Raw genomic sequence first — 57494 nt, forward strand, 5'->3', positions numbered from 1 at the left:
CCAAGCTTCACAAACTTAGGCGCAGTCTCACCAAATGTAATCATTCCTTTTACATTCTTCATAAAAGGTTTTAATTCATCAAATTCATTGCCACGATCCAGTCCACCTACTAGTAAAATGGTCGGCTGCTTGAAGGCAGACAAAGCTTTACTTGTTGCCAGTATATTGGTCGCTTTACTGTCATTATAAAATTTTCTATTTTGAATCGTCTCCACAAATTGCAAACGATGCTTCACTCCACTAAATGTAGTAAGAACTTGCACAATCGCTTCGTTTGAGCAGCCTGCATTTTTTACAACACAAATAGCTGCTAGAATATTTTCTTGGTTATGCTCACCAGGAAGAACAACATCCTTGAGGTCAATGACATGTTCATTCATATAGTAAATGGCACCATCTTTAATAAACGCTCCATGTGCTACCGGCTCTTTAACTGAGAAAAACACTTTTTGCGCTTTCGAATCTTCTGCTAGTTTGACAACAGAAGGATCATCTAGGTTAACCACAGCTATGTCATCTTCTTGTTGATGTGCATACACTTTCTGTTTTGCTTTTTCGTATTCTTCACGCGTGTGATGATAGTCTAAATGTGCGTCAAAAATATTTAATATTAAGCTGATTTTAGGTCTGAATTCAACGGTTCCCATTAACTGAAATGAAGAGAGCTCAGTTACGATCCATTCATCGCCCGCTGCACGCGCGGCAACTTCACTTGCGACCGTTCCGATATTACCTGCTACCAATGTTTTTTGGCTGTCTTTTTTCAACATTTCATAAATCAAAGTAGTCGTGGTCGTTTTTCCATTTGATCCGGTAATCCCAATAAAAGGAGATGAGGTCAAATGATACGCCAATTCTATTTCAGTCCAAACTGGAATTTTTCGGCGAAGCGCCTCTTGGACCATCACATTCTCATAAGGAATTCCAGGGTTCTTAATTAAAATCGTAATTTCTTTATCGTCGAACACACGAAGAGGATGACTGCCACAAATGACATCAATCCCCTTTTCAGAAAGTAACTGAGCAGGCTCGTTTTCTTCAAAAGCTTTTTGGTCATTGACCGTCACGTTTATTCCGTGCTCGTGAAGAATTGAGGCTGCCGCATATCCGCTTTTTGCAAGGCCTAGTACTAGTACATGTTCGTCTTTTAACATTTGCATCCTATTCAATTATAACCACACCTCGATGTAAATTCCTAAAACAGCAAGCAATAAACCAGCTGTCCAGAAGGTGACAACTACTCTCCACTCAGACCAGCCAACTAACTCATAGTGGTGGTGAAGCGGGCTCATCTTAAAGATTCTTTTTCCAGTTGTTTTGAAGGAGATGACTTGAAGGATAACGGATAACGTTTCAACAACAAATACTCCTCCAATAATGACGAGTAAAATCTCAAGTTTCGTTAAAATTGCAATGGCCACTATGGCACCGCCTAAAGCAAGCGATCCCGTATCACCCATAAATACTTTTGCAGGATGCGCATTAAAGACAAGGAACCCAAGGACAGCGCCTGCTACTGCTACCGAAAAGATCGCAACATCATACTGAGATTGATTCCAAGCCAATATAGCAAAAGCTCCGAATGCAATAGCAGCTGTTCCAGATAATAAACCATCAAGTCCATCCGTAAGGTTTACCGCATTAGAACCACCGACAAGCATGAAAACGACGAGGATAAAGTATGCCCATCCTAAGTCAAAGCTGACATCTGTTCCTGGAATGCGAATAGTCGTTGCAAACTCATAATAATGGAAGACTGCATAGAAAATCACAGCAATCACAATTTGCCCGATCAGTTTTTGTTTTGATGTTAAGCCAAGATTTCGCTTCATCGCTACTTTAATATAATCATCTAAAAATCCTAATAATCCGTAGCCAAGGGTGACAAATAACAATAAAAACATTTCTGGACTAATCTCAGAGAATTTGTTAATCATCACGATCGTTGTAATTGTAATAGAAAAGATAATCATAATTCCACCCATTGTTGGGGTACCAGATTTCTTTTGGTGAGACTGAGGTCCTTCTTCTCTAATACTTTGACCAAATTTAAGTCTTCTTAAAAACGGAATAAAAATCGGGGATAAAAGAACACTGATTAAAAATCCCATTATGATTGTAAACAATATCACCTGTTCAAGCATTGTTCTTTACTCCTTCCGAATTTCCAAAGCCGTTTTCCATTAGAAAATAGCATTCATTATTATGATATTCATTCGTGTCTTTCGTATGTTGTTTTTGTACAAAATGCTTCATTTCATTACACTCTTTTCATCATTTTTAAGATTTGTTTAGATCTAAAATAGCGTCCGCTGCCACCTTGGCATCATCAAAGTCATAGACTTGATCACCAATGATTTGGTACGTCTCATGGCCTTTTCCAGCTATTAAGACTGTATCGCCCTTTTTTGCATTAGCAATGGCAAAAAAGATGGCCTGTTTCCGGTTCACAAAGCTGTGATAATAGGCGTTTGGCACGCCATTTTCCATGTCTTTCAAAATGGCTGATGGATCTTCACTTCTTGGATTATCTGATGTAAAAACAGGCTCATCTGCATATTTCACAGCGATTTGGGCCATCTGAGGGCGCTTGGTTTTATCACGGTCGCCCCCGCAGCCAACTACACAGAAAATTCTACCTTCTGTTAATTCTCTACACGTAGTCAGTACATTTTCTAAACTGTCAGGTGTGTGCGCATAATCAACGATGACTGGGAAGTCTTGATCAAAATTCACAAGTTCGAATCTTCCTTTGACTCCCTCAAGTTCTTCAATGGCACTAACGATCGTTTCAAACGTTAAGCCTGATACAATGCCTACTGATACAGCTGCTAAAATGTTATACACATTGAATTTCCCAATAAGGGCAACCGTCACATTTTTTGTGCCGATTGGGGTGATCAAATCAAATTGTGTTCCCTTTGGTTTGATTTGAATGTTCTTTGCCATTACATCTGCTTCTTGCTCTAAGCCATACGTCATAATTTCAGCAGCTGTGACTTTTTCAAAATAACTAGACGCTTCATCATCTGCATTTAAAATGGCATGCTTCGGCTTATCGTGCTGAAAGGCACTTCCGAGCTGGGAAAAGAGCAAGCTTTTTGCATGTTTATATTCTTCCATTGTGTTGTGGTAGTCCAAATGATCTTGGGTAAGATTTGTAAAGACGGCAATATCATAATCACATCCATGAACACGCCCAAGATGCAAAGCATGTGATGATACTTCCATAATGGCCGTATCTACGTCTTGATCAAGCATCTGCTTAAAGGTCTTCTGAAGGGTGACACTCTCAGGTGTTGTGTTTTTCACTTCGAGAATTTCATCGTTTACCTTCATATACATCGTACCGATTAAACCTGTTTTTTTATCGGCTTTTCTCATGATTTGCTCAATCATGTGTGTTGTGGACGTTTTCCCGTTCGTTCCTGTAATACCAATTAGATTGAGTTGATGAGTTGGCTGTTCGTAAAAAGCATCTGCTATTCTTGCAAGTGCTCTTTGAGAGTGTTTTACAATAATGACTGGTACATCTGTTATGTGAAGTGGGTGTTCTGCTACAATCGCTGCAGCCCCGCTTTTCACTGCTTTTTCAGCGTAATCATGTCCATCTACTGTATAGCCTTTTATACAGACAAAAAGACTCCCTTTTTTCACTTCTCTTGAATCCATTTCAATGGAAGTAATCTCCGGATTTTCGTTTATCAGTTCATTGTTTTCACTTTTAAAGTATGTAAGGAGTTCTTGTAATTTCATTTCATATCAAACCTCTCAAATTCGTTCACGTGCATGTCTTGTGAAAAAAACACACAGTCTATATTTTATCGTAAAAAAAAGGATACATCCAGCGTATTCCTTAAGTTTCTCTTGGAAAAAGCACACTTTATGCTCTTTTTTTAAAGCGACCCTTCTCTTTCAACAAAAAGAGGCAGCCGAATGAGTGCGGCTACCCTCTGTTCATTCTTTATTATTCATCATTTAAGTATAATCGGATCGTGGAACCTTCTTTGACCTTTGTGCCGGCAGCAGGCGATTGCTTCACCACTTTGCTGCCAGTTCCTGAAGCATCAATCTTTAGATTAATCAGGAGTGATTCAAGGTCAGAAACAGATCCTCCTACAAGATTCGGTACCTCAATGGTTTTTGTGTCCAGCCATTGATACTTCTTTTCAATTTGTCCTTTTCTTTTTTTCACGCCCATTTCAGGCAGACTGTCTCGCATAATATGGCCCACAATAGGTGCTGCTACTGTCCCACCAAATTGAATCGTGCCTTTTGGGTTATCTACTGCTACATATACAACAATGCTTGGATCATCCGCAGGTGCAAACCCGATAAATGACACAATGTGGTTATTTTCCATGTACTTTCCGTCTTTTACTTTCTGTGCTGTTCCTGTTTTTCCGCCCACCCGATATCCTTCAACGAATGCATTCCGACCAGTTCCTTGAGCGACTACACTTTCAAGGGCATACCTGATTTCTTTAGACGTCTCCGCTGAAATGACTTTCTTCTTGGCAATTGGTGATTGCTTTTTCACTACCTCTTTTGTAATTGGATCGATCCATTCTTTTGCAATATACGGCGTGTAAAGCGTTCCTCCATTTACTGCGGCTGCCACTGCAGCTACTTGTTGAATCGGCGTAACAGATACACCTTGACCAAAGGCTGTTGTTGCCTGTTCTACAGGACCAACACGATCAAGCGGGAACAAAATTCCTCTACCTTCTCCTTGAAGGTCGATTCCTGTCTTTTGACCAAAGCCGAAATTTTTAATATAAGAAAATAGTTTATCTTTTCCAAGACGGTCGCCTAGCTCGACAAATCCTGGGTTACAAGAGTTTTGTACCACTTCTAGAAACGACTGTGATCCATGTCCTCCCTTTTTCCAGCATCTGAGCCTTGCGCCATCCACTGTCACAGATCCGCTGTCAAAAAAATGATCACGTTTTAAATTTACTTTATTTTCTTCCAGGGCAGCTGCCAGTGTAATGATTTTAAACGTCGATCCTGGCTCATATGTGCTCCACACCGGTAAGTTTCGGTTAAATACTTTTGAATCAACTGATTGATAGTCAGCCGGATCAAAGTCAGGTCTGCTCGACATTCCCAGAACCTCACCATTTTTCGGATTCATGGCAATGGCAATCATGCCATCTGGGTTATATTTTGCCTGAGCATTGTCTAGTTCTCGTTCGATGATGGTTTGCACTTTTGAATCAACGGTTAATTTCATATCAAGCCCATCTTTAGGCGGTGTATAATCATCTGCTTCATCTGGCATTTTCTGCCCTTTTGCATCAGAATAAAATTTCACAGAGCCTTTTTCACCTTTTAGGTCATCATCATAGTACGCTTCTAGCCCAAGTAAGCCTTGATTATCAATTCCAGCAAAACCTAATACATGAGATAAGAAACTTCCAAACGGGTAATGTCTGATGCTGTCCTCTGCTACATAGACTCCATCTAAATCAAGCTCTCTGACTTCTTTTGCTTTTTCATGAGATACTTTTCTCCCCTCTGGGGAAATTCGTTCTATAGACGTTTTCTTGGTGACATGCTTGTACGCTTTCTCCTCAGACATATTCAGCACTGCTGCTAATTTTTTGCTTGTTTCTGCTGGGTCTTTCACCTGCCGCGGCACGACTAAAATAGAGGGAGCACTTTTGTTCGTCGCCAGCTCCACTCCATTTCGATCCAAAATATCTCCTCGTTCTGGTTCAAATGGAAGGTTACGGCTCCATGAATCTTTCGCTAAACTTGTCAGCTTCTCGCCCATAATAAACTGCACATATCCTAATCTAGTATCTATGATGAAAAAAATGATCACCCCAAACAGCAGCACGAAAAGCAATCGTTTTCTCACTGTTACACTTGACACTCGCACGCCCGGTTCACTCCTTACATATGGCTTGTTTTCATCATATGCAGGCTCGTCTTTTTATAGAACGATCTCGTCCATCGCTCAAGCAAAAGAAAAAAACCTAGCAAATGATTTGCTAGGTTTTCAAGTTAATTTGGACTTTTGAAGGTCACTGTGACGACTTTATCTGAAATCTCCGCTCCACTTTTCACGCTTTGTTTGACAGCATATCCCTGTCCATTTGTTTCAATATGCACACCTGAAATAGACGCATATTGAAGAACTTCCCTTCTGGACCAGCCTGTCATATCAGGCATTTTAATGGTTTTCCCTGCTGTTTTCAAAAAGACTTTCTGGCTTTCAGAGAATTCAGAGCCCGCATTTGGCCATTGGCGTTTAATGGATAGACCGTCACCAATGACAACAGGTGATAACTTTTTGTTTTTTGCTTCTGTTTCTGCCTGTTTCACTTCTAAATCTAGGAATGATGGCATTGTTTCTTGTTTTATTTTCTGTTTGCCAGATTTTTTATCGTCTTTTTTTGTTGGTGCGATATTTAGATAGAGCAAACTATTTTTCATCACAGGGTTAAAGATTTCTGAAACAGGGGCAGAGCCTGTTTGTGTTTCAGATAGCTGAGGCTGTTGGACAGCGACATAAACGAGTAGCTTCGGATCATCTTTTGGTGCCATTCCCATGAATGAAAAGACGTAATCGTTTCTCCCTTGAAGGTAGCCGCCAGCACCGCCAATTTGTCCTGTACCTGTTTTCCCAGCGACATCAAAACCTTTGATTTGATATGGCTGTCCTGTGCCAATTTTTGAGGAAACGACCTCACCTAAAATGTCACGGACTTGCTTCGCTGTATCAGAAGAAATTGGTTTTCCTGCCACGGTTGGTTCGTGCTGTAAAATTGTTTTGTTTGTGTTCGGGTCTGTAATATGATCAATTACATATGGCTTCATCATCGTTCCACCGTTGGCAATGGCTGTCGCCGCTTCAATTTGCTGAATTGGGGTAATCGCGGACGCCTGACCATAAGCAGTCGATGCTTTGTCATATTCGTATCTGAAATTGATTTTACTAGACGCTTCGTTCGGCAAATCTATGCCTGTTTTGTCATAGAAATGGAATTTTTGTAAGTATTGTTCGTAGCGTGTGAAACCTAGCTTTTCTTTTGCCAGTTTCGCAAAAGCTACGTTTGAAGAACGTAGAACACCTTCATGAAAATCAATTTTTCCCCAGCCATTTCCGTTGTTATGGTCTCTTACAAGACCACCGCCTACTTTATAAGTACCAGACTGATACTTGTCACTGCCTTGGTACACTCCTTCTTGGATAGCAGCAGCAAGTGTAAAAATTTTCATCGTTGAACCTGGTTCAAATGCGTAGGAAATGACATCGTTGTTATAATTCGTAATGTCGAGTTCATTTAAATTAAAGCTTGGCCGCTGTCCCATTGCAAGAACTCTTCCAGTTTTCGGATCAACGACTGTCGCAATGATTTTCTTCGGCTTATATTTTTTAGCGACCTGCGTCATACTTTCTTCAAGAAATGCTTGAATTTTTTGGTCGATGGTCAGTGTGACGTTTTTCCCGTCTTTCGGGGCAACGATGTCTTCTTTACTATTCGGAAGTGCCCATCCGCTTCTGTCGCTGTTATACGTTACATAGCCATCTTTTTCTTTCAAATATTTATTCAGAGCCTTTTCTAGACCCATTGCGCCTGACATGTCCTTCGTTGCTTCATCTAATCTAGCGTAACCGATTAAGTTCGAAGCAAACATGCCATTTGGATAATACCTCTTTGTGTCTTTTTCAAAGGCGATCCCAGGAAGTTTTAGCTTTTCAATTTTTTCCTTTGTTGAAAAACTAATATCCTTTCCGGCTTTACCAAACTCGACTTGGAATGCATCTTTTGTATTCAGACGCTTTAAAATTTCACTCTCACTCATATCAATGACCTTTGACAGCTCTTTTGCTGTCTTTTCTTTGTCAACGACATGCATCGGATGCTTTAGATCGACCGTCATTTTCTTGCTCATGATTGCAATCAGCTTATACACAGATGTATCTTCCGCAATCACATTTCCGTTTCTGTCTAAAATGGACCCTCTTTTGGCTTCAAGTGTTTTTTTCGATTGATATTGTTCATTGGCTTTTGCAGCTAACACTTGTCCATCAACGGTTCCCGTAATCTGAATATAAATAAAACGTGCAAGGATGATAAAGAAAAACAGGGCGAAGCAAATACTCGCAATTGCCGCGCCTCTGTTCATCATTTTATTCTTTTTAGGCATCGCCATGTTAATCGACCTTCTTAACATCTTTCGATATGCTTAAGCCGGCTTTTTTAGCGGCTTCAATGATTCTCTCTGGTTCGCTTAGCAAGTCTTTTTCCTTTTGTAGTTCAGTGATCTTTTTCGATTCTAAAGACACTTGCTGTTCTAGTTTCTGCACTTCGATATTTGCGTGATAAACAGCAAAGGCTTTCGAAATGATGAGGATCGAGCTGCACATGAGAGCCATGACAAACATGACAAGTAAGATTTTTTCACCAAGTGTAATAGAACCTCTTCTTCTAATCACAACCGATTGACCTTGTTGCTCGGTTTGATGTTGCTTTACTTCTCTTTGGTAAGCCAAATTACTCATAAGAAACCTCCTTTTTATCATCATCTATGGTGTCGTTTACTTTTTTTCTGCAATTCGGAGCTTCGCTGAACGGGCACGGTTGTTATGTTCCAGCTCTTGTTCTGATGCAACGATTGGTTTTCTCGTGATCAGCTTCAGTTTTGGTTCAAGTCCTTCTGGAATCACTGGTAGTCCGTGCGGAAGTTCTGGAAGAGAAGACATTTCTTTAAATGTACTTTTACAAATCCGATCTTCAAGTGAATGGAATGTAATGACAGAAATTCTCCCCTTCGGATTGAGTAACTCTATTGCTTGTTCTAGTGCTTCTTCAAATACTTTCAATTCGTCATTTACGGCAATTCGGATCGCTTGAAATACTCTTTTCGCTGGATGTCCGCCTTTTCGTCTTGCAGGTGCGGGAATTCCTTCTTTAATAATGTCGACAAGCTCACCTGTTGTTTCAATTGGCGCTTTTTTTCTGGCTTCTTCAATTTTGCGTGCGATTTGCTTGCTGAATTTTTCTTCCCCATATTTGTAGAAAATCCGAACTAGATCTTCAAATGGCCATTCATTCACCACTTGTTTTGCCGACAAAGCAGCGGTTTGATCCATTCGCATGTCAAGAGGTGCATCATGGTGATAACTAAAGCCTCTCTCTGGTGTGTCAAGCTGAGGTGATGAAACCCCAAGATCAAAAATCACACCGTCTACGCTTGTAATTCCTTGTTCATTCAGACGTTCTTTTAAATATCGGAAGTTGCTTTTTATGAAAAGAATGTTCGCTTTAACATGTGCGAGCTTCTCTCGTGCATGATCCAGTGCAGCATCGTCTTGGTCAAACCCAATCAATGTACCTTTTTCTGATAATTGAGATAGTAAATATGAGCTATGACCTGCGCCGCCTAGCGTGCAGTCCACATATGTACCGTCTTCTTTGACGTTTAAACCGTCAACTGTTTCTTTTAATAATACTGTCTCATGTTGAAACATGATGATATGGTCCCACCTTTTTCAAATAGAAATGAATGTGTAGAAAGCTTGCTGCACAAGGGATTATTATATATCAAATCCAATCATGTTTTCAGCAATTTCAGCAAAAGAATCTTCTTGCTCTTCTGTATATTGTTCCCAGATCGACTTACTCCACAACTCAATTCGATTTGAAACGCCGATGACCACACATTCTTTTTCGAGTTTTGCATATTGGAGTAGGTTGGATGCGATGTTAATGCGCCCCTGCTTGTCCAGATCACATTCAACTGCGCCGGAGAAGAAGAACCGGGTAAACGCACGTGCATCTTTTTTCGTTAGCGGCAGTGCTTTGAGTTTCTCTTCAATTAGTTTCCACTCACTCATAGGGTAGCCAAATAAACATTGATCAAGCCCTCTCGTCAGCACAAACTGTTCTCCGAGACCGTCTCTAAATTTAGCAGGGATGATCATGCGCCCTTTTGTATCAATCGTATGTTGGTATTCACCCATGAACATGATATCAGAGCCCCACTTTCTCACCCATACTCTCCACTATCCACCACTTCTCTCCACAAAACTTATTTTACACTGTTTCTACATAAAAAAAAACCCTGAACTAGTCAGGGTTCATTAAAACTTTATTTCAAAGTTTGACAATTTGTTGCTTGTTTTGAAATGAAAATGGCAGATTTTTGAACGTTTTGAAGAATTCTGGACCATATTTGTTTAAAAAGTACATGATATTCCAAATTCTTTCTTGTGGTGCTTCGAGTGGTTTTAAACTATTTTCAATTCGTTCAAAATCTCGAAGGATGTATCCTTCCTTCTCTTCCACACGCTTTGCAACCTTTTGATAAACAAATTGAAGCTGGTCTTCTATAAATTTGGCATTTTTATCTAATAGCTGTTCAAAGCTTGGTTCGATCTCTAGCGCTTCTTGTCTCATGGCCTCGTGAACATTCGCTAATTCACGTTTGGCATGTTGAACTGATTGAACGAAGCTGTCTGGAAGACTTTGCTGAAAGTGCGCATCCTTCTTTTCTTTCACGCCTTTTGTCAGCACTTCTTCAACCGACAATTCTCTTATTGGCAGCTTCTTATCAATGTGCCTTTCAAGAATGGTGACGTGCAGTCTTGGAAGAACGGGTGCCATTTTGACATCGAAGTACTCGAAGATGCCTTTCAGCTCACCCCAATAGTTCACTTCACCGTGTCCAGCCATAAAAGCAAGCGTTGGAAGAAGGGTTTCCTGCATCAATGGACGGGTCACCACATTATTGCTAAACCGCTCTGGGTGCTCCTCGACTTCCTGCAAAAGCTCATCTTTTGTCCAAGTAAGCCCCACTTCAGATATAGAAAATTGGCCATTCTCTTGTTCAATGAGGAAACGCTCATCATCATATTCGTAAAACAAGTTGGCTTGTTGGTCACCAGCTTCAATAATCGGCTGATACCCTGCTTGTTCCATGGCAGCCTGCGTGTTATTTAAGCGAGCCACGATCGCATCACTCGACTCCACAATTTGCTTGAATAACGTACGTTCAAGTGGCTTCACGCCGAAGTCTCCTGAATTCAATAACAGGAGTCCATCTTCTTCAAATAGATCGCAAACAATCCACTCAAAGAAATCAGTAAACGTTTCTGATTTGCGTAAACATCGAAGAAGCTGATCAAACAAGTCATTGGTGTAAGCAGATTCCTCATAGGTTGAAAATACATCACGAAGCCATCTCTCTGTTTTCTCTTGGTGAAGAGGTGTTCTTTTCGCAGCTGTTTTTTTCACATGATGTAATGGAAGCTTTTGTTTGACTGGGCCTTTTTCGCCAGACGTGTACACAAAGTTAATTTCGTCTACGTCGTGATCTTCACCCGCTACCCAAAAGACCGGAATAACAGGAACGCCAAGCGCTGATTCTTTTTCTTTGGCAAACTGAATAATGGAAATGATTTTATGTATGGTATAAAGCGGACCTGCCAGTAAGCCTGCCTGCTGTCCTCCAACCACCATGACGCTCCGTTCATCACGGATCTTCTCAATATTCTCACGCATCGCAGCCGAATCAAATTTCGCATGATATGCGCTCATATAATCCGCTAAAGCCTCGCGCGGGAAGCTCCTTTCCATGAGATCGTCGTATCTCTTTTTCCATGTGTGCTCAGAATGTATATCATAATCAAAAAAAGCAGTCATCTCTTTTTTTTCTTCTATATAATCACGTATGAATAAATTCTGACTTCGGATGGAAAGTTCAGTCAATTGCATGTTTAGAACTTCCTTTCTTCAATAAATAGTTAGTTTCCCGAAAAAAGTATAGCATGTAAATGAGCTCACTCAAAAGATTTTGTTTGCTTTTTTTCCAATACTTCCAAGCTTCTATTCAAGAAAGTGAGGAATGGCGGCGTCATCCCTTGACCTTGAGCTTTTTTTAAAAGGTAGCCAATGATTGCTTTTCTTTCAGTTTGGCGGCCTTTGACGATATCTTGCAGCATCGACGATTGATTGGCAGCCGTTTGATGACAAATTGATTTCACATGAGCCCATAGACGATCTTTCTCAGGCAACCCTAGAATGGAAACCGCTTCTTCAAATGCACATGTCATCATATGTTCATATGCAGGGTTCGATACCAATTCCCCATTATTCACATGTAATAAAGCCGTCAACGGATTAATACACACATTGACGAGCAGTTTTTCCTCCAGTACTTTCTTCCATTCATCTGTATAAACCATTTGAAAATCGCCCGTTGACAGTTCACTACTCATAGGTCCTTTTTCCTCATGCAGAAATGCTCCCCACTTGATGACACCAATTCCTGTATGGTTTACTGCGCGATCAGACACCTTCATTGCGCCATGCTCTACTACACCAATATATAACTGATGTGCCGTTTTCCAGTTCTTTAAATCGACGAGGTGGGCCATTCCGTTCTGCAAAAATAAGATCCGCTGATGAGGCAGTCCCGATAATTCCCCTAGAACATCTTGCAGGTGATGATACTTCACTGTCACAATCAGCAAATCAAATATTCCTTTGACTCCCGTATCGGCTCCAACAGCTGATTGAATGGTTTCCCCTCTCACCATTCGTTCAATGCCTAATGCTCGAATTTCTTCTGCCTGCTGTTTTCTTCTTGTAAAGAGGGTGATGTCATGATGCTCTGATAAATAACTGGCACAAAGCAGACCAATCGCACCACCGCCAATGATTCCAATTTTCAATTGCCGCACTTCCCTTTTTCTGTTTACTTCATGTTATCAACTATTTTACCAGTTTCGTGCTACGATGCAAAAAGCAGATAACGCGCTATGATTGAATTTTTTTAATTAAAAAACTATAATAATAAGTGTAAAAACTTTTTTTAGGCGGATGGGATGAAAACGCCTTCAATGACATCACTGTCGACATTATGTGTGTAAGGGGGAAGATCACATGACACAAGTAAAACGTCTTCTGATTAACTACAAAACATTAGAGGAATTTAAACAATTTAAGGAATATGGCATACAAGAACTTTCCATGCTTGAAGACCTAGAAAGTAATATGATTGAAAATGACAGCAACTCTCCATTTTATGGGATTTACTTTGGAGATAAGCTTGTGGCACGTATGAGCCTCTATCAAGTAGATGGCTCGACGACGACGTATTTTGACCATAATCATGATTATCTAGAGCTGTGGAAACTAGAAGTGCTGCCAGGATATCAGCGTAAAGGATACGGCGAAGCGCTTGTTGATTTCGCAAAATCTTTCGGCCTTCCAATTCGAACGAATCCACGCGTCAAATCTGCCGGTTTTTGGGATAAAATGGGCTTTGAAGCGGTGAAATATGATATGGAACGCGATAAAGGAGAAAACCCACTCATTTGGGAGCCTGCACATATACAAAAGAACACAGGTGAGTCCGCTTAATCATTTTAATCAATAAGAAAACGCCCCTCTTTCCATCTGTGAGGGGCGTTTTCTTATTTTGCGTAATCTTTTAAGCTGATATTCTGTTTGACTCTTTCAACAATACCAATAAGTGCCCGGTAATCTTCTTCTGTCATTTTTAATTGACGTTTCAGCTGTTCATTTTCTTCGGTGAGTGATTTTAATTGATGCTGTGCATCTTTAAGCTCCTCCCGTAAATAAGCTGGACCAGATGGTTCTTTCTCAAGCTGCTCTAGAAACCGAATTACTTCTCGAAGCGTCAGTTCAGTCTGATCAGAAGATGCCTTCTCCTCTATGGTGAACGCATGCTGCGGTAAACCCGAAGAATGGATACCAATTTTTTTACGCAGTTCTTTTCGCTGTTTTTTGGCAAGCTCAATGCCCGCCTGGTACTGCTTTCTGACGTAAGAATTCCACCTGAATCCACATGCTGCTGCTGTTCTTGACAATGCTTTTCCAACCTCTTCAAATGCTGAAAGCTGGGTACCGCCATCTCGGATATGCCTTAAGACAACTTCTGCTAAAAGTAAATCTTCATCTTGTGTCCATGCGTCCTGCCGTGTAATCGTCAACTCATCATCCCCCCTGAATCTGAATACCACATCATATGCGCTTACTAGAGTAGATAGACTATTTGCAGGAGAGAAACCTAAAAATAGATCAATAAAAAAACGCAAGGGAAGATTCCCTCACGTTTTTTTATCAAGCATTAGTTGCTTTTTACGTCTTTGCCTTTGTATGTTCCGCAAGATTTGCAGACACGATGAGAAATTTTCATTTCACCGCATTCTGGGCAAGCTACCATACCAGGTACTTGTAGTTTGAAATGCGTACGACGCAATCTTTTTTTCATTTTAGAAGTTCTTCTAAAAGGTACAGCCATTATTCCCACCTCCTTAAAGAGTTAAGATTCATTATTTTCTTCTAAGAGCTTCTTCAAGCCTTCCAGACGAGGATCAATTCGGTTTTGATGTGCATCTTCCGAAATGACCGCCCAGTCATTCCCTTCCTGTGGTGCAGCACCTTTTACATCAGCTTGGTCGCAAAAGATTTGCATGGGCACTTCAAGAAGAATTTCTTCCTTGACTATAGGCGTTAAGTCGATGATATCGTCTTCTACAACAGATACGTCTTCATCTTCTATATCGTCTGTCTTATGAAGTACAAATAGTTCTTTTGTTGAAATCGCAAATGGATAATTTACATCAACAAGCGTTCTTGAACAAGGCAATGTCATTTCACCTGTGATGGTTAAATCAAATGCGACTTGCTTTGATTCGATCACTCCAGTCCCTTTCACCTCTACTGGTGAAATACGACGTATATCTGAATGAAGGCTAGTAAGTTCATTTAAGTCAACCGTCTCATGAAAATCGAAGCTGTTTTTAGCTTTTTGATGTAACTGATAAACTGTCCATTTCAATTGTATCACCTCTAAGAGCAACAAACATGATTATAGCTTTCATCATGCTATTTGTCAATATTTTTTCTTTACAGTCCTTCATGACGTCAAAGGGCTGTTTGACATCAGTTCTCGGAATGCCTACACTGAAAAAAATGGTCTTCATTTTTCCCTTATGCTACTGTAGCACAGACCATTTAACCATAGCAAGAAAGGCGGAACATCTATTGAAAGCAGTGGGAGTCGTTGTCGAGTACAATCCATTTCATTATGGGCATGCCTATCATGTGAATCAGGCGAAAAAACAAACCTCCTCAGATGTTGCCATTGCCGTCATGAGCGGTTCTTTCCTCCAGCGCGGGGAGCCTGCCATCGTCTCAAAATGGGCACGTACAAAAATGGCACTGCAAAACGGTGTAGACATTGTGTGTGAGCTTCCATACATATATGCCGTACAAAAGGCAGAAACCTTCGCCAATGGCGCTGTGTCCATCCTCGATGCATTAAAATGCCATTCTCTTTTTTTCGGCAGTGAGGATGGAGAGATCAACGCATTTGAGCGCACAGCACACGCTTGGCATGAAAAAAAGGCAGAGATTGATCTTTTAACAAAAGAAAAGGTGAAAGAAGGTCTTAGTTATCCCGCCGCCGCAGCAGGTGCGTTTCAAGAGGCCATTCATTCTGAACACTTACTGGATTTGTCCAAACCAAATAACATTTTAGGCTTTCATTATGTTAAAGCCATCTTAGAGAGAGCTCCTCACATGCAGCCTTTTACGTCTCAAAGAATTGCATCTGATTATCATGATGAAGAACTGCCTGACAACCAAAAAATCGCAAGCGCCACAAGTATCCGAAAAGCATTAAAAGAACAGAGCTCATTTCAAGCAGTCACGCCCTACCTCCCGGACGCTACTTTAAAGCAATTACACGACTATCATTCTTCATATGGTCTTTTACATACGCAAGAAGCCTATTTCCGCTTTCTGAAACATGTTTTTCATACAATGGATACGAGTGAACTAGAGGGCATCTATGAAATTGAAGAAGGCATTGAACACCGCATGCAAAAAGCCATGACACATGCGTCTTCCTACGAGGAGTATCTATCACTTGTCAAAACAAAACGATATACGTGGACAAGGTTACAGCGGATGAATACGCATCTATTGATGAACGTGAAGAAAAAGACGATGCACGAGCTGCTTGAAGAGAAAAAAGCGCCCTATATTCGTTTACTTGGAATGACAAGGAAAGGACAACAGTACCTGTCTCTTGTAAAAAAAGAGTTGGATGTACCACTTGTGAGTAAACTGTCTTCCTTTTCACATCCCGCCCTTGATCTTGATATTCGCGCTTCAAGGGTGTTCAGCCTTCCCATCTGTGAACCCATGCAAACAGAATTAGCGAAAGCAGAGTTTAAAACATCACCGATTCGATATGATGAAGAGAGCGGGCTCTTTTCATCTCGATAGAAAAAAGCAGCCTGCAAGTCAGGCTGCTCTTTTTATGATGCTTTCTCTTTTAAATTGTTTAAATAGTTTAGTGCGTCCTGCATGGTATCCACAGGAACGATTTTCATATCACTTTTAATATCTTTTGCTGTTTTGACTGCATTTTTGTAGTCAGAGTTTGGGTCACCTTTATCATTCGGTGCAAAGAAGATGTCTTTTCCTGCTTTGTCTGCTGCAACAACCTTTTGATCAATTCCGCCAATCGGTCCGACTGTACCATCTGCATCAATCGTTCCAGTCCCTGCGATCGCATAGCCATGTGTTTCATCTTCTTTTGTCAGCTGATTGTAAATTTCAAGAGACATCATTAAACCAGCTGATGGACCGCCGATGTTTTCAATATCCACTTTCACAGAAGGAGACACTTTCACATGACGGTCTGTAAATAATGATACGCCAATTCCCACTCGTTTTGGCTCTTCTTTAAATGGTTTTAACGTCACGTTCTGCGTGATTTCTTTGCCATTACGTTCAAGTATAAAACGGACAGTCGTGCCTGCTTTTTTACTGCTGATATACGAAACCATTTTATCTGCTGACTCATATGTATGGCCGTCGACGCTTTTGATCTTATCGCCCACTTCAATCTTCCCATATGCAGGCATTCCTTTCATCACATAGCTCGCATATACCCCATTAAACGTATAATCTACTTTTTTCCCCGCTTTTGTATAAGCGGCAATCATCGCATTTTCTTGAGAACTTTTCATGAGCTGCAGCTGCCGTTTCATATAATCCTCATCAGACTCTCCGTCCGCTTTAATATTTTCTTCTGGAACGATTTCGTCATACTTGTTCATTTTTGCAAGCAAATACGTATATGGATTGGCTGGACCTACTTTAATGGTCATAAGAGAAAAGCTCCCCTTCTCGCCATATCCTCCGTCTACTTGAATGTGTGGCGCAATTTCTGTTGCATCACCTGGCTTTGTGACGTAATAGGGCAGTTTCACAAAAGTTAAGCCAAATAAGACTAGAACAACAGCAAAAAAGCTGAGCCAGCGAATATTTAATTTTTTCATTCGATTAACACTCCCATTTATCAATGACATCTTTCAGTTTTTCTCTTAGTTGGTCGGCGGCGAGTTCACCTGCTTCAATCATTTCTTGAACCTGTGTAAACGCACTAGAGCTAAAGGTCTCGAGCTTCGGCCGAATCATGAGATCTGCATGAATGGTTTGGTGACGAACCAATTCATTTTGAAGGATGTCCAAACTTTGCATAATGACATCCGATAATCTCGTTGCCTTTTCTGTTTTTTTCACCCTTGATACATCAGAGGCGATAATGAGATCTGCCCCCATTTCTTTCAGAACAGAGACAGGAATGCGGTCCACTACCGCTCCATCCACCAATTGCCTGCCGCCTATTTCATGCGGAACAAACACACCCGGAATGCTAATGCTTGCCCTGACTGCTTGTGAGACAGACCCTTCTTTGAACACAACCTTCTCCCCTGTCTGAAGGTCACAGGCAACAATCGCAAGAGGCACGCGCATTTCTTCAATATTCTTCCCATATGTAAACGTGTGAATCAGCTGCAAAATTCGATTTCCTTTTAACAGACCGATTTTTGGCAGTGTATAGTCAGCATAATACTTTCTTCTGAAGACAAGTGCAAGTTTTTTCATTTTTTCTACGTCTTGTCCTGCCGCATAAAAGCTCCCCACAAGAGCACCAATACTGCTTCCTGCGATCATATCCACCTGAATTCCTTGTTTCTCAAGACTAGATAAAACCCCGATATGCGCCATCCCTCTGGCACCCCCGGAGCCCAGCGCAAGCCCGATAATCGGTCGTTTCATGAATCCACCCTCCTCTTTCTATGCATATATACGAATCTATAGGTCTAAACATGCCCCTTCTCATCGTATAGTAATAGAAGACAGGCTCGGCTAGCATCTCTTTTTCTTTAATCACGAGCTCGCCAATAGATTATAACGGCAAGGGGCGACATCTCCATGAAAAAATGGAACACTCTGTTCATCGCTGCTTTTTTTATCTTTTTAACAGCCACTGTGATAACACATCCACAAGCCTCTTTGCAAGCATCAAAAAATGGACTTGCAATGTGGTGGGAAGTGGTTTTTCCATCGCTGCTACCTTTTTTTATTTTGTCCGAGCTATTAATCAGTTTCGGGATTGTCAGATTTGTCGGCGTATTATTAGAGCCATTTATGCGGCCTATCTTTCGGGTGCCTGGTGTCGGCGGATTTGTATTAGCGATGGGAATGGCCTCTGGTTTTCCTTCTGGCGCTAAATTGACGACAAGACTTCGGCAGGAAGGACAGCTGACAAGAATTGAAGCAGAACGCCTTGTGTCATTTACCAATTCTTCAAACCCTTTGTTCATTTTTGGAGCAGTGGCTGTAGGATTTTTTCATCACCCAGCTTTAGGCATTGTGTTAGCCTGTGCACATTATTTAGGAAATCTCGCGGTTGGGGTAACGATGCGCGGATATAAAGCACGTCATGATGCGCACCTCAGAAGCCGAAAAGGATTTTTATTGCCTCCAATTCGAGAAGCATTCAGCGCTCTTCATACGGCAAGACTCGCAGAAAAAAGACCACTTGGCCAAATATTAAGTGACGCTGTCATGTCATCTGTTCAAACGCTCTTTATGATTGGCGGCTTTATCATTTTATTTTCTGTCTTTAGTCAAATGCTCGCTGTCGTTCATGTAACAGATCTTCTCTCTATCGGGATCGGCTCTATACTGAAAACGATGCACCTTCCGCCGGAATTAGATCTAGCCATGATTGCGGGTCTATTTGAAATCACATTAGGAAGTCAGCTCACAGGATCACAAGAGGTTTCCCTGCTCGCTAAAACGATTGTGGTCAGCTTTATTTTAGGATTTAGCGGATTCTCCGTTCAAGCTCAGGTAGCCGGCATTTTGGCAGCAACCGATATACGCTTTAAACCGTTTTTCTTCGCCCGTTTGCTTCACGGTATTTACGCAGCCGTCTTTGCCTTTCTGTTATTCAAACCCCTTTATGTCTCTAAAGCAGACATGGCGCTTCCAGCAGGGGCATTTGAAGCAAGCGAGCAAGTCGTGATGTTTAGCAGCGTGTTATGGAATCAGCTTGTATCTGCTGGTCCTCTCATCACCTTGTTCAGTCTGATCGTGTATATTGCGCTCTATTATCAGAAATTAAAAAATGGATGAGTGCACAATGCACTCATCCATTAAATTTTTCTTTCAGCGCAGCTTCGACCTCTTGCGGTACAAGCTCTTTGACTGATCCATGATACTTCGCTACTTCTTTAACAATGCTTGAACTTAAGAAGGAGTATTGATTATTCGTCATCATAAAGAACGTTTCAATGTCATCATTCAACACTTTGTTCATTGATGTCCCTTGCATCTCGTATTCAAAGTCCGTCACCGCTCTAAGTCCGCGCAAAATGACTTTCGCCTCTTTTTGTTTCGCATAATCAACGAGCAGTCCATGAAAGGATTCCACTTTGATATTTGGTAGCTCCTTTGTTGCTTGACGAATGAGTTCACATCGCTCTTCAACAGTAAAAAGCGGCTTTTTTGACGAGTTATTAAGGACGCACACATATACTTCATCAAAAATCTTTGCCCCTCTTTTGATAATATCCAAATGGCCCAATGTGACTGGATCGAAGCTACCCGGACAAACGGCTATATTCCCCATGCTTTAATTTCCCCGCTTTCTATAGATCGTAATGCCAGTCATTCCGTACATTTCCTGCCTTGAGATATGTAGCTGTCCTGCTTCCTCTGGCAGTGTCACATCTTTATCGTGCTCACACACAATGACGCCATCATCTGCTAATAAGGAATGCTCATCAATCGTATCAAGAAGTGCTTTCAACTTTTGATCTTTATACGGCGGATCAAGGAAGATGGCTTGAAAAGATTCTTCTCGCTTCACTACAGCAGCGAGTGCACGGTTTGCATCATTTCGAAACACTTCACTTTGATCCATCAGCGACAATTGATTCAAGTTGCCTTTAATCGTCTGAATTGCCTTCATATCTCGATCCACAAAAATACAATGATCGAACCCTCTAGAAAGCGCTTCAATACCTAAACCACCACTTCCAGCAAATAAATCAAGGGCCCATCCCCCATCAAAATACGGTCCAATCATATTAAAAATGGATTCTTTTACTTTATCTGTTGTTGGTCTTGTTGATTGGCCGGGTACGGCTTTCAGCGTGCGGCCTTTTTTTGTTCCAGAAATCACTCTCATTTTTCCACCACTTTTTCTGCTTGCATCTATTGAATATTGTTTGATGACAAAAAATTCAACATTATCTTACCATATCCACTCCACATGGGACAATGCACTGAATTCCATTCATTTTCTATGTATAGATCACAAAAGAGAGGGTCATACTACTGTTAACAGCATCTGATGTGGTGCTGTTGCCAACCGCGGAGAAGACTTACGTTTCCCCATAAGTTCTTCCTCCGGTTTCTCCTCTCCCTTTGCCTTCTCCTTAATGAATCATTAAGAATAGAAGGACCCCGCGGGTGATGCCGCGGGGGTTTTTTTGTGTCTTTAAAAGCCCACCTTATAATCATACTCTTTTGCTTTGTCCAATTTCGATTCGTACTCTAATTTAATAAAAGGTTTATAGGAAGGCTCAACACGTTTTACAAATGGCAATGAACTGAGCTTTGCCATGTGGCGCTCAAGATCATTCATATCACAATAAATCACTGCATATTTCATTTTCCTTGAAATATAGTGAACATTCCCAAATTTCCTTAGTGCTTTTGACTGCTTTAACGAATGCAGCCAAACGACCATCCCTTGACGTTTGGTATCCATCTTTTCACCTGCCGCTTTTCAATTCTTTCCGTTCATTATGTAAAAGACGAGACGTTCAAGTCTCGTCAAGATACTTTACAGCCACAGCTGCCTCCTGATCCACAGCCACCGCCGCATGATGATAGACCATCAAAATATGGGTTCCCTGTTGGAACTTTAATATATGCTGATACAGCTTGACCGATTTCAATACTAATCTCATCTAAGATGGATTGAATCGCTGTTTCTGCTTTTTTGAAATCAACCACTGTATCGTGAAGATCTAGCTTTCTTTTGACCTCACGCATTTCTTTTGAGATCGTTCTATAGTCCGGATGGTATTTGCCGAACCGCTGCACATCTTCATATTGCTCTTTTACTTTTGTAAAATGGGCAATAATTTGTTGGGCTTCTTCGTCTTGCTGGAGACGCTTAAAGCAGTTGCGGTAATGTTCAGCCTCCTCCGACTGAAGAATCATGGCAGCCAATTGATTTGCTTCCTCTTGGAGCTCCACAGATTCGATTGTCGCATACATAAATGTTGCACCTCCAATTCATAGTTTACCACGAAACCTATGGATCAGAAAATGCTTTTACGTGACAAATACATCCCATGTCTCTCTTTTCTGCTTATATTCAGGGTGACGAGAATTTAGCACAACGGTCATTTTATGCTTTCCTTTTGAAAGGTGCTTGACCACAAACGCCGCAGTATACTCATTGCCTGCCCGTTTCCCGTCTACATACACAGTAAAATACCCCGCCTTCTTATCCTTTTTCAAGGGTGAAGGTTCAAGGTGAAAATCTTGAAGTGTACTTTCTATATACACAACAGATCCCTGCACTTTGTATTTTAAAAAGCCTTGCTGCTTCATTTCACTTTGCGTCTGCTGCATGACTGGTATTGCTGGTTCTTGCCTAGTTACTTGCTCTTGATCATGTTGACTTTGACATCCGGTGAGAAGAAAAAGCAATGCGCATATTGACAGCATCCATTTCATGTTCTGATTCTCCTTTCGTCTACTTTCATAGGATGCTCATGAAATAGACATCTTAATCAACTCAAAAAAAGCCTCACCCGGCTCCATTTTGATTGCGCATTGCTTGGAACATCTGGATCATCATTTCAGCCATTTGGACACTATTGCTCAACTGGCTCACACGATGAGGAATGGTTTTTTCGTAAAAGTTCATTTTATCTAATTCAAACGAAGTGACATTTTCAGGATGCCGCGTTAACTGTCTATACCAGAGTGGGCGCTGCCTGATGAATTTGATTCGATCCTCTTCGGCCATGACAAACTCTTGTACTTCTCTCCGCACCAAAAGCATCCCCTTTCAATTAATCTTTCCTGAAGGAGAATGGGTGCTGGCTGCCTCCAGATGAACCCTTCTTTGAGCCATTTGATGAAAATTGACCGAGTAAGCTTTGTAAAGAGGAAATAGACTGGCTCATTTTATTAATTTGTTCATTCATTTGATCAGTGTCCATTTTTTTCACTGCAGAAACCATTTTAGACATAAAATCTGCTTTTCCCGGTTCACTTTGCTTAGTGGCTTTTTCTTCTTTTGCTTCTTCCGTTTGTGTTTGACGGTAAGGAGACCACATGTCATCTTCCTCACCAAACATGACCCAATTCTCGTATAAACTTTGCCAGCTTTTTTCTTGCGTCTGCACTTCTTGAATTAATTTCGGATGGCGTCTGACGAACTGTTTAAATTCATCAATGGATGTTTGCTTTTGCTTATTTGTCATATCCTCACCCCCCATACAAATGCCTACTATACTATATACATCTGGGTCTATTTTGGTGAGCCCTTTTCATAAAAAAACAGCCGCTATCTGTGCGCAGCTGTTTAGAGGATTAAGACGTTTTCTTAATGAAGTTTTGTGTATAGTACTTTTCTTTCACACCAACGCCAAGGTGCGTGTAATCTTGATTTAACAATGCCTTCCGGTGACCTTCGCTATTCAGCCAGCCTTCTACAGCTGCAGGGCCATCAACATAATTATATGCAATGTTTTCCCCCGCAAGCTGAAATGCGACCTCGCCTCTTTCTAACCGGTCTTTCAGCGTGCCGTATTTTTTAGATTCATGGGAGAAATAATGATGATCTTTCATGTCCTCACTATGCATGAATGCCACTTCAGAGGTTTCATCGTCCCACTTTAAGGTCGGCAGTTTGTACTTATGGCGGATAATATTGGTCATATCAAAAATTTGTTTTTGACTCGACGCTTCAATATCCTTCCATTTTTCACCTGATATCGCCTCAGGTTCAATTAATTGGCCTCGATAGACGACTTCATACGGCTTTTGTTTGACAAATGTATCTGCGTTAAAGGCTCTAATGCTCGAAAGAGTGCTTTCAAACTTATCCATGTAGAGCTGGACATACACATCATCTCCCACTTTCACCGTCGGCCTGGTATTCATATCATCTTCTGAGAATTCAAAGCGATATGAATTTCCCTCGTCCTCTACATGAATGTAAGGAGCGATTTGTGTTTTTTTAAACACTTCACTTGTGGCTTGACCGATTTTAAACGGCTCAACATTCAGCCCATCCCCTGTCGCAAACAAGGTCACCACTTTACTGTCCTTTACCCCTACTTGAATATAGTGTTTCTTCGATTGATTGTATATCCACCAGTCATAATCATATGCGGAAGGATCAATGCGATCTGGTTCCCCTAGCTGTTTAAGCACTTCGTTTGAAGACTTCCCCATAAAGGACATGAGACCTTTTTTCGGAATGTTGATCGGCTTATCGCTAGATGTTTCTTCATTAGACACCTTCGGCTCATTGCTGTTTTCTTTTTCTGGTGAAGATCCATATTGAATAAACAGAACGTACGTTCCAGATATAATCAGGAGGATGAAGAGTGTTTTCAGCACAGTTTTCAAATAAACACCTCCGTTAAATTGGCAAGGTACAAAAAGTACCTTCTACTGTCATTTAAACAAAACTTGCTCCATTTATCAACGACAATACAGCCTATTTAACACGAATTTAAAATATGCCCCTCCTAATGAAGAAATCCTTGGCCATGATCCTGGTCTTGTTGAGAGATTTCCGTCAGAGCATCACCTGCACGATCGTTTGATAAATCTTCAACTGATAAATCCCCAAGGGCTACGATCCCTGTGAGTGCCCCGTTTTTGACAACCGGGATACGGCGGAGCTGATGTTCTGACATCAACCGGACAATTTCTTCTAGGGTTGCATCTTCTTCAGCTGTCAAAACTTCCTTCGTCATGATGGCACCAACCTCTTGTGAGTTCGGCTTTTTCTCAGCAATACCTCTAAGTACAAGGTCGCGGTCTGTGACAATACCAACAAGCTGATCTCCGTCGACTACTGGAATGGCACCAATGTCAGCATCTTTCATTTTGACTGCCGCTTCATACGCATTGTCGTCCTTTTGCAACGTCACTACTTTTTTCGTCATGATATCTTTGATTTTTTTCGTTTTCACGTTGATTCCTCCATCCGTTATTTTCTTTATTACTGTAACCAGCTTATAAAAGAACATACCCTTCACAGTTGAAAGTTTAACGCTTTCATACTATGATTGTCAGTAAAGGGAATTTTTATAAGGAGGGGTTTTGGGTGAAGTTTGAAGGTACGGGGATTGAAAAGGTATCAGCTGACTTAAATAAATTGGATTTCATTATGGAAAGTGAAGGATTTGTACGAGCCGATCAATGGGATTACGAGCGTGTGACGTACGATAGGAAGTATAACATGGTAGAGGGGACGTTTTACTTACGGATCTCTGGCTACGCCACTGAGGGAGATGTCGGCTCCAAAAAAGCCCACATCCAGCTGCTGACACCTTTACTTGGAAAACACTATTATCCGCATGGTGTTGAATATGGAGAAGGCGAAGATTTCCCTAAATCTCTTATTCAATCCAGCAAAAAAACACTGAACCAATTAAAAGAAAAACTAGAAGCGATAACTGCTGAAGCATAAAAAGCACAGCCCCTGCGGCTGTGCTTTCAGCGTGTAAACAAACCCTCGCATTCGTTGTCAGTCCTGTGCGCTGGTGCTCACGAATGCCAAATTCGCTCCGCTCCAGTGCTCGTCCTTCCTAGACTGCAAAGGTTTTCTATCACGCTGAAAAGAAGACAAAGGGCTAAAATAAAGTTCATTTTAGCCCTTTGCCAACAATCTGGAAGCACAGCCCTGCGGCTGTGCTTTTCATTTATTCATATTTCGGAATGAGCGCATCTGGTACGGCATCTTTCGCTCTTTCTTTTCTCGCCCAGTCAAAGAAGACAACAGCAAGAATCGATCCGTATACAATCTCTTGAATGATTTTCATCAAAATAGCACCTAGCTGCTGATCTTCTAGCAGCGGCAATGTATGAAACATGTCAGGTCCTGTAAGCGCAAGACCAGCAAGCATATCACTCGGTACGCATAGGTGCAGTGCTTGTATCCATGCACCGGCATCTGAATAAGTGGCATAGATAGGCGCTTCACTAAACATAATGAGTGCGCAGGCAGGTGTCATTAAAATCCCATCTGCCATAATATATCCAAGCTTTAAGATACCTGTAATCTGCGGCTGACTTTGCACTTTATGGACAAGCGGCCACCACATGAAAAAGGCAGCGATAAAAATGACAACCGTCATCAATGCGTGATAAAACGGATCTGTTTTAACAAAATCGAACACAAGCGGAATATGATAAAGCGAAAACAACCCGTTAAATCCGAGCAAGGCAATCAACGGCTTAGAAAACAAGCGGAAAATCGGCTGAATACCCCGTGTTTGAATGATCCGCTCCCAAATCGCCGCAGGTAAACCTGTAATAAGAAGCGGCGGGATGACCAAATAGAGCACTGCCATTTGCGCCATATGCGCACTGAACATAATATGCCCCATTAAATCAATCGGGCTCCCCTTCACTGCGTAAAGCAACACAAGCCCCGTGAGAAATAGCGTTTTCTCTTTCACCGTCGCACGGTGCTTGCCCTTCGTCACGAGAAGCAGATAAAAAGCGGCTGCTACTACAATACATGTCAAATAGTAAGGACTCCATAATGCACGAAATCCAAATATCTCTAAGTTTTCCATTGCTGCGCCTCCTTCAAGGGCAAAGCGAGCTTACCACCAAATAATGGTCAAAAAGGCTAAAACGGTAATAAACGCGACAAACACACCTGAGTAAAGAAACAACGCGGGTGTTTCATGCCCTTTTTGGTTCATGTGCATAAAATAATAAAGCTGAAAAGCCACCTGAATCACTGCAAGCAGTAAAATAAAAGGGACAGCGAACCAATTTCCGACGTCTTCAGAGGCGATTGTTAAAAAGGCAACAAACGTTAAACCAATCATCAAGCCGAAAGAAATGAGCTGATGCTTCATTTCTTCGGCATTTTTCTTTTTCCGATAGACAAGATCGACTTTGGACTGATTTGTGTTTTTATTTCCCATTCTTATCCCACCATTCCCATTAAATATACAACGGTAAAGATGAAGACCCACACAACATCAATGAAGTGCCAATAAAGGCTCGCCACATAATATTTTGGTGCATTGTATAAATCTAGACCGCGTCTCATATTCCGAATCATCAGAGCGGTGATCCAGCAAAGTCCAAATGCGACGTGAGCCCCGTGTGTTCCAACAAGCGTATAGAAGGAAGAGCCAAGTGCAGAGCTCGTAATTGTAAATTCATACGCATGCACATAATGATAAAACTCATAAATTTCTACCCCTAAAAATCCAGCACCTAAAAGAACGGTTACACCTAGCCAAAGCTGCATTTTTTTAAAGGCAAAGTTTTTCATATGATACATAGCATACACACTCGTTAAACTGCTCGTTAACAGAAGCATTGTGGCAATAAAGACAAGTGTGAGGTCAAACATTTCAGTTGTTGTTGCGCCGCCTGCATTTGAATTTTTCAGCGCCAAATAAGTGGCAAACAAAGATGCAAACAGGACCGTTTCTCCCCCAAGAAACAACCAGAACCCGACGAACTTATTCTTTCCTTCTAACGTGGCTTTCTCAGGAGAAGCCGGAAAGGTTTCCGCTGTCATTTTTTGTGGTTCCATTATGCTTTCACCCCTTTGTCATCGTCATCCGTCAAATCTTCTTTGTGAATATGGTATCCATGATCATCTTTAAGAGAGCGAACGAGCATGGTCGCAAACGTGATGCCAAGACCAATGAAGATCACCGGTAGACCCCAGCTGTGTTCTTGACGATACATAAAACCAAACGCTGACACAAATAGACCGAATGAGATAATGATAGGCAAGATGGAATTATTCGGCATGTGAATATCATCGAGCGGTTCAGATGCTGTCATTCCTTTTTTACCATCCATTTTCTCAATCCATAATGGATCGAGCCCCCGTACAAGAGGCAGCTGCTTAAAGTTATATTCTGGCGGAGGTGAAGATACTGCCCATTCAAGCGTTCTTCCATCTCCCCAAGGATCGCCCGATACACGCTCCCCCTTTGCTGTCGTCCAGATGATATTAATCAGCATGATCACAACTGCTACAAACATGAACAGTGCCCCAATCGTACTGACCAAGTTCCCAAGGTCTAGACCCTGACCTGGCAAGAACGTAAAGACTCGGCGCGGCATGCCCCAAAGACCGAGAAAATGCTGGATAAAGAACGTTAAATGGAAACCGACGAAAAACAGCACAAAGCCAATTTTCCCAAGCTTCTCATTCAATATTTTCCCAAACATCTTCGGCCACCAATAATGCACACCTGCTAAAATACCGAAGACCACACCACCGATAATGACATAGTGGAAATGCGCCACAACGAAGTACGTGTCATGGAACTGATAATCCGCTGCTGCTGCTGCAAGCATGACGCCGGTTACACCGCCAAGTAAGAATGACGGAATGAACGCAACTGAATATAGCATCGGCGTTGTAAACTTCACATTACCGCCCCATATGGTGAGCAACCAGTTAAATACTTTAATTCCAGTTGGCACCGCAATCGCCATTGTGGCTACGGCAAAGATCGCATTGGCAATTGGACCAAGTCCTGTTGTGAACATGTGATGCGCCCACACCATGAATCCAAGGAAACCAATTAATACAGTCGCAAACACCATGGACGAATAACCAAACAATCTTTTTCTTGCAAACACCGGAATGATCTCAGAGAAAATCCCAAATGCCGGCAAAATCAAGATATACACTTCTGGGTGTCCAAAAATCCAGAACAAATGCTCCCAGATGATTGTATTTCCGCCGAGCTCTGGATTAAAAAAGCTCGTATCAAACATTCGATCAAGCATCAGCATCGCAAGTCCTGCTGTCAGCGGCGGGAATGCGAATAAAATTAGTGCGGATGCCACAAACGTCGTCCAGGTAAAGAGCGGCATTCTCATATACGTCATACCTGGCGCTCTCATATTAATAATCGTTGCAAGAAAGTTGATTCCGGCAATTAGCGTACCAATACCCGCTATCTGCAACCCTAAAATATAGAAATCCATGCCGTGCCCTTCTGAATTCAGCGTGAGCGACGCATAGGCAGTCCAGCCTGCATCAGGTGCTCCGCCCATAAACCATCCAAGGTTTAAGAAAATTCCTCCGAAAAAGAACAACCAAAAACCAAGTGAATTCACAAATGGAAACGCTACGTCACGTGCACCAATTTGAATGGGTACAACCGCGTTCATTAATGCAAATAAAAGCGGCATTGCTGCAAGGAAAATCATCGTTGTTCCATGCATCGTCATGACTTCATTGTAAAACCCTGCACTCACAAAATCATTTTCAGGGATGGCTAGCTGAATACGGATAATCATCGCTTCCAGGCCACCAATTAAAAAGAAAAATCCCCCTGCCACTAAATATAGTATGGCAATTTTTTTGTGGTCAACCGTCGTTAAGTAATCCCATAAGACAGCGCCAAACCCCCGCTTTTTAGCTATTGTACTCACCATGAAATCCCCCTCTTATCTCCCATTTGCCCCTTTTCATATCAATGTCTATCTTCACGTTCTAAAAACAGACTATATCTGACAGATGACTTATTCTTGGATGTAGAGACTTATTCGGGAGCTCTTAACAAAAACTTCACATAGATCGTATACCCTTTTGAATGTGCACCACTTCAAGCTGCTCAAGGCATTTACTGTATTTGAAGACCTTTTAAATACTCGTAGAGTGCATCTGCTTCTGAGTCATTTAGTTTAGGGTACGTCCCTGTCATCTTATTACCTGGTTTAAAGCTCTCTGGATCTTTCAGCCATGCTTTGACATTTTCTTTGTTCATGTCTTTAATTCCAGCTACTTTTGTCCGCTCTCCGAAGGTTGCAAGGTTTGGTGCAGTCCTTGCCGCCTCTGGCCGTTCATCTCCAGGCTCTACCGCGTGACAGCTTAAACAGTTTTTCTCTTTAAAAAGTTTTTCACCCTCAAGGGCTAGATCTGACGTAGATGCAGGCTTCTTATAATCTGCCATCTTTTTCGTCCAGCCTAAAAACTCATCTTGAGAAAGCGTTTTAACTTTAAAGTCCATTAAAGCATGTGATGGACCACAAAGCTCCGCACATTTCCCATAGAAATATTCTCCAGCATCTTTCGTTCGTTTTGAGTCAAATGTTAAATAAAACTTGTTCTCGTTGTCTGTATTTGTATCAATTTTACCCCCAGCCGATGGAACCCAGAAAGAGTGTTTCACATCGGATGCTTTCAGCTTAAAATAAACCTTTTGGTCAGTTGGAACAATCAATTCCTGACTTGTCACAATCCCATAATCAGGGTATTCAAATTCCCACCAATATAAGCTGGCTCTTACATTCACAACAAGTGTTTTTTCAGGATCTCGTTTTTTCTTATCCATAGCGCTTGTATCCCCTAGCTCAAGCGTGTATGCCACAACAGGTACAACGAGAATAATGAGTAGAAGTATCGGAATCGCTGTCCACGTAATTTCGAGGTTACGGTTCCCTTCTACCTGTTTAGGAATCGTATCTTCTCCCACTTTAGAACGTTTGAATTTAATGATGACGTAAAAGAAAATGATCGATACAACAATAACGACAAGAACCATAATAAGTGTACTCAGTACCGTTAGGAAAAACTGTTTATCTGCTACTTCCCCAACTGGCTTGAGTGTTGATAAGTATGGTTCACCGCAGCCCGCCAAAACGAGCGTCAGTAAAAGAAACAGTGAATAAACACGCCATTTTCTTATCATAATTTGTCCCAACCCCTTTTGCTTGATCTCCTTTGCCTTTCGCTTTTTACCTCTTATTTATAAAATCACCTTTCACCCATCCATAACCCCCGCCTCTTATAAAAGCACTTACATTTCCTCTTTTCATAAAAAAATGATGTTTTTACTCAAAATACCATCTATGTATAAACAGAAAGCCGCCTAAATAGAACTGAATATCAGGCGGCTTTCATAGTTGTAAGAAAATGTTGTGTTATAAGATATAGCCATTGTTTTGATGTGATCAAAGTGTATTTCACTCTAGAATAGTGTAATAATAATCATCGCAACGAAAAAGATCGTTAAGTAGTTTAATGAATAAACGAACATGAGTGTTGACCACTTCATGATATCTTTCATTTTAAAGCCCATAAGACCAATGACGAGCCATCCAATGTTCAGCAATGTGCCAAGTGCGACAATCGGCCATCCTAATCCACCTAAGAAAAATGGAAGCGGGAGAAGACATGCTGTCCAAATGATGATTTGGCGTTTTGTGACTTCAAAGCCGTAAACAACTGGCAGCATTGGAATACCTGCTTTGCGGTAATCTTCCGTTTTCTTAATCGCAAGTGATAAGAAATGCGGAATTTGCCAGATGAACATAATCATAAACAGGACCCAAGCCGTTGTGTCGATGGTGCCTGTAACAGCTGTCCAGCCAATTAATGGCGGAACCGCACCAGATACACTCCCAATGACTGTATTAATGGTGTAATGGCGTTTAGACCACATCGTGTATAGAACTGCATAAGTAAAGACACCGATAAATCCAATCACTGCTGATGTAACAGTTGTCATCAGAAGCATAATCAGTCCAAGTACAACAAGCAGAATACCAAATGCATACGCTTGACCCGGCTGAACTTTACCTGTCACCGTCGGTCTTGTTTTTGTTCTTTCCATTAGTATATCAATATCACGGTCAAACGCATTATTAATGGCGCATGAACCGGCAATAATAAGAGAAGAACCAATCATTGTTAACAGAACAATATCAAGATTCCCAAGGAAACTCATATCTGTAAAATAAAAAGCAAGCCACATTCCAGTAAATGTTGTAATGAAATTGGAATTGACGATGCCCATTTTAATAAGAGCAAGAAAATCTTTTAAAGCGGTTGTTTCTTCTATTTGTCCATGAATAGCTGCTTCCGCGGCTGTTTTGGAATTTGCCAATGTGTATAACCTCCCTTGCCCAAACCTTCAAACGAACGAATAAAACGTAAAATCGTTACAACTCTATCATACAAGATAAAGAGCTGTAAAAAAACATCCTATTAAATAATAAACGACAAACTTGAAGTTATTTGTGAACTTTTCGTGAATTTATTAGGATGTGCGTTTCAGAAGGCGGTGCAAAATGAAATATTCTCTCCTCTATTTCTATCAGACTGTCAAAGAAAGATCAAGCACTCTAAATCTGTAAACTTTGTGAACTAACATATCATTTTTTTGTGAACTTTGGTCATTATGAATTGCAACAGAACACGCATTTGGCTTAAACTTGAGAGCATGTGAGGTTTTCATTTAGATCAGAAGTTATTTAGAGAAGGTGAAATCATTTGATGAAATTTGCTTTAAGGTTATTGAGCGTTGTCACAACATTTGTGATGCTGATCGTTCTGATTGGCGGTGCGCTTGTGACGAAAACTGGCTCCGGTCTTGGCTGCGGCAGACAGTGGCCCCTTTGCCACGGTCGTTTCTTTCCAGAAATGAACCCTGCTTCCATTATCGAATGGAGCCACCGCATGTCAACAGGAGTTTCCACCATTCTTGTACTGGCACTGGCGGTCTTATGCTGGAAAAAAATCAGTCCAGTATTCCGTGAAACCAAATTTTTGGTCATCATGTCCATTATATTCTTACTGCTTCAAGCGCTGTTAGGGGCACTCGCAGTTGTGTTTGGTTCTAACGCACTTGTCATGGCACTGCACTTCGGTATTTCACTGATTTCTTTTGCTTCCATTTTACTGCTGGCCCTGCTTGTGTTTGAAGCAACCAGATCTGAAACAAAGCTTGTGAAGCCGCTTCATATCGGCAAAAGAATGCAGTTCCATATTTATGGGTTGATCACATATACGTATATTGTGGTGTATACGGGCGCCTATGTGAGACATACAAAATCAAGTCTTGCATGCTCTGTCTTCCCATTTTGTTCAAAAGATGGCGCACTTCCAGCGTATTTTAATCAATGGGTTCAAATGTCTCACCGAGCAGCAGCCCTTCTTTTATTCGTTTGGATATTTGTTGCGATGTTCCATGCCCTTAAACATTATAAAGAACAAAAGCAGCTGTATTATGGATGGATCATTTCAGCCATTCTGATTACACTTCAAGCGATCTCTGGTGTCATGTCTGTTTATTCTCAGCTCGCACTCGGTTATGCGCTTGCTCATTCATTCTTTATTTCTTGTTTGTTTGGGGTACTATGCTACTTCTGCTTACTCATTGCCCGGTTTAAATATGAAAATAGAGAGCCTTTCAGATAAACATACAATCCCCCTTTCATCCGAAAAGGGGGATTTCTTTTATGTTTGTTTCGCTTCTTCAAATAGCGAAATGGCTTTTTTTCGTCTTTCTTGATGATCGACTGTAGGCAGAGGATATGTATCCCCTAGCACACATCCCGATTTCATTTGCTCATCTATCGGCATTTTACTCGGTTCATGAATCCATTTTTCATTCACATGCTTTAGTTCTGGTACATACCTTCTAATATATTCTCCGCTTGGATCAAATCGTTTCGACTGGGTCGTTGGGTTAAAAATACGGAAGTAAGGAACCGCATCCGTTCCAACAGAGGCCGCCCACTGAAATCCCCCAATATTCGAAGCCTCATCATAGTCGACAAGTTTTCTCGCAAAATACGCTTCGCCCTTTCTCCAATCGATGAAATAATCTTTTGTCAGGAATGAAGCCGTCACCATTCTCAAACGGTTATGCATCCAGCCTTCTTCATTTAACTGTCTCATCCCAGCGTCAACGAGCGGGAAGCCTGTTTGTCCTTTACACCAAGCTTCAAAAAGTGTCTCATCATCATTCCATTTTATATGTTGAAAGGAGGAGTTGATTTCTTTTTCTTTCATCTCTGGATAATGCGCAAAGATCATATGATAAAAATCACGCCATGCCAGCTCTTTGATAAATGTTTCCTTGCCCTCATCTTCAAAAAGTTCTTCCTCATTGACAGCATGAAAGATCGTGCGAATAGAAATGGTCCCAGTTTTTAAGAACCGAGACAGCTTGCTCGTCCCAAAAACAGACGGAATATCTCGTTTCTCGTGATAACGCGTCAATCTTTCTTGAATAAAGCCGTCTAGCGTGCTTCTCGCTTTGTCTGACCCAATCTGATCGAATTTCCTTGTACATTTCTTGATGATGTCCCTTAGTTTCTCATCTCCCTTTTCAGAAAGTGACTCATCACAAATCGTGTGCTCACTGCTCAGAAATGATTTGTCAACTTTTATCACAGACTGCTTCTCCTGCTTCCGCCACGCTTGATAGTATGGAGTAAACACTTGATAATGAGACCCATCCGCTTTTAAAATATCTCTCGCCCCATGCAGATGCGTATCTTGCCACTTTGACACATGAATGCCCTTTTCTTCTAAGAAACGGGTCACTTGCTCATCACGTGTTCGACCATTTCCTACTTCGTCCTCATTAAAAAAGACCGCATTGATGTCATAAGCATTCATGAGCTTTTGAAAAGCGGACAAAATATCATCATGAATGAGATGAACATACATGTGAGATTCTCTCGCTTCCTTGACGAAATTGGCCAAGTTTTGAAAGAAATGTTCGTTGTTCAAATCCAGTTCCATTTCTGTAAAAAACGGATCTAGATGATAAAAAGCAAATAATCGGTACTGATGTTTTTTTGCATATGTGATCGCTTTTGATAAGGCGATATGATCATCCAATCGCATATCTCGGCGAAACCAAATCACGACAATTTCCACTCTTTCTTCACCTCATTCTATAGTGTAATCACTCTAACAGGCGGCTGCACATTTTAATGCGCTCAAAAAAAGACACATCACAGTGGATGTGTCTTGGATTGTTGACAAAGGGCTAAAATGCTCTTTATTTTAGCCCTTTGTCTTCTTTTCAGCGTGATAGAAAGCCCTTGAAGTCTAGGAAGAACGAGTACTGGAGCGGAGCGAATTTGACATTCGTGAGCACCAGCACGCAGGACTGACAAAGAATGCAAGGGTTTGTCTACACGCTGAGACACATCGCAGTGGATGTGTCTCACTCATTATTCAGGCTTTAAGACAATCAACAGATCTCCAGTTTGAATCCCTTCTCCATTCGTGACATGAATTTCATCCACGACTGCTGAGAACGGTGCTTGTACCGTCGTTTCCATTTTCATCGCTTCATTGATCATCAAATGCTCACCTTGAGAAATTTTCTGTCCTTTTTCAACAAGCACTTTGATCACAGTGCCTGGCATCGATGCCGCAATGTGATTTGGATTTGAGCGATCTGCCTTCATTTTTTCTTGAACGGAGGATTTGATGCTTTCATCCTTAATGACCACTTCACGCGGTTGTCCATTCAGCTCAAAGTAAAGCACTCTTGTAGCGTCCGGATTCGGTTCTCCAATTGACACGAGTTTGACAATGAGGGTTTTCCCTTTTTCAATTTCTACCTCAATTTCTTCACCAAGTCTCATGCCGTAGAAGAAGGTTGGTGTGTCAAGAACAGAGATGTCTCCATAGCTTTCTGCTGTTTGAACAAATTCAGAAAAGACTTTCGGGTATAAAGCATATGCAATGGCATCTTGTTCTGTTAACGTCAAGTCATGCGATTCTTTGAACTGCTTTTTGATTTCTTCAAAGTCCACTGGTTTCAGTTTCTCACCTGGTCTGACAGTAAGCGGCTCCTCCCCTTTTAAAATCAGCTTTTGTAATTTTTCTGGGAATCCGCCATGAGGCTGTCCTAAATAGCCTTTAAACAATTCAACAACCGAATCTGGGAAATCCAGTGTTGCTCCTTTTTCATAAACATCCTCTTCTGTCAGATCGTTTTGCACCATATAAAGTGCCATATCTCCGACCACTTTAGAAGACGGTGTCACTTTCACAATGTCACCAAACATGTCATTTACACGTCTGTACATTTCTTTTACTTCATTCCAGCGGTCGCCAAGGCCGACCCCTTTCGCCTGCTGTTGCAGGTTACTATACTGGCCACCAGGCATTTCATGCTCATAAATTTCTGTATGCGGTGAATTCATTCCGCTTTCAAACTCATGGTAATATTTTCTGACGGAATTCCAATATTGAGAAAGACGTTCAACCGCTTGAACATTCATTTCGGGCTTTCTTTCATGTCCGTCTAAAGCATAATATAATGAGCTCGCACTTGGTTGTGATGTGAGCCCCGCCATAGAGCTGACAGCAACATCAACAATATCAACACCTGCATCAATCGCTCTTGCATAGGTGAAGAGTCCATTTCCACTCGTATCGTGTGTATGAAGATGGATTGGAATCGTGAGCTCGTCTTTTAGAGCAGATACAAGTTCATAAGCCGCCTGCGGTTTTAATAATCCCGCCATATCTTTAATGCCTAAAATATGAGCGCCTGCGGATTCAAGCTCCTTCGCAAGAGAGACATAGTATTTCAAATCATATTTCGGACGTGATGGATCAAGAATATCACCTGTATAACAAATCGCTGCCTCTGCCACTTTGCCTGATTCACGAACAGAATCAATGGCAAGCGTCATGCCTTTGACCCAGTTTAGGCTGTCAAAAATACGGAAGACGTCAATGCCTGCCTCTGCCGATTCCTTTACAAATGCTTTAATCACATTATCCGCATAGTTTGTATATCCGACAGCGTTTGATGATCTTAATAGCATTTGGAACAAAGTGTTTGGCACTTCTTGACGAAGCTCTTTCAATCTTTCCCAAGGATCTTCTTTCAAGAAACGATATGCCACATCAAATGTAGCGCCGCCCCACATTTCCATACTGAATAACTCTGGCCATAAACCTGCTGTTGGCTGCGCAACTTTCTTTAAGTCGTGTGTTCTAAAGCGTGTTGCAAGCAGGGATTGATGTGCGTCTCTAAAAGTTGTATCCGTTAAAAGTACACTGCTTTGCTCTTTCACCCAATTGGCGAGCCCCTCAGGTCCATGCTTGTCTAACAATTGTTTTGTTCCAGAAGGAATCGTTTCATGGACAGCAAGTTTCGGCACATTTGGTTGATCAAAATGAGGCTTCTTATTTTCCGAAATACCAGGGAACCCATTAATGGTAACGTTACCAATATAAGTAAGCATTTTCGTTCCGCGGTCTTTTTGCTTAGGGAAGTTAAATAGCTCTGGTGTTGAATCAATAAACGATGTATCATATTCCCCTCTTAGAAACTTCTCGTGCTTTGCAACGTTTTCAAGAAACGGGATATTTGTTTTAATGCCACGAATCCTGAATTCTTGTAAATTTCGGACCATTTTAGCCGCAGCTTGATCGAATGTAAGTGCCCAAGTAGACAGCTTGACCAACAGTGAATCGTAATAAGGTGTAATCACCGCACCTTGGAAGCTGTTTCCTGTATCAAGACGTACTCCAAAACCACCGCCTGAACGGTAAGCCATGATTTTTCCTGTATCTGGCATGAAGTCATTCAAAGGATCTTCTGTTGTGACCCTTGATTGAATGGCGAATCCATGTGTAAAGATATCTTCTTGTTTTGGTATCCCGACTTCTTTGCTGTGGAGGTCATGTCCTTTTGCGACAAGAATTTGGGTTTGGACGATATCGACACCTGTGATCATTTCTGTGATCGTGTGTTCCACTTGGACCCTAGGATTGACTTCAATAAAATAAAACTCACCATTTGCCACTAGGAATTCTACAGTCCCTGCATTGATATACGATACATTCTGGGCCAGCTGAACAGCCGCTTCACAGATGTCTTCACGCAATTGATCTGAAAGGGACACACTTGGTGCAACCTCAATGACTTTTTGATGACGCCTTTGAACAGAGCAGTCACGCTCATATAAATGAATGATATTGCCGTGATTGTCTCCAATCACCTGCACTTCAATATGTTTCGGATTTTCAATCAGCTTTTCAACGTATACTTCGTCATTTCCAAAAGCCGCTTTCGCCTCTGACTTTGCACGGTCATAGGCTTCGTTCAGCTCCTCTTTTGATCTGACAATCCGCATACCTCGGCCGCCGCCTCCAAGTGAAGCTTTAATAATAAACGGGTAACCGTATTCTTCACCGAATTTTTCGACTTCTTCGACCGAATCAACTGGCCCGTCACTTCCTGGAATGACTGGAATTCCAGCTTTTTTCGCTTCATCTCTCGCTTTTACTTTATCTCCAAACATATCTAAATGTTGAGAAGTTGGGCCGATGAATTGGATGCCTTCCTCTTCGCATCGTCTTGCAAAATGAATGTTTTCAGATAAAAATCCGTATCCTGGATGAATCGCATCCACGTCATTTCGTTTTGCAATTTCGATGATCCCCTCGATATCAAGGTAGGCATCAATCGGCTTTTTCCCTTCTCCAACTAGATATGCTTCATCGGCTTTATAGCGATGATAAGAGCCCGAGTCTTCTTTGGAGTAAATGGCCACTGTACGTAAGTTGAGCTCCGTACAGGCCCTAAAGACTCTGATAGCGATTTCCCCTCTGTTTGCAACTAGAACCTTTTGAATTGTTCTCTGTGACATTCTCACTCCTCCATATCCCTTAAAATTTTATATGTACTCTATAATAAAGGAAGAAATGAAAACTGTACACTTTTGTTTTCTAAAGATTCAAAGTTTTCTGCAATCCATTTTTTTGAATCGATGGTTTGCTGATTGATTTTTTCTTTTTATAACGCTCTTTATATTCAGTGAACATGCTGATATTCAGCAATATTCCCATACATCCACTCAGTAAAATGATAGACGATCCCCCGTAGCTGATAAACGGAAGTGTGACCCCAGTGATCGGAATGAGACCTGAAACACCACCCAAATTAATACACGTTTGGATGGCAATCATTGAAGAAATTCCTATTGCAAGCAAACTTCCAAACGGATCTTCACACTTTCTCGCAATGTAAAAACCTTTCACGACAATAAAGCCAAGGAGAGCAAGGACAAAAAATACACCGAAAAAACCAAGCTCTTCCGAGATAATTGCCATGATAAAATCTGTATGCGGTTCTGGAAGGTATCCATACTTTTGTACACTCTCTCCAAGACCAAGCCCAAAAAAGCCGCCTGACCCAATCGCATAATATGAATTAATCAATTGATGCCCAGAAGCGCCTGCGTCTTTAAATGGATCTTGGAAACTCTCAAAACGTCCAAGACGATTCTGCGTGAAAATTTTATCCCAAAAAAGAATAATAAACGGTGTCACAACAACCATCACCGCACTAAATAAAGCGAGCAGCTTGGCCAGCGTTTTGCCGCTAAACCCTGAGCATAAAATCATCGCAAGGGCAATCATACCAATGATAAAAGCTGTCCCATAGTCTGGCTGCAAAATAATAAATCCACATAGGATGGAGACAACCACAATTGGAGGTGTCACCCCTCTTAAAATATGGTCAATATAATGCTGCTTCTTTGCATAGACAGCAGCAAGATAAATGATGACAACGATCTTCACGAATTCCGCTGGCTGAAGACTAAAAGGTCCAAATTTGATCCAGCTTCTAGCATTCCCTGCAATGTGACCGCCAAAGTACACATAAATGAGAGAAAACACAGATAACAAAAGCATCACAATTTGGAATCTTTTATTTAAGAGCAGCTGATACGGAATGAGGGCTGTAAAAATCAAGATGACCGCCCCGACAATCATAAATAAAAGCTGTTTCTTGAAAAAATTATCTGGCGCAGCATCATATCTGATCACAGATGTAATCATACTTGAGCTATACACCATCACCAAGCCGAATGCGCTAATTAATATAATGGCGAACAATAATGAGTAGTCATACGATTTTAGCATTCTCTTTAACATATAATCCTCTTCCTAACGTCTATTTCTACTGCTTGACATTCTCTTCTCTTAGCTGTTCTTATTCTACTACATTTTCTCCGTTTGATCCCGTTTTACCTCTTTATATTGTTCGTCTTTCATGAGACAATCAAGTCCGTTTGGCATCAAATAAAAAGGCGGACAAAAAAACTCAAACTTATGTTGTGGAAGTTTGAGTTTTCAATCATTATTTTTTTGTGAACGCATCATGAAGTGCGGATAATTCTCTCTCAAGTTTATCGAGTAGTTTTTTGCCTTCATGTTGATCAACTAATCCAAGCCGGACAGCGAAATCAATTTCTCTCGATAATCCGAACATTTGAGTATCTAAAACCTCTTCATAAAGAGGACATTGCGGCATCGTTAAGTTGTCCATTTGCACTTGGATCAATTTTAAAATTTTATCTGCATCCAATTTTAATAAAGCCAGTGCTTTTTGCCGATGATCGACTAAAATTTCTGACGCCAAAAGTATCCCTCCGTTCCCCAGGCGAGTACCTAATTCTTCTATTTATCATAAAGCGAAACGCCCAAAATTGCAAGCAGATTTGTACAGTTCGCTCTGTAAAAATAAAAAGAAGCCATTCGTCATTAAAAGATACTCATCTCATATTTTTCACTCATGAGCTCAAGCAGCTTAATACCCGCAATACTATTCCCTTTTTCATCCAAAGCAGGTCCGAATATACCTATCCCAAAGTCGTATGGCGCCGCCCCCATAATTCCGCCTGAAACACCACTTTTAGCAGGGATTCCGATATTGATCGCAAATTCCCCGCTCGCATTGTACATACCGCATGTGACCATAAATGTTTTACAAATTCTAGCAACATCTTTCGAAAGAATTTGCTTTCCTGTCTCTGGATGCCTGCCATCTAATGAAAAAACACACGCGATCTTCGCCAAATCCAGGCTATTCATCATGACGGCGCACTGCTTCGTATAGACATCCATCACCTCTTCTACATTCCCTTTAATGATATGATATTGCTTCATATAATAGCACATTGCGCGGTTAATCATTGATGTTTCAAATTCGGATGCAGCGGTTTCTTTGCAATATGTAATGGTGGTGTCATTGGCAAGCTCTCTAATAAAACCAAGCAGCCGGTTCAGCTGATCTTGCGGCGTTGCCCCTCTTATTAAACTTGTAACGGCAAGCGCTCCTGCATTAATCATTGGGTTAAGCGGCTTATTGGGGCTTGCTGTCTCTAGTTTAATCATCGAATTAAACGGGTCGCCAGTCGGTTCTTGTCCAACATATTGAAACACTTTTTTCGGTCCTTCTTCCGAGAGCACGAGCGCCAGTGCTAATACTTTTGAAATACTTTGCAGGGTGAATCGTTTATCAACATCTCCCGCTGAGTGGCACGTATTACTCACATGGTATACAGCGACAGATAAATCCGATTGATCCGCTTTACCGAGTGCCGGAATATAGGATGCTACCTTTCCATTTTTGGCCACCTTTTTTGCCTCTTCTACAAATCGCTGAAGCTCTTCATTGTCACGACATGCCATGCCCAAAATCCTCCCTATTTTTCGTCTAATCGTAGTGTGTACAAGGAGGTGCATGTTTATGAAAGTGACAAAGCGGGCGAAAACTTCTATAATTTATGTTGGAAAGGGGTTGTCTTGAACATGAGCATTATTCAAATCAAGGGGAACGTACAATACAAGATCACCATTGATCCGAGTGTATGGATTTTTGATGACCGTAAATTTTTAATGGATTCATTTTTTGAGAAAAGTGCAGCAAACGAAGAGCAGCAGCTAGATCAGGAACTCGATCAAGAGCGGGTCATAAGAGAAGGTCAAACACTTCCACCCACATTAAAAACAGAGAAAAAGTACGAAAAAGAAAGACTCGTCACAGGCAGCTTCGGGATGAAACTTGGCGACATGATAAAAAATGCAGAACCGCTTGAACAAGCGGAGACGTGTGAATTTGTCACAGAAACAGAAACAATTGCTGTTCCGCTCTCTAAGGCGATGGATAGCATTGCCCATTTCAGCCAAAATGGAAAGCCTATAACAGAAGAAGGACCAATCCACGTTTATTTCGAGGATCAGTCCAACATCACTCAGCCGATTAAAGGCGTCAAAGAGTTAATCATTACATAAGATGACGGGTCTGGACTATAATAAATCAGCTGCAAGCTGAGCAAGTCCAGACCTTTCTCCTTTGACAAGCTTGACATGTCCAGATATTTGCTGCCCTTTGAAACGCTCAATGACATATGTGAGCCCATTATTTAAGCTGTCTAAATAAGGGTGATCAATCTGCTCTGGGTCTCCCATCAGCACAATTTTACTTCCCTCACCAACCCGCGTTAATAATGTTTTTACTTCGTGTTTTGTTAAGTTTTGCGCCTCATCGATAATGATAAATTGATCAGGGATACTTCTCCCGCGAATATACGTTAAAGCTTCCACTTGAATTGAACCGATGCCCGCTAGTATCGCATCGAGTTCACCAGGTTTTTTTGTGTTAAATAAAAATTCTAGGTTGTCATAGATCGGCTGCATCCACGGTCTGAGCTTCTCTTCTTTTTCGCCTGGCAAATACCCTAAGTCCTTACCGACAGGAACAATAGAGCGCGCCACGATGAGCTTTTTAAACATGCCGAGGTCCTCTGTCTGCATTAATCCAGCAGCAAGTGCAAGCAGTGTCTTGCCTGTTCCCGCTTTTCCGATAAGTGTCACAAGCGGAATATCGCGGCGTAAAAGTAACTCAAGCGCCATCGTTTGCTGGACATTTTTTGGGCGAATTCCCCAAATATGTTCTTGGTCATAAATAAGCCGTTTCACATGCTCTGCTTTTTGATCAAGCATCCCCAAAGCAGATCCACCTTCATTTCCCTTCATAATAACAAATTGATGAGGGTTTAATGGCGTTTGGGTGACGTCTTTTATTGGTAACTGATTTTGCTTATAAAATGTATTCAGCTGCTCAGTCGGAATATAGATCTCGTGATAGCCGTTATCAATGTCTTCATTTTGTAGCACTCGATCGCTTAAGAAATCCTCTGCTTGCAGACCAATGGCATCCGCCTTTACTCGCACTAGGACATCTTTGCTGACCAAAATGACAGGCCGGCCATCCGGTTTTGTTTCTTCCTCTAAGCTCAAATTCTTCGCAACAGCCAAAATCCGGTTATCGTTTGTTTTTTCGATGAAAATTTCTTGAAGTTCATGGAAAGAGCGATGATTCAGCTCAATACGCAGCGTTCCTTTTGACTCCAGCGTAATTTTTTCATGCAGTTTCCCTTTCGATCTCAACCCGTCGATTAAACGTGAGACACGTCGTGCATTTTGCCCAACCTCGTCCATATATCTTTTTTTCGAGTCTACTTCTTCTAACACTACGGCCGGAATCACGACCTCGTTGTCTTCAAATGAAAAGATTGAATTCGGATCCTGTAATAACACATTTGTGTCTAATACATAAATTTTACTCAGGTCCTTCGCCTCCTGATCGGGGTTTCATTCATCCTTGTCTTTCCAAAAACGATTGTTAAAATATATGTTTTCATGAATAAAGTTAGAAGGTTAATTCAACAATAAAATAAATCATGCAGTTTGTGAAGGAGGGAATACACATGCGACTATTTTTGACGTTATTCATGGTTCAAACCATTCTTTTATTAGGCGCTTGCCAGCATCAAGAGAAGCCTTTGGCACAAGAACATCAAGACGGAAACAAGCATTTAGTAAGAGTATCAGACTCATCCAAGAAAAACACTGATAAAGCCCGCCCATCAACAGATGTGGCAAAACACCTAGTGAATGTGACTGAGCATGTAGCAGATGTAAATGACGCAACAGCGATCGTCATCGGCAAGTATGCTGTCGTCGGCATTGATGTAAAAGATGATTTAGATAGAAGCAAAGTTGAAACCATTAAATATTCAGTCGCCAAAGCACTGAAAAATGACCCAGAAGGTGCGAATGCTGTTGTCGTCGCTGATCCAGATACAGTGAGCCGTTTAAAGGAAATGGGCAAAGAAATACAAGCTGGCAGGCCAGTAAGCGGAATTATGGACGAATTAGCAGCTATTGTGGGCCGTGTTATGCCAGAAATGCCTCGAAATGAAATCGACCGTAACGAAGCAGATCCAACGAATGATCCGAATCATCAGCTCAAACAACAAGATCAAAAGCAATTAGAAAAAAATCAAAACGATCAATCAAACCATCATATGAATCAGAAGAAATAATGAGAACGGCTTATATCTCTTGTGATATAAGCCTTAGATTGTTGACAAAGGGCTAAAATGAACTTTATTTTGGCTCTTTGTCTTCTTTTCAGCGTGATAGAAAACCTTTGCAGTCCAGGAAGGACGAGCATCGGCGCGGAGCGAATTTGACATTCGTGAGCACCGAAGTGCAGGACTGACACCGAATGCGAGGGTTTGCCTACACGCTGCGGCTTATATCTCTTGTGATATAAGCCTTTTTTATGCTGATTTTAAGTGGCTCAAAAAACATGCTATAATGAAGGCATGACCAAAGTGAGGTGAAAATGATGAGAGTGAAGTGCTCATTATGTGAAAAGCTTGAAACCATTAATGATGATACACTTGTTGCTAAACGGTTAAGAAATCGACCGATTCATACATATATGTGCGATGACTGCCAAGAAAGAATTAAAGTAAAGACAGAGGCACGCATCAAAACTGGCAGATTCTCTCTTTATCAAGATCCTGCGACGAAAGAGAAAAAGAAGAAAAAAGGAAAAAAAGAACAGAAGACATAAAAAAGACCTGACACAAGTTCAGGTCTTTTTTACGTACTTACTGTTCCTTCTTTTTTCGCACGATGCAGTCGTATTTTATAAATAATCAAAATGACAGCTGCCACAACCAGGCCTTCTGCGACTGGCAAGAAGATACCTAGAAATGTGAGAAACGTGCAACCAAAAATCAAAAACAAATAAATGACAAGTGCTTTTAAAATCGGTAAACGTCTAGCAAAGCCGAGTTTAAAAACAATAATCGCTAAAACAAGGATGGTGCCATATAGGAGCCACATCCCTGTTTGCGGATTTTCATCGACACGAAACAGCATCGCGAAAAAGGATAGATTCTCACTTACTTCCTGATCATTCAAAAAGATTCCCTCCCCTTATCTTTCAGGGTTCTATCTTTTTAATTCTTCATGGAATTAAGATAATCCTGCTAGCTTTTTCTTCTTCGCAGCTTTCTCACGTTCGTTTTTATCTAAAATTTTCTTTCTTAAACGGATCGATTCCGGTGTAACCTCACAGTATTCGTCTTCATTTAAGTACTCAAGAGATTCCTCAAGTGACATAATACGTGGCTTTTTCATACTAACCGTTTGATCTTTTGTCGCTGAACGTACGTTTGTTTGTTGTTTCATACGGCTTACGTTGACAACAAGATCGTTTTCACGGTTATGCTCACCAACAATCATTCCTTGGTATACTTCAACACCCGGCTCAACGAAAATCACACCGCGCTCTTCAACGCCTTGGATTCCGTAAGCAGTTGCTTTACCTGTTTCCATTGAAACAAGTACACCTTGACGGCGTCCGCCAACTTGACCAGACTGCATCGGCTGGTAGCTGTCAAACGTATGGTTCAAAATACCAAAACCACGAGTTAATGAAAGAAATTCAGTTGTATATCCGATTAAACCACGTGATGGAACTGTAAAGATCAGGCGAACTTGACCGTTACCATTATTGATCATGTCAATCATTTCACCTTTTCTTGCACCCATTGATTCCATAACAGAGCCAGTATGCTCTTCAGGTACATCAATTTGAACACGCTCTACAGGCTCACATCGAACACCATCTACTTCTTTTACAATAACTTCTGGCTTCGATACTTGCAGTTCAAATCCTTCACGTCTCATATTCTCAATCAGAATTGATAAGTGAAGCTCACCGCGTCCTGATACGACCCAAGCATCAGGTGAATCCGTTGGATCTACACGAAGACTTACGTCTGTTTGAAGCTGCTGTTCTAAACGCTCTTCAATTTTACGTGATGTCACGTACTTTCCTTCACGGCCTGCAAACGGGCTGTTATTGACAACAAATGTCATTTGAAGTGTCGGTTCATCAATACGAAGGATCGGCAAAGCCTCTTGGTGTTCTACCGGGCAGACTGTTTCTCCTACGTTGATGTCTTCCATACCAGATACTGCGACAAGATCTCCAGCTTTCGCTTCATTGATTTCCACTCGTTTTAACCCTTGGAAACCAAAAATCTTCGTCACGCGGAATTGTTTTACACTGCCATCCACTTTCATTAGAGCAACTTGCTGTCCTACTTGCATCGTTCCTCTAAATACACGGCCAATTCCAATTCTTCCAACATAATCATTGTAATCAAGTAGCGCCACTTGGAATTGAAGCGGCTCTTCATGGTTGTCGACTGGGCATGGGATATGGTTGACAATCGCTTCAAACAACGATTCCATATTTTCATCTTGCTTACTAGCATCGTTACTTGCTGTACCATTGATTGCTGATGCATATACAACTGGGAATTCAAGCTGTTCTTCTGTTGCATCCAATTCAATGAACAAGTCAATGACTTCATCGACTACTTCAGCTGGACGAGCAAAGTCACGGTCAATTTTATTGACAACAACAATTGGTGTTAAGTTTTGCTCAAGTGCTTTTTTTAGCACGAATCGTGTTTGAGGCATACAACCTTCATATGCATCCACAACGAGAAGTACACCATCTACCATTTTCATGATACGCTCAACTTCACCACCGAAATCGGCGTGTCCTGGTGTATCTAAAATATTAATGCGTGTATCTTTATAATGGATCGCAGTATTTTTAGCTAAGATCGTAATACCGCGCTCTCGCTCTAAATCATTGGAATCCATGGCTCTCTCAGCGATATTTTCATTCGCACGGAAAGTACCAGCTTGATGGAGCAATTGGTCAACAAGCGTCGTTTTACCATGGTCAACGTGGGCAATAATTGCGATGTTGCGAAGGTCTTTTCGAAGTTTCACATTTTCATCTCCTAAAATAATTAGATAACTTTCATATTATATCACAATCCCCTTTAAATGCCGATCGTTTTTCTGTAAACTTATATTAACTCTAAAAAAAGGGATGGAGACAAATGAAACAAATCAAATGGCTTCTATTATTATGTGCATTACTTGCCGTCGTCAGTATGGCGTTTATTGGAGTGTCTGTTGCAGAAAAAAGCATACTGGGAACATGCTTAAGTATTGTGTTCGCCATGATTTTCATGGGTACAGGATTTACATTAAAACGAAAATTAAACGTGCAATCATAAAATTTATGAAAAGCCTTTTACATTTTACATGTAGAAGGCTTTTATTTTGGGAAAAACAAGACCAACCACCTATGTAATCCTAGTGATTCAACTAAAAATTTCATATAGTGTTGGCAAATCTAAGCAATCTGAACTCTTCCATTTTTCGACAAGAACTTTTATAGTTCTCCAAAATCAAACACAAAGTTACATTTTTCCTATTCTTCCACAAAGTTTCTCATGGTATGCTGTTCTTGCAACAAAATTTAACAGAAAAGGGAGAGAAAAGAAGCATGAAGAAGTTTTTGAGCAAATCGCTCAGCTCTGTTGTATTTTTCGCTTTAGCTATCATTTTTACTTTCACAACAGTAGCTCCTGGGCAAGCAAGTGCTGCAACTTTCAAAGGGATTCCTTTTGAGCAGCAACAAATTATTAAAGATTTATTGGAGAAAAACGAGCGTGTTATCAGCATTCTCATCAATTCATTTGTTGAGGAAGACAACAGCTACACATTTGATGTGAAAAAAGCTGTTGAGCTCGGTTTGACTGAAGAAGAAGCGGCGACTGCTGAGAAATTCTTAGATCGTGCAGCTGTTCTTACAATCGTTTTCAGTGAAAGCATCACTAAAAACGAAAAAGGAAAATTAGTTTTTGATGCAGAAAAAGCTGTTGAACTTGGTCTTACTAAAGAAGAAGCAACTAAATTCGAAAAGCTTTTCAAATCAGTGATCAAAATTGCTGATCTTGCTGGTGATGCACTTGTTCTAGACAAAAAAGGAAACGTTGTAATTGATTCTAAAATCGCTAAAGGTCTTGGATTCAGCTCTACTGAATTACTTGTTGTCAACCAATTGCTTAAGAAAATTCCTCAAGAGCAATTAAAAACGTTCTATGATGCAGTTCAAATTGCTAAAGAAAAATTGAACTAAGCTCAAAAAACCCCCATCCGGTTCATCCAGATGGGGGTTCTTTCTTATATCCAATAGATCAAAAGCATGATGAGATAGACGATACTAAAAACGATACTTGCCCGTAATAACAGTTTTCCATAGTAGCGCCTTTCAAACTTTCTTTTTTCTTCTTTTTCATCTATGAACGGTATAAAATCTGTTGACTTTGCAATAGAGACTGGTTCTTTCATTTCTTCATATAGATAACGGCATTTTTTGTATGAACGTAAATGCTCATCCACTAATTGATTTGTTTCTTCACTCGTGTCCCCTTCTATATAAAGTGGTAATAGTTCTTCAATCAAATAACAGCTCATTTGTTGAACTCCTCACAATGTAGCTTTCGTTTCAGCTCTAATCTTGCTCGATGAAGGGTTGTCTTTACTTTAGATAAGGTCCAATTCAAAATTTCCGCTACTTCTTCATACGATAATTCCTGAATATCTCTTAAAATGAGGACTTCTCGGTAAGAATCCTTCAATTGATTGATCTGGCTCCACAGCCTTTGAATATCAGCTTGAGTTTCTAAATGGTCTTCAGGTGTCATGAATATCTGCTGCTCTAAAAAATCAGCTTTTTCTACATCCGTAAAAGTTCGTTTTACTTTTCGGCGATAGTCGTTGAATATAATGTAGTGTCCGCTGGTACAAACTTTGAAGCGAATGCTTTCGCACTTGCTTCAGATAAAGGGCGATATTCTTCTGAGAAAGTATCTGTCAGTTCCGTTTTAGTAAATTGAAACATGATATGTGGGAGATTTAGGATCGGGTTCAGCATCAGCATAAAAAAGACGACAATTCCCCAAGCACCCCACTGTCTCAACTTTACCTTGTTTTGTATTAACGCACATAACAAATGTAATGTCATAAAGCTTCCTGCGGCCGCCACTAAAATCACAATGGATTTAAATGAAGATTGCAGCTCATGCTTCGAGATAGAAGGATAAAAAATATACAGCAGCGCAGCGAAAATCAGTCCATAGAAAAACAGCAATTCTTTCCACTGCCTATGCCAAAACAAGCGAAAGAATAGGTGAAGTACCAAAGCGGCAAAGCCAATCATAAGCAAAATGATGATTAAATCTCTCCATACCAGCTCCGTATCACCGCTAAGAAAGAACTTTTTGCTTTCAACTAACACAATAAACACCGTTTGACATAAAGGCAGAAGTAACACAGATAAATCAAACGCAAAAAACATGCCCCTATTTTTTAAATAAGGAAGAGAAATCACATAGAAAAGTGATGCAAGCAAGACATATCCATAGATGAGAAATTGCATGAAATCTGTCAGCACTTCAAATGTTTCGATCGTATACTGTCTAGCTAGCACTTGGTGGATCATCTCAAGTGTCATACTCCCTAGCAGAACTACTCTTAATACGATTCCAGCATAAAATACATAACTACTCTTCTTTTCTTTCCATATGGGAAGTGTAATGAAAAGGACAAATAGTCCAAGCACACACCATTGAATCATGTGGATACTGTACTCATTTAAAATAAAAAACCTTTCAAAATGGAGGGATAAATCACTAAACAAATCAAACATCGCTACACAATCCTTTACTTCAAATTAAGGCCTCGTTCGTATAGACATTTGACTTGTCAAAAAGTTTCATCAAATACAAAAAATCACTTCATTCTCATGAAGTGATGTTGTTTATTTTTTATTTCCGCTTCCCTTTATGTAATCATGCAAGATTTTTTCACAGACGGATCGATTTCCAGCAACAATGCTATTTTTCTCTAGAAACGTCAAGCGTTCTCCGTGAATATTCGAGTAAACAGCGCCTACCTCATCAAGTAACACACATCCAGCAGCATAATCCCAAGGCGCTAGCCTTAACGTGACATATGCGTCGCTTCTTCCGCTTGCAATATAAGCTAGTTCAAGTGCAGCTGACCCAATCGTTCGTGTTCCTCTCACATCGCGTACGAGACGGGCAAACGGCTTAGCGTCAAAATGAGGGCTTTCAATCGCCCATGTTGGGTTAATGCCGACAATGGCTTTTTCAATGGCGACATCTTTTAAAGGCGGGAGTAAGATATCGTTCATATATGCCCCTTCTCCTTTGACTGCATGATAGAGCTCGTCATGGATGACGTCATAAATAAGACCGATTTTCCCCACACCATGTTCAAATATCCCAATTGAAATGGCAAAATTTCGTTTTTGATGGACAAAGTTCATGGTGCCATCAATTGGATCAATGATCCATACTATTCCGTCAAGAGAGGTCACTTCTTCCCCTTGGCCCTCTTCTCCTAAAATATGATGATCTGAAAATGTCGACTGTATCTTTTCAATGAAGAAACGTTCTGTTTCTTTATCGATATTTGTGACAAGATCATTTGGATTTGATTTTGTTTCAATTGATAGACCTTCCTGCATGGATGCTTTAATGCGGCTACCCGCTTCTTTTACCCAAAGCTTTGCAAGTCGGTCAATTTCCACCCAGTTTGTCATCGGACTGTAAACCTCTTTTCTATGTAGTACCTATTTGTATTAGCATACTGATATTATGTACGTAAAAGCAAGAAAAAAGCAGCTTCATACAAAAACGAACCGATGAATTGGTTCGTTTTTACCTCACCTTGTTTTACCCTTGAAGCTGCTCCCATTCTTTTCTTAGGCGCTCAAGCTTTCGTTTGCTGCGTTCTACTTGGATATCATCTTTTTGCTCGATGGCTTCATGAAGCGTAGAAAGCTCATAATCAACCTCTAATCTCCACACAGCGATGCGATTCTTCTTCTCTTGTCTATACCCATGCTTCACGATTTGCTTCATTGGTCAACGCCCCTTCCAGAGAATGATTCATTCCTTGTCAGTTTTCATTGATAAAAAATACAATCGATAAGAGAAATGGTTCTTGCTTATATCGTATGAAGCGATCGCATAACCGCAACGACATTCTGAAAATTGTGTTTTTACCTATTTGTTATGTACCACAAAATCGAAGTTTTTAAACGCCGAACCAAGATCCCTGCTATCTTTCTCTTTAAAGTGCATCTTTTTTTGAGCTTGACCCAAGCTATGATAAAATATGATCAGCGAAAAGATACAGGAGGCATAACATGAGTGAAATGCGTTTTAGAGATGAAGATTTTGAAACATTCACAGTAGACGGTTTAGATGAACGTATGACCGTATTAAAAGAGAGAGTCCGTCCAAAGCTTGAAGCACTTGGTGAACATTTTGCACCGCTTCTTTCTTCTATTACAGGAGACGAAATGTTTGTTCACGTGGCAAAACATGCAAGAAGATCAGTCAACCCGCCAAATGACACTTGGGTGGCTTTCGCTAACAGTAAGCGTGGGTATAAAAAGCTCCCTCATTTTCAAATTGGGCTTTGGAAAACTCATGTATTTGTATGGTTTGCGCTCATTTATGAATCTCCAGTAAAAGGTGAATATGGGCAATTATTCGAAAAAGAGCTGGACACGATCCAAAAGAAAATACCGCAAGACTTTGTTTGGTCTAAGGATCATATGAAACCGGACGTCCTCCGCCACAGCGAACTTGATGCTGAACAGCTGAGAACACTATTTGAACGTGTTCAAACAGTCAAAAAGGCCGAACTTCTTTGCGGCATCCAGCTTCCTAGAGAAGAAGTTGTTCAAATGAATAATGAAGAATTCTTATCAAAAATTGAAGATGCCTTCCGCACAGTAACTTATCTATACCGCTTTACACAAAAAGGATCTGTATAAAAAAACGAGCCTATATTGGCTCGTTTTTTACATCCGTATCATAGCTGTTTCTTCAGCCTCTCTTGCGCTTTTTACTGTGCGATAAGGGGAATACCCACTTCCCTTTTCAAACGCCGCACAATGCGTCTTTTCTTCTGCTTTTGATGGTACAACTTCTTTAAATCGTTTATAAGCCTCTAGTAACGCTTGTTTCGCAATTCCTGTTTCATAGGCTTTTTCAACGGCTTGAAAAAATGAAATGACCGCCATCTTTTCTTCAGTTGTCCAGTCGACGTCCATTGGATATTGATATTCCATTTACTTGTCCCTCACTTTAATCCACATTTCTTATTTGAACTTTTATTATAGCATCTGTTTGATCAGAATCCGATTGATTTTATGCTTTACATTCCGATCAGTTCATAATATAATTCTTTTGTTTTATGCAATGAAATCTGCTGTTATTGGGATAATAATAGCAGGTATTTCGATGAAGGTGGGAAAGCAATTGTCACAACATGATACACCCTTATACACTGGATTAAAAAAACACGCTTCAACCAATCCAGTCCAATTTCACATTCCAGGCCATAAAAAAGGAGCCGGAATGGACCCTGAATTTAGAGCATTCATTGGAGACAATGCATTAAGCATTGACCTTATTAATATAGAACCTCTTGATGATTTACATTCGCCTCGAGGAATGATCAAAGAAGCACAGGAGCTTGCAGCAGAAGCATTTGGTGCAGACCATACGTTTTTCTCTATACAAGGAACAAGCGGTGCGATCATGACAATGGTGATGACCGTCTGTGGCCCTGGAGACAAAATTATTGTTCCACGTAATGTCCATAAGTCGATTATGTCTGCTATTGTATTTTCTGGTGCAGTACCTGTTTTTATTCACCCGGAAATTGACAAAGAGCTTGGCATCTCTCATGGCATCACACCAGAGTCAGCTAAAAGAGCGCTGACTAAACATCCAGATGCGAAAGGGCTGCTTGTAATTAACCCAACGTATTTTGGCATTTCAGCTGATTTAAAAACCATTGTAGAGATTGCTCATTCATATGACGTACCTGTTCTTGTAGATGAGGCACATGGTGTGCATATTCATTTTCACGATGAGCTTCCATTGTCTGCGATGCAGGCGGGAGCTGATATGGCAGCAACAAGTGTGCATAAACTTGGTGGCTCTCTCACCCAAAGCTCGATTTTAAATATAAAAGAAGGGCTTGTTTCAAAGGATCGAGTACAATCTATTTTAAGCATGCTGACAACTACGTCTACTTCTTATTTGCTTTTAGCCTCCCTGGATGTCGCTAGAAAGCGATTAGCGACTGAAGGAAAGGCACTTGCAGATGAAGCCATTCGATTAGCTGAATCAGCAAGAACTCGTTTAAACGAAATTGAAGGTATTACTTGTATTGGTCAAGAAATTCTCGGTTCACCTTCTACTTACGATTATGACCCAACAAAATTAATCATCTCCATTAAAGACCTTGGACTGAATGGCCATGATGTGGAGAAATGGCTGAGAGAAAGCTACCGAATTGAAGTAGAGCTCTCTGACCTATACAACATTTTATGTATCGTGACGCCTGGCGATTGTGATGAGACGATTGATACGCTTGTAACGGCTATGAAGGAAATTGCGGCAACCTCTGCACGTCAAGGCGGCAAACAAGCCGTGACAGAAGTGTTACTGCCTGAAATCCCTTCGCTTGCGATGACACCGCGTGACGCTTTTTACGCAACAACGGAAGTCATTCCATTTAAAGAAGCGGCTGGCCGGATCATTGCAGAATTTGTCATGGTTTATCCGCCTGGTATTCCTATTTTTATACCAGGAGAAATCATCACAGAAGAAAATATCTCCTATATCTTTAAAAATATCGAAATCGGTCTTCCTGTTCAAGGACCAGAAGATTCCACACTAGATATGATTCGTGTCATTAAAGAACAAAAAGCCATTTTATAAAAAAGAAACATGCAGCCCAATTGGAGCTGCATGCTTTTTTATTTATTCAGAGGCTTCATCACAGCAATGACAGTGACCACATGTTCCATAAAGTGTTGTCACTTTTTCATTTTCAAATTGATCAATGGTTTCATTGCAATCTTGACAAATAATTGTACCCACGTACATTCCCCTTTTCTTTACTCAAAGTTTGAAAGCGTTTAATCTATTTCATACCTCTATAATATGATGTCACATTTAAGTTGTCAACGGTTAATTGTATGACACATTTAATTATTTTTTATAAATATATGCTTTTTTCTCATCATATTGAGGAAACGTTTCAAATGTATTTTGCTTCATATCAATTCTGTAACAATTGAGTAACAATCGAAAATTGTCAAAAAGGACGTGATACACTAGAGTGACTAACAGGGAACTGGCTCCTAAAAATGTTGGTACAACCCCAAAGGATTTTGAGGTGAATAGATTGAATTTTATGAGGACCCTTCTCATTATATTCCCTATGCTCTTTGTACTTAGTTCATGCTCATTTGCGTATATCATACCGAATCAGACAGACCAGGTCAGTCATATTCAAAAGCCGAGAATTCTCTTTTTTACTGATGCAGAAAATCTTGATAAAGAAAGTCCTTATTATGACGCAGTGCTCGATTTAAAAAATGAATATCCGAAGGAAATGTCCAAGATGATTGTCAAAGAAGATCGTAAAGGCTGGAAAAATGAAGTAGACGAACTGCCGGCTATTTTACTTGTCAATAATGAAAAAGTCATTGTGAAGGTGGAAGGTAATGTCCGAAGTAAAGAGGATATCTTATCACCCATATGCCAAGCATTAGATCGAGTGAATACAAATTAACGGTTCGACTTTGCACTTATATATCCATATGAAAAAAGCCCTCATCTCATGAGGGTTTTTCTTTTTCAGCGACGTTTCACATACATAAAAAACCCCTCTCCGTGTGGAGAGGGGTTCAACGTTCATTATTTTACGATATGGATTGGGCTTCCGATTGCTACTTCAGCCGTTTCCATTGTGATTTCACCTAAAGTTGGGTGAGCGTGAATTGTCATTGCGATATCTTCAGCCGTCACACCAGCTTCAATTGCAAGGCTAAGCTCTGAAATCATATCAGAAGCGCCAACACCTGCGATTTGTGCACCGATCACTAGACCATCCTCTTTACGAGTGATCATTTTCATGAAGCCATCAGTTGCATCAAGAGAAAGTGCACGTCCGTTTGCTGCGAATGGGAATTTCGCTGCAACGATGTCGATTCCTTCTTCTTTTGCTTCTGCTTCAGTGTATCCAACAGTTGCAAGTTCTGGCTCAGAGAATACAACAGCAGGAATACCAAGGTAATCAATTTCAGCTGGCTCTCCAGCGATTGCTTCAGCAGCAATTTTACCTTCGTAAGAAGCTTTGTGTGCAAGTGGTGGTCCATCAACGATGTCACCAATTGCATAGATGTTTGAAACGCTTGTACGGCATTGTTTGTCAGTTTTGACAACTCCGCGGTCTGTCAATTCAACACCAACTTGCTCAAGACCAAGCTCATCTGTGTTTGGACGACGACCAACAGTCACAAGTACGTAGTCAGCATCGACAGTTTTTTCTTCACCTTTTACTTCGAAAGTAACAGTGACACCGTCAGATTTTTCTTCAACGCCTTTTGCAAGAGCGTTTGTGTGAATTTCAACGTTTCCTTTTTTCTTCAGGTTACGTTTCACTAAAGAGCTCATTTGCTTTTCAAAACCTGGAAGGATTTCGTCTCCACCTTCAAGGATGACAACTTCTGTTCCAAAGTTCGCATAAGCAGTACCAAGCTCAGTACCGATGTATCCACCACCGATGACAACTAACTTTTTAGGTACTTCTTTAAGCGCTAAAGCACCAGTTGAGTTGATCACGCGGTCTGTGTATTTAAATGTAGGCAATTCGATTGGACGAGATCCAGTTGCAAGAATTGCATTTTTAAATGTATAAGTCTGCGCTGAATTTTCATCCATGACACGTACAGAGTTGCTGTCTACGAAATAAGCTTCACCTTTGACGATGTCTACTTTATTTCCTTTTAGAAGACCTTGAACTCCACCTGTTAATTTGTTTACAACAGAAGCTTTCCACTCTTGAACTTTTGTGAAATCAACTGTTACGTTTTCAGCTTTGATACCCATGTCTTCAGAATGCTTTGCATTCTCGAAACGATGTCCAGCATTGATCAATGCTTTTGAAGGGATACAGCCGACGTTTAGACATACGCCGCCAAGTGTTCCTTTTTCAACGATTGTTACTTTTTGTCCTAGCTGTGCAGCACGAATAGCAGCTACATATCCACCAGGACCTGCACCGATGACAAGAGTATCTGTTTCGATTGGGAAATCTCCTACTACCATGAATTTACGCCTCCATTAAAATTAATTGTGGATCATTCAATAAACGCTTGATGTGGTTAAGGGCATTTTGCGCAGTAGCTCCATCAATCATACGGTGGTCAAAGCTTAGGGAAAGAGCTAAGACTGGAGCTGCAACGATTTCGCCATCACGAACAACCGCTTTTTCAGCGATACGGCCAATACCAAGGATCGCTACTTCTGGGTGGTTGATGACTGGAGTAAACCATTGTCCACCAGCAGAACCGATGTTTGTGATTGTGCAAGATGCACCCTTCATTTCAGCTGGAGCCAATTTACCATCACGTGCTTTTGTTGCAAGCTCGTTGATTTCGTTAGATACTTCGAAAATCGCTTTGCGATCTGCATTTTTCACAACTGGAACAAGCAAGCCTTTTTCAGTATCAGCTGCAATTCCGATGTTGTAGTAATGCTTTTGAACAACTTCATCTGTTTTATCATCGATAGAAGTGTTAAGTACTGGGTACTTTTTCAAAGCAGAAGTTAGAGCTTTTACAACGTAAGGCAAGTAAGTTAACTTGATTCCTTGATCAGCTGCAACTTGTTTGAATTGTTTACGATGTGCAACAAGGTTTGTTACATCAACTTCATCCATTAATGTTACGTGAGGAGCTGTGTGCTTAGAGTTCACCATTGCTTTTGCGATCGCTTTGCGGATTCCGCTCATTTTCTCGCGAGTTTCTGGGAATTCTCCTTCTAGAACTGGAGCTGCTGCCGCTTTTGGAGCTGCTTCTTCTTTCGCACTTTCAGCTGCTTGAGGTGCTGCTTCTTGAGTTGCTGCAGAACCGCCATTAAGGAAGCTGTCGATATCTTCTTTTAGCACGCGGCCATTTTTACCAGTACCTGCAACTTTGTAAATTTCAACGCCTTTTTCACGCGCATATTTACGTACAGATGGCATAGCAATAACGCGTTTGTTAGGATCAGCATCTACTTGCTCTTGTGCGCCAGCACCAGTTGCTGCTGCCGCTTCTTCTTGAGCAACTTCTTTCTTTTCAGGCTCGTTACCAGCTTCAGCAGTACCTTGTACTTGAGCTTCAGTTTTCGCTTCGCCTTCTTCTTCGCTGCCTTTAAATTGAAGATTTTCGTAACCAGGTGCATCAAACGTAATGATTGTTTGTCCTACAGTTGCAACTGTTCCCTCTTCAACTTTTAATTCTAATACTTTTCCTTTAACAGGTGAAGGAATTTCTACAACTGCTTTATCATTTTGTACCTCTGCTAAAACGTCATCTTCATTGATTTCGTCGTTTGGTTTTACAAACCACTTAACGATCTCACCTTCGTGGATACCTTCTCCGATGTCCGGAAGTTTAAATTCAAATGCCACTGTTTTTCGCCTCCTAGTTTATGTTAAACCATTGTTCTGTCAACATTACACGGTCATGTAATTGATAAAGGGGAAGAGAAATAAATTCTTTTCCCCTCTGTCATTTAATTAAAATTCAAGAACTTTCTTAGCTGTTTCAAGCACGTCTTTATGGTTTGGAAGCCATACGCTCTCAGCTTGAGAGAAAGCAAATACAGTATCAGGTGCAGCTACACGAAGTACTGGTGCTTCTAGGCTAAGGATTGCTCTATCATTGATTTCAGCTACTACGTTTGCTGCAATACCAGCTTGTTTTTGTGCTTCTTGAACAACGATCGCGCGGCCTGTTTTTTCAACAGAAGCGATGATTGTTTCAATATCAAGCGGGCTCACTGTACGAAGGTCGACGACCTCAGCAGAAACGCCTTCTTTTTCAAGTTCTTCAGCAGCTTTAAGTGATTCGTGAACCATTGCACCGTAAGTGATGATTGAAAGGTCAGAACCTTCACGTTTCACGT

Annotated in this window: 60 protein-coding genes and 1 pseudogene (2 of these 61 cut by a window edge); 13 read left to right on the forward strand and 48 right to left on the reverse strand. The window is 40.9% G+C overall.

What is annotated here, in order from left to right; genetic code table 11:
* The 10 genes from murD to ACRRMM_RS06800 all read right to left on the reverse strand — a co-directional run.
* Positions 1–1160: the 5' portion of a UDP-N-acetylmuramoyl-L-alanine--D-glutamate ligase gene (gene murD, locus ACRRMM_RS06755; protein WP_411801894.1), read on the reverse strand. It extends 187 nt beyond the left edge of the window; only the first 1160 of its 1347 coding nucleotides appear in the window; the start codon lies at positions 1158–1160; its stop codon lies beyond the left edge, outside the window.
* A 9-nt stretch (positions 1161–1169) separates the two neighbouring features.
* Positions 1170–2144: a phospho-N-acetylmuramoyl-pentapeptide-transferase gene (mraY, locus tag ACRRMM_RS06760; protein WP_007499771.1), complete on the reverse strand. Its 975-nt coding sequence runs from the start codon at positions 2142–2144 to the stop codon at positions 1170–1172.
* Positions 2145–2280: 136 nt separating this feature from the next.
* Positions 2281–3756 (reverse strand): UDP-N-acetylmuramoyl-L-alanyl-D-glutamate--2,6-diaminopimelate ligase, encoded by a 1476-nt coding sequence (locus tag ACRRMM_RS06765; protein WP_007499773.1) that lies wholly within the window; start codon positions 3754–3756, stop codon positions 2281–2283.
* Positions 3757–3967: 211 nt separating this feature from the next.
* Complete coding sequence (locus tag ACRRMM_RS06770) at positions 3968–5887, reverse strand: stage V sporulation protein D (protein ID WP_017359366.1); 1920 nt, start codon at positions 5885–5887, stop codon at positions 3968–3970.
* 125 nt (positions 5888–6012) lie between these two features.
* Positions 6013–8163, reverse strand: a complete 2151-nt coding sequence (locus tag ACRRMM_RS06775) for a penicillin-binding protein (RefSeq protein ID WP_212338887.1) — start codon at positions 8161–8163, stop codon at positions 6013–6015.
* A 7-nt stretch (positions 8164–8170) separates the two neighbouring features.
* A complete protein-coding gene (ftsL, locus tag ACRRMM_RS06780) occupies positions 8171–8518 on the reverse strand; it encodes a cell division protein FtsL (RefSeq protein WP_008344998.1) in 348 nt (115 codons plus the stop codon).
* Positions 8519–8554: 36 nt separating this feature from the next.
* Positions 8555–9487 carry a 16S rRNA (cytosine(1402)-N(4))-methyltransferase RsmH gene (gene rsmH / locus ACRRMM_RS06785; protein WP_035392149.1) on the reverse strand — a complete coding sequence of 311 codons (933 nt, stop codon included), beginning with the start codon at positions 9485–9487 and terminating at the stop codon, positions 8555–8557.
* 66 nt (positions 9488–9553) lie between these two features.
* Positions 9554–9985 (reverse strand): division/cell wall cluster transcriptional repressor MraZ, encoded by a 432-nt coding sequence (mraZ, locus tag ACRRMM_RS06790; RefSeq protein WP_003211163.1) that lies wholly within the window; start codon positions 9983–9985, stop codon positions 9554–9556.
* A gap of 127 nt (positions 9986–10112) precedes the next feature.
* Entirely contained in the window at positions 10113–11732 is a 1620-nt protein-coding gene (gene bshC, locus ACRRMM_RS06795; protein ID WP_428828930.1) for a bacillithiol biosynthesis cysteine-adding enzyme BshC, read from the reverse strand.
* Between the two features lie 65 nt (positions 11733–11797).
* Positions 11798–12691: a 2-dehydropantoate 2-reductase gene (locus ACRRMM_RS06800; protein ID WP_060832310.1), complete on the reverse strand. Its 894-nt coding sequence runs from the start codon at positions 12689–12691 to the stop codon at positions 11798–11800.
* A gap of 211 nt (positions 12692–12902) precedes the next feature.
* Between ACRRMM_RS06800 and ACRRMM_RS06805 the strand changes: the two genes are divergently transcribed.
* Entirely contained in the window at positions 12903–13382 is a 480-nt protein-coding gene (locus ACRRMM_RS06805) for an N-acetyltransferase (protein WP_007499784.1), read from the forward strand.
* A 53-nt stretch (positions 13383–13435) separates the two neighbouring features.
* Here ACRRMM_RS06805 and gerR read toward each other — a convergent pair whose 3' ends face one another.
* The 3 genes from gerR to ACRRMM_RS06820 all read right to left on the reverse strand — a co-directional run bounded on the left by gerR (position 13436) and on the right by ACRRMM_RS06820 (position 14826).
* The gene (gene gerR / locus ACRRMM_RS06810) at positions 13436–13975 is read right to left on the reverse strand and encodes a sporulation-specific transcriptional regulator GerR (protein WP_017359370.1); all 540 of its coding nucleotides are present in this window, start codon (positions 13973–13975) and stop codon (positions 13436–13438) included.
* Positions 13976–14112: 137 nt separating this feature from the next.
* Positions 14113–14286, reverse strand: coding sequence for a 50S ribosomal protein L32 (gene rpmF / locus ACRRMM_RS06815; protein ID WP_008354700.1), 174 nt, complete (start codon positions 14284–14286; stop codon positions 14113–14115).
* Between the two features lie 21 nt (positions 14287–14307).
* Positions 14308–14826: a YceD family protein gene (locus ACRRMM_RS06820; protein ID WP_008345010.1), complete on the reverse strand. Its 519-nt coding sequence runs from the start codon at positions 14824–14826 to the stop codon at positions 14308–14310.
* Between the two features lie 206 nt (positions 14827–15032).
* Between ACRRMM_RS06820 and ACRRMM_RS06825 the strand changes: the two genes are divergently transcribed.
* The gene (locus ACRRMM_RS06825; protein ID WP_428828929.1) at positions 15033–16280 is read left to right on the forward strand and encodes a nucleotidyltransferase; all 1248 of its coding nucleotides are present in this window, start codon (positions 15033–15035) and stop codon (positions 16278–16280) included.
* Between the two features lie 32 nt (positions 16281–16312).
* On the opposite strand, the gene ACRRMM_RS06830 is transcribed toward ACRRMM_RS06825, so the two are convergent.
* The gene (locus ACRRMM_RS06830; RefSeq protein WP_428828928.1) at positions 16313–17341 is read right to left on the reverse strand and encodes a SepM family pheromone-processing serine protease; all 1029 of its coding nucleotides are present in this window, start codon (positions 17339–17341) and stop codon (positions 16313–16315) included.
* Positions 17342–17345: 4 nt separating this feature from the next.
* Positions 17346–18125 (reverse strand): patatin-like phospholipase family protein, encoded by a 780-nt coding sequence (locus ACRRMM_RS06835; RefSeq protein WP_008345016.1) that lies wholly within the window; start codon positions 18123–18125, stop codon positions 17346–17348.
* A 156-nt stretch (positions 18126–18281) separates the two neighbouring features.
* Between ACRRMM_RS06835 and ylbJ the strand changes: the two genes are divergently transcribed.
* Entirely contained in the window at positions 18282–19490 is a 1209-nt protein-coding gene (ylbJ, locus tag ACRRMM_RS06840; RefSeq protein ID WP_336749761.1) for a sporulation integral membrane protein YlbJ, read from the forward strand.
* A 13-nt stretch (positions 19491–19503) separates the two neighbouring features.
* On the opposite strand, the gene coaD is transcribed toward ylbJ, so the two are convergent.
* From coaD to ACRRMM_RS06885, 9 genes are all read right to left on the reverse strand, one after another.
* A complete protein-coding gene (gene coaD / locus ACRRMM_RS06845; protein ID WP_007499803.1) occupies positions 19504–19986 on the reverse strand; it encodes a pantetheine-phosphate adenylyltransferase in 483 nt (160 codons plus the stop codon).
* A 3-nt stretch (positions 19987–19989) separates the two neighbouring features.
* Entirely contained in the window at positions 19990–20547 is a 558-nt protein-coding gene (gene rsmD / locus ACRRMM_RS06850) for a 16S rRNA (guanine(966)-N(2))-methyltransferase RsmD (RefSeq protein ID WP_007499805.1), read from the reverse strand.
* 312 nt (positions 20548–20859) lie between these two features.
* Positions 20860–21132, reverse strand: a complete 273-nt coding sequence (locus ACRRMM_RS06855; RefSeq protein WP_008345023.1) for a YlbG family protein — start codon at positions 21130–21132, stop codon at positions 20860–20862.
* 65 nt (positions 21133–21197) lie between these two features.
* Positions 21198–21647 carry a YlbF family regulator gene (locus tag ACRRMM_RS06860; protein WP_007499807.1) on the reverse strand — a complete coding sequence of 150 codons (450 nt, stop codon included), beginning with the start codon at positions 21645–21647 and terminating at the stop codon, positions 21198–21200.
* Positions 21648–21704: 57 nt separating this feature from the next.
* Positions 21705–22112 (reverse strand): hypothetical protein, encoded by a 408-nt coding sequence (locus ACRRMM_RS06865; RefSeq protein ID WP_035392159.1) that lies wholly within the window; start codon positions 22110–22112, stop codon positions 21705–21707.
* Positions 22113–22185: 73 nt separating this feature from the next.
* Positions 22186–22434, reverse strand: a complete 249-nt coding sequence (locus ACRRMM_RS06870; RefSeq protein WP_017359376.1) for a YlbE-like family protein — start codon at positions 22432–22434, stop codon at positions 22186–22188.
* Between the two features lie 19 nt (positions 22435–22453).
* The gene (locus ACRRMM_RS06875) at positions 22454–22867 is read right to left on the reverse strand and encodes a YlbD family protein (RefSeq protein WP_108611210.1); all 414 of its coding nucleotides are present in this window, start codon (positions 22865–22867) and stop codon (positions 22454–22456) included.
* A gap of 109 nt (positions 22868–22976) precedes the next feature.
* Complete coding sequence (locus ACRRMM_RS06880) at positions 22977–24020, reverse strand: CAP domain-containing protein (protein ID WP_008345031.1); 1044 nt, start codon at positions 24018–24020, stop codon at positions 22977–22979.
* A gap of 122 nt (positions 24021–24142) precedes the next feature.
* Positions 24143–24565: a CBS domain-containing protein gene (locus ACRRMM_RS06885; RefSeq protein WP_034646433.1), complete on the reverse strand. Its 423-nt coding sequence runs from the start codon at positions 24563–24565 to the stop codon at positions 24143–24145.
* A gap of 161 nt (positions 24566–24726) precedes the next feature.
* Here ACRRMM_RS06885 and ACRRMM_RS06890 point away from each other — a divergent pair, with 161 nt between their 5' ends.
* Complete coding sequence (locus tag ACRRMM_RS06890; RefSeq protein ID WP_008345035.1) at positions 24727–25092, forward strand: YugN family protein; 366 nt, start codon at positions 24727–24729, stop codon at positions 25090–25092.
* A gap of 232 nt (positions 25093–25324) precedes the next feature.
* Here the strand turns inward: ACRRMM_RS06890 and ctaG are convergent, their stop codons facing one another.
* The 6 genes from ctaG to cyoE form a co-directional block, all read right to left on the reverse strand.
* Complete coding sequence (ctaG, locus tag ACRRMM_RS06895) at positions 25325–26203, reverse strand: cytochrome c oxidase assembly factor CtaG (protein ID WP_008345036.1); 879 nt, start codon at positions 26201–26203, stop codon at positions 25325–25327.
* Between the two features lie 30 nt (positions 26204–26233).
* Positions 26234–26563 carry a cytochrome c oxidase subunit IVB gene (gene ctaF / locus ACRRMM_RS06900; protein WP_003211520.1) on the reverse strand — a complete coding sequence of 110 codons (330 nt, stop codon included), beginning with the start codon at positions 26561–26563 and terminating at the stop codon, positions 26234–26236.
* Between the two features lie 2 nt (positions 26564–26565).
* Positions 26566–27186, reverse strand: coding sequence for a cytochrome c oxidase subunit III (gene ctaE, locus ACRRMM_RS06905; protein WP_007499822.1), 621 nt, complete (start codon positions 27184–27186; stop codon positions 26566–26568).
* Entirely contained in the window at positions 27186–29057 is a 1872-nt protein-coding gene (gene ctaD, locus ACRRMM_RS06910) for a cytochrome c oxidase subunit I (RefSeq protein WP_007499823.1), read from the reverse strand. The genes ctaE and ctaD overlap by 1 nt, the downstream gene beginning before the upstream one ends.
* A 188-nt stretch (positions 29058–29245) precedes the next feature.
* The gene (gene coxB / locus ACRRMM_RS06915) at positions 29246–30313 is read right to left on the reverse strand and encodes a cytochrome c oxidase subunit II (RefSeq protein WP_057079588.1); all 1068 of its coding nucleotides are present in this window, start codon (positions 30311–30313) and stop codon (positions 29246–29248) included.
* A 279-nt stretch (positions 30314–30592) separates the two neighbouring features.
* Positions 30593–31510, reverse strand: coding sequence for a heme o synthase (gene cyoE, locus ACRRMM_RS06920; RefSeq protein ID WP_007499825.1), 918 nt, complete (start codon positions 31508–31510; stop codon positions 30593–30595).
* Between the two features lie 389 nt (positions 31511–31899).
* Here cyoE and ACRRMM_RS06925 point away from each other — a divergent pair, with 389 nt between their 5' ends.
* Complete coding sequence (locus ACRRMM_RS06925; protein ID WP_008345045.1) at positions 31900–32823, forward strand: COX15/CtaA family protein; 924 nt, start codon at positions 31900–31902, stop codon at positions 32821–32823.
* 39 nt (positions 32824–32862) lie between these two features.
* Here ACRRMM_RS06925 and ACRRMM_RS06930 read toward each other — a convergent pair whose 3' ends face one another.
* From ACRRMM_RS06930 to glsA, 5 genes are all read right to left on the reverse strand, one after another.
* The gene (locus ACRRMM_RS06930) at positions 32863–34296 is read right to left on the reverse strand and encodes a cryptochrome/photolyase family protein (protein WP_017367181.1); all 1434 of its coding nucleotides are present in this window, start codon (positions 34294–34296) and stop codon (positions 32863–32865) included.
* A gap of 299 nt (positions 34297–34595) precedes the next feature.
* Positions 34596–38042, reverse strand: a complete 3447-nt coding sequence (pyc, locus tag ACRRMM_RS06935) for a pyruvate carboxylase (RefSeq protein ID WP_017367180.1) — start codon at positions 38040–38042, stop codon at positions 34596–34598.
* 79 nt (positions 38043–38121) lie between these two features.
* Positions 38122–39333, reverse strand: coding sequence for a putative lipid II flippase FtsW (ftsW, locus tag ACRRMM_RS06940; protein ID WP_008345051.1), 1212 nt, complete (start codon positions 39331–39333; stop codon positions 38122–38124).
* 205 nt (positions 39334–39538) lie between these two features.
* Entirely contained in the window at positions 39539–39820 is a 282-nt protein-coding gene (locus ACRRMM_RS06945) for a YlaN family protein (RefSeq protein ID WP_003212509.1), read from the reverse strand.
* 122 nt (positions 39821–39942) lie between these two features.
* Positions 39943–40872 (reverse strand): glutaminase A, encoded by a 930-nt coding sequence (gene glsA, locus ACRRMM_RS06950; RefSeq protein WP_019743436.1) that lies wholly within the window; start codon positions 40870–40872, stop codon positions 39943–39945.
* A gap of 120 nt (positions 40873–40992) precedes the next feature.
* Between glsA and ACRRMM_RS06955 the strand changes: the two genes are divergently transcribed.
* Entirely contained in the window at positions 40993–41475 is a 483-nt protein-coding gene (locus ACRRMM_RS06955; RefSeq protein ID WP_008345056.1) for a hypothetical protein, read from the forward strand.
* 15 nt (positions 41476–41490) lie between these two features.
* Here ACRRMM_RS06955 and ACRRMM_RS06960 read toward each other — a convergent pair whose 3' ends face one another.
* Positions 41491–42813 carry a PhoH family protein gene (locus ACRRMM_RS06960; RefSeq protein WP_428828973.1) on the reverse strand — a complete coding sequence of 441 codons (1323 nt, stop codon included), beginning with the start codon at positions 42811–42813 and terminating at the stop codon, positions 41491–41493.
* Between the two features lie 140 nt (positions 42814–42953).
* Between ACRRMM_RS06960 and ACRRMM_RS06965 the strand changes: the two genes are divergently transcribed.
* Positions 42954–43571 (forward strand): YhcN/YlaJ family sporulation lipoprotein, encoded by a 618-nt coding sequence (locus ACRRMM_RS06965; RefSeq protein WP_046343463.1) that lies wholly within the window; start codon positions 42954–42956, stop codon positions 43569–43571.
* A 308-nt stretch (positions 43572–43879) separates the two neighbouring features.
* Positions 43880–44110 (forward strand): YlaI family protein, encoded by a 231-nt coding sequence (locus tag ACRRMM_RS06970; RefSeq protein ID WP_008345063.1) that lies wholly within the window; start codon positions 43880–43882, stop codon positions 44108–44110.
* A 29-nt stretch (positions 44111–44139) separates the two neighbouring features.
* Here ACRRMM_RS06970 and ACRRMM_RS06975 read toward each other — a convergent pair whose 3' ends face one another.
* Together ACRRMM_RS06975 and typA are read right to left on the reverse strand one after the other, a co-directional pair.
* Complete coding sequence (locus ACRRMM_RS06975) at positions 44140–44421, reverse strand: YlaH-like family protein (protein ID WP_045034298.1); 282 nt, start codon at positions 44419–44421, stop codon at positions 44140–44142.
* A 96-nt stretch (positions 44422–44517) separates the two neighbouring features.
* Entirely contained in the window at positions 44518–46356 is a 1839-nt protein-coding gene (gene typA, locus ACRRMM_RS06980) for a translational GTPase TypA (protein WP_008345068.1), read from the reverse strand.
* Between the two features lie 113 nt (positions 46357–46469).
* Between typA and ACRRMM_RS06985 the strand changes: the two genes are divergently transcribed.
* Together ACRRMM_RS06985 and ACRRMM_RS06990 are read left to right on the forward strand one after the other, a co-directional pair.
* Positions 46470–46649 (forward strand): DUF5325 family protein, encoded by a 180-nt coding sequence (locus tag ACRRMM_RS06985; protein WP_008345070.1) that lies wholly within the window; start codon positions 46470–46472, stop codon positions 46647–46649.
* A gap of 272 nt (positions 46650–46921) precedes the next feature.
* Positions 46922–47557, forward strand: a complete 636-nt coding sequence (locus ACRRMM_RS06990; protein ID WP_047946848.1) for a hypothetical protein — start codon at positions 46922–46924, stop codon at positions 47555–47557.
* A gap of 44 nt (positions 47558–47601) precedes the next feature.
* Here ACRRMM_RS06990 and ACRRMM_RS06995 read toward each other — a convergent pair whose 3' ends face one another.
* The 5 genes and pseudogenes from ACRRMM_RS06995 to ACRRMM_RS07015 all read right to left on the reverse strand — a co-directional run bounded on the left by ACRRMM_RS06995 (position 47602) and on the right by ACRRMM_RS07015 (position 50369).
* Positions 47602–47895 (reverse strand): anti-sigma factor family protein, encoded by a 294-nt coding sequence (locus ACRRMM_RS06995; protein ID WP_428828927.1) that lies wholly within the window; start codon positions 47893–47895, stop codon positions 47602–47604.
* Positions 47892–48203: pseudogene (locus ACRRMM_RS07000) on the reverse strand (sigma-70 family RNA polymerase sigma factor); the annotation flags it as partial. The pseudogene ACRRMM_RS07000 and the gene ACRRMM_RS06995, both read right to left, overlap by 4 nt.
* Positions 48179–49057: a hypothetical protein gene (locus ACRRMM_RS07005; protein ID WP_432450812.1), complete on the reverse strand. Its 879-nt coding sequence runs from the start codon at positions 49055–49057 to the stop codon at positions 48179–48181. The pseudogene ACRRMM_RS07000 and the gene ACRRMM_RS07005, both read right to left, overlap by 25 nt.
* A 183-nt stretch (positions 49058–49240) precedes the next feature.
* Entirely contained in the window at positions 49241–50047 is an 807-nt protein-coding gene (locus ACRRMM_RS07010) for an inositol monophosphatase family protein (protein WP_007499854.1), read from the reverse strand.
* A 133-nt stretch (positions 50048–50180) separates the two neighbouring features.
* Positions 50181–50369 carry a hypothetical protein gene (locus ACRRMM_RS07015; RefSeq protein WP_008345085.1) on the reverse strand — a complete coding sequence of 63 codons (189 nt, stop codon included), beginning with the start codon at positions 50367–50369 and terminating at the stop codon, positions 50181–50183.
* Positions 50370–50656: 287 nt separating this feature from the next.
* On the opposite strand from ACRRMM_RS07015, the gene ACRRMM_RS07020 reads away from it, so the two are divergent.
* Positions 50657–51292: a DUF1054 domain-containing protein gene (locus tag ACRRMM_RS07020; protein ID WP_428828925.1), complete on the forward strand. Its 636-nt coding sequence runs from the start codon at positions 50657–50659 to the stop codon at positions 51290–51292.
* Positions 51293–51319: 27 nt separating this feature from the next.
* Here the strand turns inward: ACRRMM_RS07020 and ACRRMM_RS07025 are convergent, their stop codons facing one another.
* Complete coding sequence (locus ACRRMM_RS07025) at positions 51320–51589, reverse strand: UPF0223 family protein (protein WP_008345089.1); 270 nt, start codon at positions 51587–51589, stop codon at positions 51320–51322.
* Positions 51590–51779: 190 nt separating this feature from the next.
* On the opposite strand from ACRRMM_RS07025, the gene ACRRMM_RS07030 reads away from it, so the two are divergent.
* On the forward strand, positions 51780–53252 hold the full coding sequence (locus ACRRMM_RS07030; protein WP_017359394.1) for an aminotransferase class I/II-fold pyridoxal phosphate-dependent enzyme: 1473 nt from the start codon (positions 51780–51782) through the stop codon (positions 53250–53252).
* A gap of 42 nt (positions 53253–53294) precedes the next feature.
* On the opposite strand, the gene ACRRMM_RS07035 is transcribed toward ACRRMM_RS07030, so the two are convergent.
* Positions 53295–53414: a GapA-binding peptide SR1P gene (locus tag ACRRMM_RS07035; protein ID WP_003212464.1), complete on the reverse strand. Its 120-nt coding sequence runs from the start codon at positions 53412–53414 to the stop codon at positions 53295–53297.
* A gap of 316 nt (positions 53415–53730) precedes the next feature.
* On the opposite strand from ACRRMM_RS07035, the gene ACRRMM_RS07040 reads away from it, so the two are divergent.
* Positions 53731–54111 carry a hypothetical protein gene (locus ACRRMM_RS07040; protein ID WP_223255627.1) on the forward strand — a complete coding sequence of 127 codons (381 nt, stop codon included), beginning with the start codon at positions 53731–53733 and terminating at the stop codon, positions 54109–54111.
* Positions 54112–54236: 125 nt separating this feature from the next.
* Here the strand turns inward: ACRRMM_RS07040 and lpdA are convergent, their stop codons facing one another.
* The 3 genes from lpdA to pdhB all read right to left on the reverse strand — a co-directional run.
* On the reverse strand, positions 54237–55649 hold the full coding sequence (gene lpdA / locus ACRRMM_RS07045) for a dihydrolipoyl dehydrogenase (RefSeq protein WP_003211097.1): 1413 nt from the start codon (positions 55647–55649) through the stop codon (positions 54237–54239).
* Between the two features lie 4 nt (positions 55650–55653).
* Positions 55654–56997 carry a dihydrolipoamide acetyltransferase family protein gene (locus ACRRMM_RS07050; RefSeq protein ID WP_008345100.1) on the reverse strand — a complete coding sequence of 448 codons (1344 nt, stop codon included), beginning with the start codon at positions 56995–56997 and terminating at the stop codon, positions 55654–55656.
* Positions 56998–57105: 108 nt separating this feature from the next.
* On the reverse strand, positions 57106–57494 hold the 3' portion of the coding sequence (pdhB, locus tag ACRRMM_RS07055) for a pyruvate dehydrogenase complex E1 component subunit beta (protein WP_007498597.1). The gene runs 589 nt beyond the window's last position; the window shows 389 of its 978 coding nt (coding positions 590–978); its start codon lies beyond the right edge, outside the window; its stop codon occupies positions 57106–57108.

The organism is Bacillus sp. XT-4 (genome assembly GCF_050864245.1).
Lineage (GTDB): Bacteria > Bacillota > Bacilli > Bacillales > Bacillaceae > Bacillus > Bacillus altitudinis.

Bases quoted from the DNA above. Each gene is read 5' to 3' on its own strand.
- rsmD (WP_007499805.1), bottom strand. From the start codon at position 20,547: ATGAGAGTGATTTCTGGAACAAAAAAAGGCCGCACGCTGAAAGCCGTA.
- rsmH (WP_035392149.1), bottom strand. From the start codon at position 9,487: ATGTTTCAACATGAGACAGTATTATTAAAAGAAACAGTTGACGGTTTA.
- coaD (WP_007499803.1), bottom strand. From the start codon at position 19,986: ATGGGGAATATAGCCGTTTGTCCGGGTAGCTTCGATCCAGTCACATTG.
- ACRRMM_RS06925 (WP_008345045.1), top strand. From the start codon at position 31,900: ATGAAATTTGCTTTAAGGTTATTGAGCGTTGTCACAACATTTGTGATG.
- mraY (WP_007499771.1), bottom strand. From the start codon at position 2,144: ATGCTTGAACAGGTGATATTGTTTACAATCATAATGGGATTTTTAATC.
- ACRRMM_RS06765 (WP_007499773.1), bottom strand. From the start codon at position 3,756: ATGAAATTACAAGAACTCCTTACATACTTTAAAAGTGAAAACAATGAA.
- ACRRMM_RS06835 (WP_008345016.1), bottom strand. From the start codon at position 18,125: ATGAAACGACCGATTATCGGGCTTGCGCTGGGCTCCGGGGGTGCCAGA.
- ACRRMM_RS06975 (WP_045034298.1), bottom strand. From the start codon at position 44,421: ATGCTGTTTCGTGTCGATGAAAATCCGCAAACAGGGATGTGGCTCCTA.
- ctaD (WP_007499823.1), bottom strand. From the start codon at position 29,057: ATGGTGAGTACAATAGCTAAAAAGCGGGGGTTTGGCGCTGTCTTATGG.
- mraZ (WP_003211163.1), bottom strand. From the start codon at position 9,985: ATGTTCATGGGTGAATACCAACATACGATTGATACAAAAGGGCGCATG.
- ACRRMM_RS06855 (WP_008345023.1), bottom strand. From the start codon at position 21,132: ATGGATACCAAACGTCAAGGGATGGTCGTTTGGCTGCATTCGTTAAAG.
- ACRRMM_RS07020 (WP_428828925.1), top strand. From the start codon at position 50,657: ATGAGTGAAATGCGTTTTAGAGATGAAGATTTTGAAACATTCACAGTA.
- ctaE (WP_007499822.1), bottom strand. From the start codon at position 27,186: ATGGAACCACAAAAAATGACAGCGGAAACCTTTCCGGCTTCTCCTGAG.
- ctaG (WP_008345036.1), bottom strand. From the start codon at position 26,203: ATGGAAAACTTAGAGATATTTGGATTTCGTGCATTATGGAGTCCTTAC.
- ACRRMM_RS07040 (WP_223255627.1), top strand. From the start codon at position 53,731: ATGAGGACCCTTCTCATTATATTCCCTATGCTCTTTGTACTTAGTTCA.
- ACRRMM_RS07025 (WP_008345089.1), bottom strand. From the start codon at position 51,589: ATGGAATATCAATATCCAATGGACGTCGACTGGACAACTGAAGAAAAG.
- ylbJ (WP_336749761.1), top strand. From the start codon at position 18,282: ATGAAAAAATGGAACACTCTGTTCATCGCTGCTTTTTTTATCTTTTTA.
- pyc (WP_017367180.1), bottom strand. From the start codon at position 38,042: ATGTCACAGAGAACAATTCAAAAGGTTCTAGTTGCAAACAGAGGGGAA.
- ACRRMM_RS06875 (WP_108611210.1), bottom strand. From the start codon at position 22,867: ATGACAAATAAGCAAAAGCAAACATCCATTGATGAATTTAAACAGTTC.
- ACRRMM_RS06985 (WP_008345070.1), top strand. From the start codon at position 46,470: ATGAAACAAATCAAATGGCTTCTATTATTATGTGCATTACTTGCCGTC.
- ftsL (WP_008344998.1), bottom strand. From the start codon at position 8,518: ATGAGTAATTTGGCTTACCAAAGAGAAGTAAAGCAACATCAAACCGAG.
- ACRRMM_RS06830 (WP_428828928.1), bottom strand. From the start codon at position 17,341: ATGAAAAAATTAAATATTCGCTGGCTCAGCTTTTTTGCTGTTGTTCTA.
- bshC (WP_428828930.1), bottom strand. From the start codon at position 11,732: ATGCAATTGACTGAACTTTCCATCCGAAGTCAGAATTTATTCATACGT.
- ACRRMM_RS07010 (WP_007499854.1), bottom strand. From the start codon at position 50,047: ATGACAAACTGGGTGGAAATTGACCGACTTGCAAAGCTTTGGGTAAAA.
- ACRRMM_RS06865 (WP_035392159.1), bottom strand. From the start codon at position 22,112: ATGAAATGGATGCTGTCAATATGCGCATTGCTTTTTCTTCTCACCGGA.
- ACRRMM_RS06965 (WP_046343463.1), top strand. From the start codon at position 42,954: ATGCGACTATTTTTGACGTTATTCATGGTTCAAACCATTCTTTTATTA.
- ctaF (WP_003211520.1), bottom strand. From the start codon at position 26,563: ATGGGAAATAAAAACACAAATCAGTCCAAAGTCGATCTTGTCTATCGG.
- rpmF (WP_008354700.1), bottom strand. From the start codon at position 14,286: ATGGCTGTACCTTTTAGAAGAACTTCTAAAATGAAAAAAAGATTGCGT.
- ACRRMM_RS07005 (WP_432450812.1), bottom strand. From the start codon at position 49,057: ATGATTCAATGGTGTGTGCTTGGACTATTTGTCCTTTTCATTACACTT.
- ftsW (WP_008345051.1), bottom strand. From the start codon at position 39,333: ATGTTAAAGAGAATGCTAAAATCGTATGACTACTCATTATTGTTCGCC.
- ACRRMM_RS06995 (WP_428828927.1), bottom strand. From the start codon at position 47,895: ATGAGCTGTTATTTGATTGAAGAACTATTACCACTTTATATAGAAGGG.
- ACRRMM_RS06775 (WP_212338887.1), bottom strand. From the start codon at position 8,163: ATGCCTAAAAAGAATAAAATGATGAACAGAGGCGCGGCAATTGCGAGT.
- ACRRMM_RS06955 (WP_008345056.1), top strand. From the start codon at position 40,993: ATGAGCATTATTCAAATCAAGGGGAACGTACAATACAAGATCACCATT.
- coxB (WP_057079588.1), bottom strand. From the start codon at position 30,313: ATGATAAGAAAATGGCGTGTTTATTCACTGTTTCTTTTACTGACGCTC.
- ACRRMM_RS06990 (WP_047946848.1), top strand. From the start codon at position 46,922: ATGAAGAAGTTTTTGAGCAAATCGCTCAGCTCTGTTGTATTTTTCGCT.
- ACRRMM_RS07015 (WP_008345085.1), bottom strand. From the start codon at position 50,369: ATGAAGCAAATCGTGAAGCATGGGTATAGACAAGAGAAGAAGAATCGC.
- glsA (WP_019743436.1), bottom strand. From the start codon at position 40,872: ATGGCATGTCGTGACAATGAAGAGCTTCAGCGATTTGTAGAAGAGGCA.
- ACRRMM_RS06885 (WP_034646433.1), bottom strand. From the start codon at position 24,565: ATGACGAAAAAAGTAGTGACGTTGCAAAAGGACGACAATGCGTATGAA.
- ACRRMM_RS06860 (WP_007499807.1), bottom strand. From the start codon at position 21,647: ATGTATGCGACAATCGAATCTGTGGAGCTCCAAGAGGAAGCAAATCAA.
- ACRRMM_RS06805 (WP_007499784.1), top strand. From the start codon at position 12,903: ATGACACAAGTAAAACGTCTTCTGATTAACTACAAAACATTAGAGGAA.
- ACRRMM_RS06970 (WP_008345063.1), top strand. From the start codon at position 43,880: ATGAGAGTGAAGTGCTCATTATGTGAAAAGCTTGAAACCATTAATGAT.
- lpdA (WP_003211097.1), bottom strand. From the start codon at position 55,649: ATGGTAGTAGGAGATTTCCCAATCGAAACAGATACTCTTGTCATCGGT.